Source organism: Micromonospora sp. NBC_01796 (genome assembly GCF_035917455.1).
GTDB lineage: Bacteria > Actinomycetota > Actinomycetes > Mycobacteriales > Micromonosporaceae > Micromonospora_G.
Window position 1 is genome coordinate 4,678,992 of sequence record NZ_CP109078.1, and the last position, 57,671, is coordinate 4,736,662.

Sequence of the window (57,671 nt, forward strand, 5' to 3'; positions counted from 1 at the left end):
GCGGGATCTACCTGACCGGCGAGGTCTACCGGGGCACCGACGGATGTGCCGGCGACATCGGCCACATCCAGGTCGACTCGCACGGTCCGATGTGTTCATGTGGCAACGTCGGCTGCCTGGAAGCGCTGTTCAGCGGCGCCGCCATGGCAAAGGACGCCACGGTCGCGGCTCGCAGTGGCGCATCACCGGTGCTGGCCGAGCGGCTCGCGGCGAGCGGTGCGGTCACCGCCCTGGACGTCGCCGAGGGCGCCGTCGAGGGGGACGTGACCTGTATCCGGCTCATTCGTGACGGCGGGCGCCGGGTGGGCGGAGTTCTCGCCGGCCTGGTCAGCTTCGCCAATCCATCGATGATCGTCATCGGAGGGGGGCTGGCCCAGTTGGGTCACATCCTGCTCGCGGAAATTCGCAGCGTGGTCTACCGGCGGTCGTTGCCGCTGGCCACCGGCAACCTGCCGGTGGTGCTTTCCGAACTCGGCCCACGGGCCGGGGTCACCGGCGCCGCGGTACTCGCCAGCGACGTCGCCTTCGGGGAGGCATTGTGAGCGAGCAAGTCAGCACCGAACAGACAGATTCCGCACAACCCAATATCGTCCTGCGGCTCACCGACGTGGTGAAGACCTTCCCCGGCGTACGCGCGCTCGACGGCGTACAGCTCGAGGTACGGGCCGGCGAGGTGCACTGCCTGCTGGGCCAGAACGGCGCCGGCAAGTCCACCCTGATCAAGATCCTGTCCGGCGCGCACCAGCCCGACTCCGGGCAGGTCGAGTGGCTCGGCGAAGAGGTCAACTTCGCCAACCCGCAGGCCGCGATGAAGGCCGGGATCGCCACCATCTACCAGGAACTCGACCTGGTCGACGACCTGTCGGTGGCGGAGAACGCCTTCCTCGGCCACGAGCCGCGTACCCTCGGCTTCGTCCGTCGGGCCAGGATGGAACGTCAGGCCAACGAGATCCTCGGTCGGCTCGGCCACGGCGAGATCCCGTCGAGCCGGATGGTCAGGTCCCTGCCGGCCGCCGGCAAGCAGATCGTCAGCATGGCCCGCGCACTCTCGCACGACGCCCGGCTGATCATCATGGACGAGCCGAGCGCGGTGCTGGCCCACGACGAGGTCGGCAACCTGTTCCGGATCATCCGCGAGCTGACCGCACAGGGCATCGCGGTCATCTACATCTCGCACCGGATGGACGAGCTGCGCGAGATCGGCGACCGGGTCACCGTACTCAAGGACGGCCGGACCACGGCGGCGAACCTGCCCGCCCGGACCACCCCGACCAAGGACCTGGTCAGCCGGATGACCGGCCGCAACATCGAGTACGTCTTCCCCGAGCGTCCGGCCGCGGCGACCGCCGTCACCGAGGCCACCGAACTGCTCCGGGTCGACGGGCTCTGCCGCGAGGGCGAGTTCCAGAACGTCTCGCTCGACGTCCGCGCCGGTGAGATCGTCGGCATCGCCGGGCTGGTCGGATCCGGCCGGTCGGAGCTGCTGGAGTGCATCTACGGTGCCCGCCGGGCACAGTTCGGCACCGTCACGATGAACGGGCGCAAGCTGCGTTCGGGCAGCGTGGGCGCGGCCGTCAAGGCCGGCATGGGCATGGCACCGGAGGAGCGCAAGAGCCAGGCGCTGCTGCTCGGCGAGCCGATCTACCGCAACGTCACCCTGGCCACGTTCACCCGGTACGCGAGCTTCGGCTTCACCAACGCAGGCAAGGAACGCGCCGAGGCGGAGCAGATCGCCGACTCACTGGAACTGCGCCCGCGCGACGTACGCCGGGCCGTACGCACGCTCTCCGGCGGTAACCAGCAGAAGGTGGTGGTCGGGCGCTGGCTGCTCGGCGACACCCGACTGCTGCTGCTGGACGAGCCGACCCGGGGTGTCGATGTCGGCGCCCGCGCCGAGCTCTACCAGGTGATCCGTGCTCTCGCCGAGCGTGGGGTGGGCGTCCTGCTGGTCTCCAGCGAGGTGCCCGAGGTGCTCGGCCTGGCCGACCGTGTGCTGGTCATGCGGGAGGGGCGGGTCGTGCGCGAGGCGCCGGCCGGCGAACTTGACGAAGACACTGTGCTCGACCTCGTCATGTCGGGGTCGCTGATGGAAGGTGCGCCAGCATGAGTGACGCGACCGCGACCGCGGTGGCCGAGACCCCGCAGCACGGCGGCGCCACGCCCCCGGCCAAGGGCGGCAAGTGGCGTGGTGACCTGGGCGAGTCGATCACCCGCAACCTGGGCCTGCTGGGCGTACTGGCGCTGCTGATCATCATCGGCGCGGTCACCCAGCCCGACCTGTACGGCGACTCCTCCTGGGTGTGGAGCAACGTCCTGTCGATCCTCCAGCTCGCCTCCGTGGTCGGTGTGGTCACCGTCGGGATGACCTTCGTGATCATCGGCGGCGGCATCGACCTCTCGGCCGGCGCGATCGTGGCGCTGGCCGGGGTGTGGGCCACCACGGTCGCCACCCAGAGCTACGGCGCCGCTGGCATGATCTTCACCGCGATCATCGTCGGTACGGCCGTCGGGCTGGTGAACGGCCTGTTGATCTCGTATGGCCGGTTGGTGCCGTTCATCGCCACTCTGGCCATGCTGGTCGCCGCCCGAGGGCTGGCCGCCCAGATCTCCGGCAAGCAGACCCAGGTCTCGGCGAACACCTTCATCAACGGGATCGCCGCGAACAAGTTCCTCGGCATCCCGATCCTGGTCTACATCTTCGCCGGGGTGGTCGCCGTCGGCTGGGTGCTGCTCAACCGCACCACCTTCGGTCGCCGTACGGTCGCCGTCGGGGGTAACCCGGAGGCGGCCCGGCTCGCCGGAATCAACGTCAAGTGGCACAGCCTGCTGCTCTACGGGCTCTCCGGGCTCTGCTGCGGGATCGCCGCGATCATGCTGACCGCACAGGCCAACTCGGCCCAGGCGGCCATGGGCAACCTCTACGAACTCGACGCGATCGCCGCCGCGATCATCGGCGGCACGCTGCTGAGCGGGGGCCGGGGCACAATCATCGGCTCCGTACTCGGTGTGATCATCTTCGCCACGATCACCAACCTGTTCGCGATCAACGGCCTGCCGGTCGAGGTCCAGAACATGGTCAAGGGCGGCATCATCGTCGCCGCCGTACTGGTCCAGCAATTCCGGTTCAAGTCGGTAACCCAGCTCTTCGCGCGGAACAAGGTCACCACGACCTGAGGCACCGCAACCTCCAGGTGACGCCGCACCCAGGCGCTCGCCGGACCCAACATATCCGCACACCCCCACCATTCAAAGAAAACAGGAGGTCGTTATGACCCAGCAAGCGCGCGACCTGTCGCGCCGCCGGCTGATGTTCGGCGGGGCCGCGCTCGGCGCCGGTGCCCTGCTCACCGCCTGCACCAGTAACGAGGCTTCGGCACCCGAGGGCCAGACCAAGGTCGCCGACGCGTCGGCCGCGGCACCGGGCAAGCCGGTCACCATCGGCTTCTCCGCTCCGGCCGCCGACCACGGCTGGCTCGCCGCCATCACCACCAACGCCAAGGCGCAGGCCGGGCTCTACTCGGACGTCACCTTCAAGACGGTCGAGGCCGGTGCCGACGCACCCGCCCAGCTCGCGGCGCTCCGTACGCTGATCGCGCAGAAGCCGGACGTCATCGTCCTGCTCCCGCACGACGGCAAGGAGCTCAACGCCTTCGGCCTGGAGGCCATGAAGGCCGGCATCCCGGTGGTCAACCTCGACCGGGCGTTCCCGGACGCGCTGGCCTACCGGCTGCAGATCAAGGGCGACAACTACGGCATGGGCGTCTCCGCCGGTAAGTACATCGGCGAGCAGATGAAGGCCAAGAACATCGCCAACCCGATCATCGGTGAGATCCCGGGTATCGACTCGCTGGAGCTGACCCAGGAGCGCTCGGCCGGCTTCAAGGCCGAGCTGGCCACCTTCGGCTTCACCGTGGCCCGGCGGATCCCGGCGGAGTTCACCGCCGACACCGGCCGGGTGGCGGCGTCGCAGCTCCTCCAGGCGCTGCCGAAGGTCGACGCGGTCTGGAACCACGACGACGACCAGGGCATCGGTGTGCTGGCCGCCATCACCCAGGCCAACCGCAGCGAGTTCATCATGGTCGGTGGCGCCGGCTCCAAGGCCGCCATCGACGCGATCGCCGCGGACAACAGCGTGCTGAAGGCGACCGTCACCTACAGCCCCTCGATGGCATCCTCGGCGATCACGTTGGCTCGCCTGATCGGACAGGGCAAGGGCATGTCCGACCTGGTCGAGCTGCAGGTCCCGAAGGAGATCACTCTCACTTCGGAGACCATCACCAAGGAGAACGCGAGCACTTACAGCAAGCTCGGGTTCTGATCTAAGGGGAGGCCCACCTTGTCCACTGTAGATAGCGAGCTGCGGGTCGGCATGGTCGGCTACGCGTTCATGGGCGCCGCGCACTCACAGGCGTGGCGCACCGTGAACCGCGTATTCGACCTGCCGACACGAGCCCGGATGGCCCTGATCTGCGGCCGGGACGAGTCGAAGGTGGCCACGGCCGCCGATCGGCTCGGCTGGGACGGGTACACCACCGACTGGCGTGACCTGATCAACCGGGACGACATCGACGTGATCGACGTCTGCACCCCGGGTGACAGCCACGCCGAGATCACGATCGCGGCGTTGGCGGCGGGCAAGCACGTACTGTGCGAGAAGCCGCTGGCCAACTCCGTGGACGAGGCTCGCGCCATGGTCGCCGCCGCGGCCAAGGCACAGGCGTTGGGCGTACGGTCCATGTGCGGGTTCAACTACCGCCGGGTCCCCGCGGTCACCCTCATGCGTCAACTGGTCGAATCCGGCCGGCTCGGCGTCATCCGGCACGTACGTGCGGTCTACCTGCAGGACTGGATTGTCGACCCGCAGTTCCCGCTGGTCTGGCGGTTGCAGCGGGACAGGGCGGGTTCCGGGGCGCTGGGTGACATCGGCGCGCACATCATCGACCTGACCCAGTACGTGACCGGACAGCGGATCACCGGGGTCAGTGCGATCACCGAGACGTTCGTCAAGGAGCGGCCGTTGCCGGCGGAGTCCAGCGGGTTGGCCGCCTCCACCGGTAACGGATCCGTCGCCACCGGTGAGGTGACCGTCGACGACGCCGCCGTCTTCGTGGCGCGGCTCGACGGCGGGGCACTGGCCACGTACGAGGCGAGCCGCTTCGCGACCGGGCGCAAGAACGCGCTGCGGGTCGAGATCAACGGATCGCTCGGCTCGGTGGTGTTCGACCTCGAACGCCTCAACGAGCTGGAGTTCTACGAGGCCAGCGGCCCGACCGCCGAGCAGGGCTTCAACCGGATCCTGGTGACCGAGGGCGACCACCCGTACATGTCCGCGTGGTGGCCGCCGGGACACATCATCGGTTACGAGCACTCGTTCACGCACGAGATGCGCGACTTCCTGGAGGCGATCGCCACCGGGACCGATCCGACCCCGTCGTTCGCCGACGCCCTCCAGGTCCAGCTCGTGCTGGACGCGGTGGTGCGCTCGGCGGAGCTGGGCTCGTCGTGGACCGAGGTCGAGCCGACGCTCGTCACGGTCGCCGCCTGACCCGGCACCACCCGCATACCCAGTCACATCCACCCGTGGCGGTGCGCCAACACCCCCACCCGACGAGCTTTCCGGGCTGATCAGCGAGGGTCCGGTCGCGGTTGCGCCCCGCGGCCGGAGCAGGGTCACCCGGAGGGCGTACGCACCGCCGGAGTCCGCCAGGACCACGGCGGCGTACGGAAGTAACGCGGTCGTCCGGTACGGCCGGACCGGGATTCCCCGGTCGTACCGGACGCCCAGTAGCCCGACCGGCCCCGACCCCCGGGGCCGCCCTACCACTACCACCACCACCTGCCCCGACCCCCGGGGCCGCACGATCCGGACGACATTCCCGATGGCTACGCCGTAGCCGCGGGTTCGGCCCGGGGCCCCCGTCCCGGACCGCATCCGATGACAACTACATCAGGGAAGGACTCCGGCTGGCGCGGCGCTTGCGAAATCGCCGCCGTACCAGCCGGCACGACGCGGGGGAGGCAAGGTCGCGACGCCGACCGACCTTGCCTGCCAGCCCCGTCCGCCCGTACCTGCCGGGTTCCGCGAACAACGCCGTTGCCGCCGACTCCGGCGCTGTTCGAGGGACGCCATCCGAGCAGGTCGGGCGGGCGGGGTGCTCTTCCACCACGCCGTTGACTTTCCAGCACGCCAGTATTGATACCGGCGCATCCGTCAAACCCCCACGGATGTCGCCGTGCAGTTCCCCGCGCGAGGAAGGAGCACAACATGCGTACGGGAATCTGGCTGGTGGGCGCACGCGGCTCGGTCGCCGTCACCAGCGTGGTCGGGGCCCTGGCCCTGCGAGCCGGGCTCGTCGAGCCGACCGGCTGCGTCACCGAACTCCCCGCACTGCGCAGCCCGGCCCTGCCGGCCTACGCCGACCTCGTCTTCGGCGGTCACGATCTCGTCCCCACCCCGGTGGTGAAAAAAGCGGAGGCCCTCGCCGCCGCCGGCGTACTGCCGGCCCGGCTGGTGACCGCGCTTCCGGACGAGCTGGCCGCGGTCGAGAACGAGATCCGTCCCGTCCCCACCGCCGAGCGACAGGCCGACGTGATCGCCGCCCTGGTCGCCGACCTGACCAACTTCAAGCACCGCAACCGGCTGGACCGGGTGGTGGTGGTGAACGTCTCCGCCACCGAACCCGCCCCGGAACCGGATCCCGCGCACGCCGACCTGGCCGCGCTGGAGAACGCACTGGCCACCGGTGCCACCGTGCTGCCGAACAGCTCCGCGTACGCGTACGCGGCGTTCACCGCCGGTTGCTCCTATGTGGACTTCACCCCGTCGACCGGTGCCCGGCTGCCCGCGCTGGCGGAACTGGCCGCCCGCGAGGGGCTGCCGTACGCCGGGCACGACGGCAAGACCGGCGAGACGCTGGTCAAGTCGGTGCTCGCACCGATGTTCGCGATGCGCAACCTGCGGGTCCGTACCTGGTCCGGGGTGAACCTGCTCGGTGGCGGCGACGGCGCGAACCTCGCCGAACCGGCCGCGAACGCCGCCAAGGCCGCCAGCAAGCAGCGGGTCCTCGGCGAAACCCTCGGGTACGTGCCGCAGGGCAACACCCGGATCGAGTACGTCGACGACATCGGCGACTTCAAGACCGCCTGGGACCTGGTCACCTTCTCCGGTTTCCTCGGCACCGCGATGCGGATGGAGTTCACCTGGCACGGGTGCGACTCGGCGCTCGCCGCGCCGCTGGTGCTGGACCTGGCCCGGCTGACCGCCACCGCGCACCGGACCGGGCGCAGCGGCCCCCTCGGTGAGCTGGCGTTCTTCTTCAAGGACCCGCTCGGTGAGGGCCCGCACTCGCTGCCGGAGCAGTGGGCCACCCTCTGCGCCTTCGTCCGCCAACTCGACGCCGACGCGGCACTGTCGGACGGTCGGGACGGCGACGCTTCGCAGTCCGCCCCGGCACAGGGCTGAGTGCGGCGACATGCCCTCCCTGGGTGACTTCGCCGAACTGGTCCGGGCACCGGCCGCGCTCTCCGTACCCGGAGACGTGGTGGCCGGTGCCGCCGCCGCGGGTGCGCTGGACCGGCGGGTGCCGGGACTGGCCGGTGCCTCCGTGCTGCTCTACTGGGCCGGAATGGCGGCCAACGACTGGGCCGACCGCCATCTCGACGCGGTCGAACGCCCCGAGCGGCCGATCCCGAGCGGCCGGATCTCACCCGGCACCGCGTTCGGGGTCTCCGCCGGCCTGACCGCCGCCGGGCTCGCCCTGGCCGGTCTCACCGGTGGGCGCAGGGCGCTGGCCGTGGCGGTGCCGCTGGCCGGCGCGATCTGGGCGTACGACGTGAAGGCCAAGAACACCGCCGCCGGCCCGGCCGTGATGGCCGCCTGCCGGGGGCTGGACGTCCTGCTCGGGGCGACCGGTGGCAAGCCGCTGCGGGCCGTACCGGCGGCGGTGACGGTGGCCGCGCACACGTACACGGTGACCGAGCTGTCCCGGCGGGAGGTCAGCGGCGCCGACCGTACCCTGCCCCGGGTGACCCTGGCCGGGACCGCCGTGGTGGCCGCCGCCGCCCTGACCGGCCCCCGCCGCACGGGGTGGCGGGCGTGGATCCCGGCGGCGCTGACCGCCTGGTACGTCGGCCAGTACGGCACCGCCCAGGCACGGGTCGCCGCCGACCCGGCCGCCGAACGGGTCCGTGCCGCCGTCGGGGCCGGCATCACCGGCCTGCCGGCGTTGCAGGGCGCGCTGGTCGCCCGGACCGGCGCCGGCCTGCTCGGGATGGCGGTCGCCGCCGCGGCACCGGTCGGCCGCCGACTGGCCCGGAAGCTGTCACCGACATGAGCACCGCCGCTCGGCACGGGCCGGCGGGCCCGGCGCGACGGGGGACCCGACGATGACCGGCCTGCGGTTCGGCTACGGCACCAACGGGTTCGCCAACCACCGGCTCGACGACGCCCTGCGAGTCATCGCCGACCTGGGTTACCAGGGCGTGGCGCTGACCCTGGACCACGACCACCTGGACCCGTTCGCGCCCGGCCTGGCGGCCCGGGTGGGCGCGCTCGGGAACCGGTTGGCCGAACTGGACCTGGGGTTGGTGATCGAGACCGGGGCACGGTACCTGCTGGACCCGTGGCGCAAGCACGCGCCGACCCTGCTCGACGACGACCCGGCGCTGCGGATCGAGTTCCTGCGCCGGGCCATCTCGGTCGGAGCGGACCTCGGCGCCGAGGCGGTCTCGTTCTGGGCCGGGGTACGCCCGACCGCGCTCGACGAGACCAGCGCCTGGGACCGGCTCGTCGCCGGCTGCGCCGAGGTGGTCGACGCGGCGTTCACGGCCGGCGTCACGCTCGGCTTCGAACCGGAACCGGGCATGCTGGTGCCGGACATCGCCGCCTGGTGGCGGCTGCGGCACGCACTCGGCGCACCGCCCGGATTCGGCATCACCCTCGACATCGGACACTGCCGGTGCCTGGAGCCGCAACCGGTGCCGGACTGCGTCGCCGAGGTCGCCGCCCACCTGGTCAACGTACAGATCGACGACATGCGGCGGGGAGTGCACGAACACCTCGAGTTCGGCACCGGCGAGATCGACTTCCCACCGGTCCTGCGGGCCCTGGCCGACGCCGGCTACACCGGGCTGGTCGCGGTCGAGTTGCCCCGCGACTCGCACGCCGCACCGGCCGTGGCCGCCCGCTCGGTCGACTTCCTGCACACCGCCGCCTGGCAGGCCGAGGTGGCCGTGGAGCAGGTCGGCAACACCGTCGGGCGGGCCGGCACGACCATGCCCGTCCGGCAGCGGGTCGACGAACACAGCGAGCGGGCCGGCGCGGCCACCACCGTGGCGCGACCGGTCGGTGTGGAAGGGGAGGCGTAATGGAACCGGACCAACTACGGGCGGCGCTCTCGGCCGTACCGGAACCGGACTGGCTGGACCAGGCGGTGCGGCGGGTCGCGACCGAACCGGAGGCGGTCGGGCGGCTCTTCGCCGCCGCCGGCCGGCGGTGCGGCCGGGCCCCGCTGCCGGACGCGCCCGGCTGGACCGCCGACGACGCGGCCCGGGTGCTGCTGCTGACCATGCTGCCGGCCGACCGGGTGGTCGGCCAGGTGGAAACCCTCTACCGGTACGGCGACGCGGCCGAGAAACGGGCCGTCCTGCGGGCTCTGCCGTGGCTGCCGATCGGGGCCGCCGCCGTCCCGCTGCTGCACGACGCGATCCGGACCAACGACACCCGGCTGGTCGCCGCCGCCCTCGGCCCGTACGCCGGGCACCTCGACGCCGCCACCTGGCGCCAGGCGGTGCTCAAGTGCGTGTTCATGGAGGTGCCGCTGGCCGTGGTGGACCGGCTCGACGAGCGCGCCGACGGGGAGCTGGAGATCATGCTCGCCGGGCTGGACGAGGAACGTCGCGCCGCCGGCCGCACCATCCCGGCCGACGCCACCGCCCTGCTCGACCGGCTCCGACTGACGACGAAAGAGGCGTGACATGCGCATCTTCGACCCGCACATCCACATGACCTCGCGTACCACGGACGACTACGAGCGGATGGCCGCCGCCGGGGTCCGCGCCCTGGTCGAGCCGGCGTTCTGGCTGGGCCAGCCGCGTACGAGCGTGGGGTCGTTCGCCGACTACTTCGACTCGCTGGTCGGCTGGGAGCCGTTCCGGGCCAGCCAGTTCGGCATCAAACACTTCGCCACCATCGCACTCAACCCGAAGGAGGCGAACGACCCGCGCTGCCGGGAGGTCCTCGAACTGCTCCCGCGTTACCTGGACAAGGACAACGTGGTCGCGGTCGGCGAGATCGGGTACGACTCGACCACCCCGGAGGAGGACGAGGTCTTCGCCGCCCAACTCGCCCTGGCGGTCGCGTACGACCTGCCGGCGCTCGTACACACCCCGCACCGGGACAAGGCGCGGGGTACGGCCCGGAGCATCGCCGTGGTGACCGAGTCCGGGATCGACCCCGGTCGGGTGGTGATCGACCACCTGAACGAGGTCACCGTCGAGCAGGTACGCGACTCCGGTTGCTGGGCCGGGTTCTCCATCTACCCGGACACCAAGATGTCCCCGCCCCGGATGGTGGAGATCCTGCGCAAGTACGGCACCGAACGGATGCTGGTCAACTCGGCCGCCGACTGGGGCCGGTCCGATCCGCTGCTGACCCGGACCACCGGCGAGGCGATGCTCGAAGCCGGGTTCAGCGACGACGACGTGGACCGGGTGCTCTGGCGCAACCCGATCGAGTTCTACGGCCAGTCCGGCCGGCTCGACCTCGCCGAACTGGAGGGTACGGCCGCCGGACCGGAACCGACCTTCGAGGGCAACTCGATCCTGCGGGGTGGTAGCTGATGCGGCTGCGACATCCGGACGGGCAGACCGTCCACCTGAGCTACTGCACCAACGTCCACCCGGCCGAGGACCTGGCCGGGGTGATCAGCCAGCTCGACACGTTCGCCGAACCGATCCGCCGCCGGCTCGACGCCGACGTACTCGGGTTGGGGCTGTGGTTGGCGGCCCCGGTCGCCGCCGGGCTGGCCGCCGATCCGACACTGCGGCGCCGGCTCCGTACGGAACTCGACGCGCGGGGGCTGGAGGTGGTGACCCTCAACGGGTTCCCGTACCGGTCGTTCCAGGCCCCGGTGGTGAAGCTGGGCGTCTACCACCCGGACTGGACCTCGCCGGAGCGGCTGGAGTACACCCTGGACCTGGCCCGAGTGCTGGTCGACCTGCTGCCCGACGACGCCGCCCGGGGTTCCATCTCCACCCTCCCGCTGGCCTGGCGTACGCCGTGGACCCCGGCGCAGTCCGGTGCCGCCGCCCGTACGCTCGAACAGCTCGCCGCCGGCCTGGCCTCGATCGCCTGGCAGACCGGGCGGGCGGTCCGGGTCGGCTTCGAACCCGAACCCGGTTGCGTGGTGGAGAGCACCGCGCAGGCCGCCGCCCAGCTCGCCCGGGTGGACACCGACCGGCTCGGCATCTGCCTGGACCTGGCCCACCTCGCCTGCGCCTGGGAGGAGCCGGCCGACGCGTTGGAGCAGCTCCGCCGGGCCGGGCTGCCGGTGGTGAAGGTGCAGGTGTCGGCCGCGTTGCAGGCGGACGACCCGGTCGCCGCCGCCGAGCAACTGAACGGGTACGTCGAGCCGCGCTTCCTGCACCAGACCCGGGGGAGCGGCTGTGCCGGTGCGGCCGATCCGGCCGACCCCGCGTACGCCACCGACGACCTGGACCAGGCCCTGGCAGACGGGCTGCCGGGGGCGTGGCGGGTGCACTACCACGTGCCGCTGCACGCCGACCCGGAGCCGCCGCTGCGGTCGACCACCCCGGTGCTGCGCGGCGCGCTGCGGGAACTGCTCGGTGGCGACAGCGCCGGGTGTGACCACTTCGACGTGGAGACGTACACCTGGGGGGTGTTGCCGGCGGCCCGGCGGCCGAACTCGGACGCCGAACTCGTCGGCGGCATCGCGGCCGAGCTGGCGTTCGCCCGGGACGAGTTGGTCGACCTCGGCCTGACCCCCGTGCCCGCCCCGGTGACGGCATGACTCAAGGAGAGAAAATGGCACCGCTGGTCGTGATCGACGTGGTGGGGTTGACCCCGCGACTGCTCGCCCACATGCCCCGGTTGCGGGCGGTGGCCGAAACCGGGTTCGAGGCGGAACTGGGTACGGTGCTGCCGGCGGTCACCTGCTCGGCGCAGGCCACGTTCCTCACCGGTGTGCCGCCGACCGAGCACGGCATCGTCGGCAACGGGTGGTATTTCCGGGACCTGGGTGAGGTGTTCCTGTGGCGCCAGCACCACGCCCTGATGGGCGGGGAGAAGGTGTGGCAGGCGGCCCGGCAGGAGCGCCCCGACTACACGGTGGCGAACATCTGCTGGTGGTACGCGATGGGCGCGGACGTCAACTGGACCGTCACGCCCCGGCCGATCTACTACGCCGACGGCCGCAAGGAGCCGGACTGCTACACCGACCCGCCGGAGCTGCACGACGAGCTGACCTCCAAGCTCGGCGGCTTCCCGTTGTTCACGTACTGGGGGCCGGGGGCGGGGCTGCCGTCGTCGCGGTGGATCTGCCAGGCGGCGCAGCAGGTGATGGCCACCCACAACCCGGACCTGACCCTGGTCTACGTCCCGCACCTCGACTACGACCTGCAACGGTTCGGGCCGGGGTCGGCGGAGGCGGCGGCTGCCGCGGCGAAGCTGGACGGGGTGCTCGGCCCGCTGCTGGACGCGGCGAAGGCCCGTAACGCCACCATCGTGGCGCTCTCCGAGTACGGCATCACCGACGTGTCCCGGCCGGTCGACATCAACCGGCTGCTGCGCGACGAGGGGCTGCTGCACGTCTACACCCAGGACGGGATGGAATACCTGGACCCGTGGACGTCGAAGGCGTTCGCGGTCGCCGACCACCAGATCGCCCACGTGTACGTGAAGGACCCGGCCGACGTCGGCGCGGTGGCGAAGCTCTGCGCCGCCCTGCCGGGGGTGGCCGAGGTGCTCGACGCCGAGGGCAAGGCCCGGTACGGCCTGGACCACGAGCGGGCCGGTGAGCTGGTCCTGGTGGCCGAGCCGGACGCCTGGTTCACGTACTACTACTGGCAGGACGACGCGAAGGCACCGGACTTCGCCCGGCTGGTCGAGATCCACCGCAAGCCCGGGTACGACCCGGCCGAGCTGTTCTTCGACCCGGAGGCGCCCGGTGCGGCGAAGCGGCGGGCGGGGGTGGCGCTGGCCCGCAAGAAGCTGGGCATGCGGTACATGATGAGCGTGGTCGGGCTGGACGCGGGAGCGCGTGCGGTGAAGGGTTCGCACGGCCGGCTGCCCGAGGATCCGGCGGACGCCCCGGTGCTGCTCTGCTCGGTGCCCACCGGGGCCGGCGAGAAGATCGCGGCGACCGAGGTCAAGTCGCTGTTGCTGGAGCTGGCCGGATTCGGCGAGCGGGAGCGGTCATGACCGCGACCGCGCCGCTGACCGACGCGGCGGAGTTGCGGAAGCGGTTCGACGCGCAGTTGTCGGCGTTCCTGGGGCGGCAGGACCCGGACTGGCCGGACGGGGCGCCGCGCGGTGTCTTCACCACCCTGCACCGGTTCGTGCTGGCCGGCGGCAAGCGGTTGCGGCCGATGTTCTGCTACTGGGGTTGGCGCGGTGCCGGCGGGGTGGACGACACCCCGATCGTGGTCGCGTCGGCGGCCCTGGAGCTGTTCCACGCCTTCGCCCTGATCCACGACGACATCATGGACGGCAGCGACCGGCGCCGGGGCGAGCCCTCGGTGCACCGCCTCTTCGCCGACCTGCACACCCGTTCGTCGTGGCGGGGCGACCCGGCCTCGTACGGGCGCAGCACCGCCCTGCTCTGCGGTGACCTCTGCGCCGCCTGGGCGGACCAGATGTTCCACGAGTGCGGCCTGAGCGCCGACCAGGTGCACCAGGGGTACGGCGTGTTCGCGAACATGCGTACCGAGGTGATCGCCGGGCAGTACCTGGACCTGGTCTCCGGGGTCGGGGACGGTTCGGTGGCGAGCGCCCTGACGGTGATAAGGATGAAGGGCGCCCGCTACACGGTGACCCGGCCGTTGCAGATCGGGGCGGCGCTGGCCGGTGCCGGTCCGGAGCTGCTGTCGGCGTTCGCCGCCTTCGGTGACCCGCTCGGGGACGCGTTCCAGCTCCGTGACGACGTGCTCGGGGTCTTCGGCGATCCGGCGGTCACCGGCAAGTCGGTGCTCGACGATTTGCGGGAGGGCAAGCCTACGGTGATGATGGCTTTGGCGAGGGGCAGTGCCGACCGGGAGCAGGCGCTGCGGTTGAAGGATCTGTTCGGCAACCCGGACCTGGACCCGGAGGGTGCCGCCGAGCTGCGCGGGATCATCCTCGACACCGGGACCCTGGACCGGATCGAGCAGATGATCCGGGTCCGTACGGACGCCGCGCTGGCGGCGTTGGTCGACGCTCCGGTGTCGGCGCAGGCAAAGGCGCAGCTCGCGGCGCTGGCCGCGGAGGCGACCGATCGGCGCCACTGACAGTAACTTTTTTCTAACTGAGCAAAAGTTTAGTTCCGGAACCCAGAAGCTATGGACACATCTATCTATAGAAATTAGTGTCACTCTGAACACGAAGTTGTTACGTCGATGTAACCGGCGGCGCGGTTAACCCATCGACCGGCGACCCCAGGTGCCCTGCACCGGCGGGGGCGCCACCCGGCGGGAGTGGCATCCCCTCGGGTCGGGTTCAACCGGCTACGGCTCCGGCGCGACGGCGCGCGCCCTGCCTGGCAGTCAACTGCTCAGGAGGGGAAACATCCTTATGTCCACATTGGACGCACCAAGAATCCGACCCGGGCGCTGGCAGACAGCGGGATCAGCCCTGCTACTCGTCGCCGCGACCCTCACCACGGTGGTCACCACCACCGCGGCCCCCGCCCAGGCCCACGCGATCAACGCGGCCGACTTCCAGCAGGTCACCCTGGCCCGTGGCGAGGCCGAGGTCGGCGAGCCGATGACCATCGCGGTCCTGCCCGACCGCTCGGTCCTGCACACCGCCCGCAACGGCACGCTGCGGCGTACCGACGCGAACGGGACCACCGCCGTCGTCGGCACCCTGCCCGTCTACACCCACGACGAGGAGGGGTTGCAGGGCGTCGGGGTCGACCCGGGCTTCGCCACCAACCGGTTCATCTACCTCTACTACGCCCCGCCGCTGTCCACCCCGGCCGGTGACGCCCCCGCGACCGGCACGAGCTGGACCGCCTGGCAGGGCGTGAACCGGCTCTCCCGGTTCACCGTCAACGCCAACTGGACGCTGAACATGGCCAGCCAGGTCAACGTCCTCGACGTCGCCGCCGACCGCGGCATGTGCTGCCACGTCGGTGGCGACATCGACTTCGACGCGGCCGGCAACCTCTACCTGTCCACCGGTGACGACTCCAACCCGTTCGACTCGGCCGGCTACTCGCCGATCGACGAGCGGACCAACCGCAACCCGGTGTACGACGCCCAGCGCTCCGCCGGCAACACCAACGACCTGCGCGGCAAGATCCTGCGGATCAAGGTGAACGCCAACGGGACGTACTCCATCCCCTCCGGCAACCTGTTCGCCCCCGGTACGGCGAACACCCGCCCCGAGATCTACGCGATGGGCTTCCGCAACCCGTTCCGGATGAGCGTGGACAAGACCACCGGTTACGTCTACGTCGGTGACTACGGCCCGGACGCCGGCTCCACCAACGCCAACCGGGGACCGAGCGGACAGGTCGAGTTCAACCGGGTCACCTCGCCCGGCAACTACGGCTGGCCGTACTGCACCGGTACGAACACCAGCAGCGAGACGTACAACGAGTGGACCTTCCCGGACGGGCCCGGCAACGCCAAGTACAACTGCACCGGCGGCCCGACCAACAACTCGTTCCGCAACACTGGTCAGACCACCCTCCCGGCGGCCCGCCCGGCCTGGATCCGGTACGCCGGTGACGCCGGCACCCCGCCGGAGTTCGGCGGCGGCTCCGAGTCCCCGATGGGCGGCCCGGTCTACCGCTACAACGCCTCGAACCCCTCCACCACCAAGTTCCCGCAGTCCTTCGAGGGGCAGTTCTTCGCCGGTGAGCTGGGCCGGGGCTGGATCAAGCCGATCCACGTCAACACCGACGGCTCGGTCGGCACGATCGACACCTTCCCCTGGGTCGGCAAGCAGATCATGGACATGGCGTTCGGCCCCGACGGCGCGCTCTACGTCCTCGACTACGGCACCGGCTACTTCAACGGCGACGCGAACTCGGCCCTGTACCGGTTCGACTACATCGCCGGCGGCAACCGGGCCCCGACCGCGGTCGCCTCGGCCAACCGGACCTCCGGCGCGGCGCCGCTCGCGGTGACGTTCTCCTCGGCCGGCTCGTCCGACCCCGAGGGCAGTGCGCTGACGTACTCCTGGGCGTTCGGTGACGGGACCACGTCGACGGCGGCCAACCCGACCAAGACGTACACCGCCAACGGCACCTACAACGCGACCCTGACCGTACGGGACAGCGCCGGTGCCACCGGCAGTGCCAGCGTGATCATCAGTGTCGGCAACACCGCCCCGACGGTGACCATCACCGCCCCGGCCAACGGGCAACTGGTCGCCTTCGGTGACGCGGTTCCGTTCCAGATCACGGTCACCGACCCGGAGGACGGCACGGTCGCCTGCTCCCGGGTCAAGATGACGTACGTGCTGGGCCACGACACCCACGGCCACCAGATCACCTCGGCCAACGGGTGCACCGGGACCATCACCATCCCGACCGACGGTGAGCACGACGACGCGGCGAACATCTTCCCGATCTTCGACGCCGAGTACACCGACAACGGCGGGCTGACCACCCACACCCAGCACATCCTCCAGCCCAAGCACCGGCAGGCCGAGCACTTCAAGACCTCGTCCGGCGTCAACACGTTCACCAAGACCCCGGCCGAGGGTGGCCGGACCGTCGGTGACATCAACAACGGCGACTGGATCGCGTTCGAGCCGTACCGGCTCGCCAACGCCACCTCGTTCAGCGCCCGCGTCTCCTCGGCCGGCGCCGGCGGCACCCTCCAGGTGCGGGCCGGTTCCGCTACCGGCACCGTGCTCGGCTCGGCGACCGTACCGGTCACCGGCGGCTGGGAGACCTTCGTCAACGTCACCGGCACCATCAGCAACCCGCCGTCCGGCACCACCACGCTCTACCTGACCTTCGCCGGCACCGGCACCGGGGCGCTCTACGACCTGGACGCCTTCACCTTCACCACCGGCACCGGCGGTGGTGGCGGCGGCACCGGCCCGATCAAGGGCCTGGCCGGCAAGTGCCTGGAGGTCGACGGCGGCGCCACCGCCGACGGCACCCAGATCCAGATCAACACCTGCGCCGGTACGCCGCGCCAGACCTGGACCGTCAACGGCCAGACCCTGCGGGCGCTGGGCAAGTGCCTGGACATCTCCGGTGCCGGCACCGCCAACGGGACCAAGATCCAGCTCTGGACCTGCAACGCCACCGGCGCGCAGAACTGGGTCCCCCAGGCCGACGGCACCCTGCGCAACCCGACCACCGCCAAGTGCCTGGACATCTTGAACGGCAGTTCGGCAGACGGTCAGAACGCCCACCTCTGGGACTGCATCACCACCGCCGCCAGCCAGAAGTGGACCCTCCCGTAACCCCACCGCCCTGATGGAGGAAAGGGCCCTTCCGATCGTTGTCCGACGGAAGGGCCCTTCCCGACTCGCCCTAGGGAGAGCACCGATGCGCAGACTCCTGCGACCCGTCCTCGGTACGGCCATGGCGGCGCTCGCCGTCCTGGCCTGTACCACGCCCGCCACCCCGGCCAGTGCCGCCGACGCCCCGTACGACGTGCTGGTCTTCTCGAAGACCGCCGGCTTCCGGCACGACTCGATCGCGGTCGGCACCCAGGCCATCCGCGAACTCGGCGCGGCGAACAACTTCACCGTCGCCGCCACCGAGGACGCCAACGCGTTCACCACCGCCAACCTCGCCCAGTACGAGGCGGTGATCTTCCTCAACACCACCGGTGACGCCCTCAACGCCGCCCAGCAGACCGCGTTCGAGTCCTACATCCGCAGCGGCAAGGGCTACGTCGGGGTGCACGCCGCCGCCGACACCGAGTACGACTGGTCGTTCTACGGCAACCTGGTCGGTGGGTACTTCGCCTCGCACCCGGCCATCCAGCAAGCCAACATCAGGGTCGAGAACCGGGCCACCGCGGCGACCGCCACCCTGCCGCAGACCTGGACCCGTACCGACGAGTGGTACAACTACCGCACCAACCCCCGGTCCACCGCCCGGGTGCTGGCCAACCTCGACGAGTCGTCGTACTCCGGCGGCGGCATGGGAGCCGACCACCCGATCTCCTGGTGCAAGACGTACGAGGGTGGCCGGTCGTTCTACACCGGCCTCGGCCACACCCAGTCGACGTACGCGGAGTCGGCGTTCCGGGCGCACCTGCTCGGCGGCATCCGGTACGCGGCCGGCACCTCCAAGGCCGACTGCCGGCCCGAGACCGGCTACACCGCCCTCTTCAACGGCTCCACCACCGGCTGGTCGCAGGCCGGTCCGGGCAACTTTACCAACACCGACGCCACCCTCACCTCGGTCGGCGGGATGGGGCTGTACTGGTACAGCGCCAAGCAGTTCTCGTCGTACTCGCTGAAGCTGGACTGGCGGCTCGCCGGTGACGACAACTCCGGTGTCTTCATCGGCTTCCCGGCCTCGACCGACCCGTGGTCGGCCGTGGACAACGGGTACGAGATCCAGATCGACGCCACCGACGCGGCCGACCGGACCACCGGTGCCGTCTACACCTTCAAGTCGGCCGACATCGCCGCCCGTGACGCGGCGCTGAACCCGGCGGGGGAGTGGAACAACTACGAGCTGCTGGTCGAGGGTGAGCGGCTGCGGATCTACCTCAACGGCGTATTGATCAACGACTTCACCAACACCAACCCGGTCCGCTCGCTGGCCGGCTACATCGGCCTGCAGAACCACGGTACGGGCGACGACGCGTCGTTCCGCAACGTACGGATCAAGGAGCTGGGCGGCACCGAGCCGCCGCCCACCGGCAACACCACGGTCCAGGCCGAGGCGTTCACCTCGACCGGTGGCGTGCAGGTGGTCGGCAAGGCCGGAGCCAACGGTGGCTCGACCATCGGCTACATCGACAACGGCGACTGGGCCGCGTACAACGGGCAGAGCCTGACCGGGGTCACCTCGTTCCGGTCCCGGGTCGTCTCCGGCGGCGCGGGCGGCACCATCCAGGTCCGTACCGGCTCGACCACCGGACCGATCCTCGGTTCGGTCGCGGTGCCGAACACCGGCGGCTGGGAGACGTACGCCGACGTCACCACCACCCTGTCGAACGTTCCCACCGGTACGCAGAACCTGTACCTGACCTTCACCGGGGGCGGTACCGGGCTGTTCGACGTGGACGACTTCACCTTGGTCCGCAGCAGTGGCGGCGGCACCGGCACCGGACCGATCGTCGGCCTGGCGAACAAGTGCCTGGAGATCGACGGCGGCGGCACCGCCGACGGCACCCAGGCCCAGATCAACACCTGCACCGGTACGGCGCGCCAGACCTGGACCGTGACCGGGCAGACGCTGCGGACGCTGGGCAAGTGCCTGGACATCTCCGGCAGCGGCACCGCGAACGGGACCAAGATCCAGCTCTGGACCTGCAACGGCACCGGGGCGCAGAACTGGGTCCGCAACGCCGCCGACAGCTCGCTGCGCAACCCGGCGTCGGGCAAGTGCCTGGACGTGTTGAACAGCAGCTCCGCCGACGGCCAGAACGTGCACCTCTGGGACTGCCTCGGCGTCGCCAGCCAGCGCTGGACCCTGCCGGCCTGAGTGACGCCGGACCTTCCGGCCTGAATGAGTCGGGAAGGGCTCCTCGTTGTCGAGGGGCCCTTCCTTGCGTCCGGGGGCGGGGCCTAGAGTGGCTCCTGGCGACCTTTGGAGACCACCGGTGAGCAGCGGGAGGCGCAACCCGCTCGCCCAGGATGCGTACGCACGCACCGGTCCCGCCTCCACCGGTATGCCGTACGGCCGGACCGGCCCCCCTCGCGCCCGTCCACGGACACCGCCGCCGCGGTGCCCGTCGGGAATCCCAGGTATCCAACAGGGGAGAAGGACAATGGCGCGACCCATCACGCTCTTCACCGGCCAGTGGGCCGACCTTCCGTTCGAGGAGGTCTGCCGGCTCGCCTCCGAGTGGGGCTACGACGGCCTGGAGATCGCCTGCTGGGGCGATCACTTCGAGGTCGACAAGGCGCTCGCCGACGAGTCGTACATCGAGCGCAAGAAGGAGACCCTGGCCAAGCACAACCTCCAGGTCTTCGCGATCTCCAACCACCTGCTCAGCCAGGCGGTCTGCGACCACCCGATCGACGAGCGGCACCAGGGCATCCTGCCGGCCAGGATCTGGGGCGACGGCGAACCCGAGGGCGTACGCCAGCGGGCCGCCGAGGAGCTCAAGGACACCGCACGGGCAGCCGCGAAGCTCGGGGTGAAGACGGTCGTCGGCTTCACCGGCTCGTCGATCTGGCACACCCTGGCCATGTTCCCGCCGGTCCCGCCGTCGATGATCGAGAAGGGGTACGAGGACTTCGCCAACCGGTTCAACCCGATCCTCGACGTCTTCGACGAGGTCGGCGTACGGTTCGCGCACGAGGTCCACCCCAGCGAGATCGCGTACGACTACTACACGACCAAGCGGACCCTGGAAGCGATCGGCCACCGGGAGGCGTTCGGGCTCAACTGGGACCCGTCGCACTTCGTCTGGCAGGAACTCGACCCGGTGAACTTCATCTTCGACTTCGCCGACCGGATCTACCACGTCGACTGCAAGGACGCCAAGGTACGCACCGGCGACGGTCGGCGCGGCCGGCTCGCGTCCCACCTGCCCTGGGCCGACATGCGCCGGGGCTGGGACTTCGTCTCCACCGGTCACGGCGACGTGCCCTGGGAGGACTGCTTCCGCGCGCTGAACGCGATCGGCTACGACGGCCCGATCTCGATCGAGTGGGAGGACGCCGGGATGGACCGGCTCGTCGGCGCCCCGGAGGCGCTCCAGTTCGTCCGCCGGCTCGCCTTCGACGCACCCGAGGCGGCCTTCGACGCCGCCTTCGCCAGCAAGGACTGACCGTACGGCCACGGACACGGCGGTGGGCCGGTCGCCTGACGGCGGCCGGCCCGTGCCGTACCCGGGGTGGTTCGGAAGGGACCCTGTCGTACGGGCCCTCCCGCTGTCCGGATCAGAACGAGGCGCTGCCCGTTCCGGTCCCGGACGGCTTGATCCCGGTGGTCGGGGTCGTCCCGACACCGGTTGACGTCAACTCGGTGGTGCTGCCGTTGGTCGTCGTACCCGGGCTCAGCTTCTCACCCAGCCGGGTGTGGCTGAGCCGGTCCTTACCCTCGGCGTAGAGCCGATTGGCCTGGGCCTGGGCAACTCCCGCAGCTTCCTGCACCGTCGGGTGGTCGAGAACCTTACGGCCCTTGATGACCAGCTCTTCGTACTTCTCCCGGCCGGCGCGGGCGCCTAGGACGAAACCCGCTGCCAGCCCGCCGATGAACCACAGCTTTCCGCGCATGGCGGCTCCTTTCGTGCCTGACGCGCCGTTGCGCCCTCCGAGGTCCGGATGGGCAACTGCGTCGCGCTTGCGTCGTCTGTGCTCAAGTACCTACCCATCCTCCTCGAAGGTCATGCCTGTCCGTGGCAGGCACGACATTTTGCCTGGATGTCGGGGTGCACCGTTTCGCCGAGAACCCCGTAGCGCGGACCCCCGGGAAGTCCTGTACTCTTATGCCGTCGCGAGGCGCCGGGGAGATCCAGAACCGGCAACAGACGATCCCCCGTAGCTCAATTGGCAGAGCAGCCGGCTGTTAACCGGCAGGTTTTTGGTTCGAGTCCAAACGGGGGAGCTTTCCCCACAATCCCGCCCGTCGGCCCCTGCCGGCGGGCATCGTCGTATCCGGGGAGATGCGGCGGGGGTGAAGATGAGGGGAATCCGCAACCGGACCGTCGGCACGCTGGTCGCCGTCGCGGTGGTTCTCGGCTGGCTGGCGATCACCGGGTTCGCCGCCCCGTTCAGCGGACGGCTCGACGACGTCGCCACCAACGACAACGCCGCCTTCCTGCCGGCCGACGCGGAGGCGACCCACGCCGACAGGTTGGCCACCGGCTTCATCGACCGGCAGACCACACCCGCGCTGGTCGTCTACGAACGGACAAGCGGGATCACCGACGCCGACCGGCAGCGGATCGCCGCCGACGCGGACCGGTTCGCCCAGGTACCCGGCGTGATCACCCCGCTGCCGCCACCGGTGCCCAGCGGGGACGGCCAGGCGGTCCAGCTCATCGTCCCGCTCGACTCCAGCGGTGACGGCGGCGACCGGATCCACCGGGCCGTCGACGCCATGCGGGGGATCACCGGGCCGGGCGCCGACGGACTGCTCGTCGAGGTCGCCGGACCGGCCGGACTCCTCGCCGACCTGGTCGCCGTCTTCTCCTCGATCGACGGGCCGCTCCTGCTGGTCACCCTCGTCGTGGTGCTGGTGATCCTGCTCATCGTCTACCGCAGCCCGGTGCTCTGGATCTTCCCGCTGCTGGCCGCCGGGGTGTCGTACATCGTCGCCACGCTGCTCGTCTACGTCCTCGCCGACAACGACGTGATCAAACTCAACGGGCAGGCGCAGGGCATCCTCACCGTCCTCGTCTTCGGCGCCGGCACCGACTACGCCCTGCTGCTCATCGCCCGCTACCGGGAGGAACTGCACCACCACCCCCGTACGATCGACGCCATGATCGCCGCCTGGCGCGGCGCCGGACCGGCCATCTTCGCCTCCGGGACCACGGTCATCGCCGGCCTGCTCTGCCTGCTCCTGTCCGACCTCAACTCCAACCGGGCCCTCGGCCCGGTCACCGCCGTCGGCGTCGGCGTCACCCTCGTGGTCATGCTGACCTTCCTGCCGGCGATGCTGCTGCTCGGCGGCAGGTGGGCATTCTGGCCCCGGGTACCGCACGCCGGCACCACCGACCGCTCCGGCGGCCTGTGGCGGGCCATCGGCCGGTTCATCGGCCGCCGCGCCCGATGGGTCTGGCCGATCACCGCCGCCGGGCTCGTCGCGCTCGCCGCCGGCCTGACCCAACTCGGCGGCACCACCCTCGGCCAGGCCGACCTGTTCACCGAACAGACCGACTCCGTCGACGGGCAGCGCATCATCGACCGGCACTTCCCCGGCGGGCTGGGCAGCCCCGCGACGATCTTCGTCGCCGCCGACACCGCCGACCGGGTCGCCGAGGTCGCCCGAGCCGTCCCCGGCGTGGCCCAGGTACAGCCCCTGACCGTCGCGCCCGGCGCCGGCGGCCAGGCCGACCCGTCCGCCGGTGCGTCGGCCCCACCCAGGGTCGTCGACGGCCGGATCCAACTCGAGGCGACCCTGACCGAGGAGGCCGACAGCCTGGCGGCGCGGGACACCGTACGGCGGTTGCGGGTCGCCGTACACGCCGTTCCCGGCGCAGGGGCGGTGGTCGGCGGGTTCACCGCGATCAACATCGACACCAGCGACGCCGCCGACCGGGACCAGAACGTCATCATCCCCACCGTCCTCGGGGTGATCGCCGTGATCCTGGCCCTCCTGCTCCGCTCCCTGCTCGCCCCGCTGCTGCTCATCGTCACCGTGGTGCTGTCCTTCGCGGCCACCCTGGGACTCTGCGCGGTCCTGTTCACCCACGGCTTCGACTTCCCCGGCGTGGACGCCTCGTTCCCGCTGTTCGCCTTCGTCTTCCTGGTCGCCCTCGGCGTCGACTACAACATCTTCCTGATGAGCCGCGTACGTGAGGAGTCCGCCAAGTACGGCACCCGACCCGGCGTACTGCGCGGACTCTGCGTCACCGGCGGGGTGATCACGTCGGCCGGGTTCGTACTGGCGGCGACGTTCTCGGCGCTCGCCGTACTCCCGTTGGTGATCCTGGTGGAACTCGGCCTGGCGGTCGCCCTCGGTGTCCTCATCGACACCATCGTGGTCCGATCCCTGCTGGTCCCGGCGCTGGCCTACCACATCGGACCGGCGATCTGGTGGCCCAGCAAGCTGCAGCGGGTGGACCCGGGCGAGCCGCCCGAGGACCCTGACTACCATGCCCGCCATGCCCGCTGAAACCGACGTGGTGATCGTCGGAGGAGGACTCGCCGGACTCGCCGCCGCCCGCCGACTGCACCGGGCCGGCGTGCCCTGGCTGCTCGTCGAGGCCGCCGACCGGCTCGGCGGCCGGATCGCCACCGACCGGGTCGACGGCTACCTGCTCGACCGGGGCTTCCAGGTGCTGAACACCGCCTACCCCCGGCTCGGCACCCTGCTGGACGTCGACACCCTGAAACTCGGGTACTTCAGCTCCGGGGTCCTCGTCCGCCGCAACGGACACCTGCACCGGCTCGCCAACCCGCTGCGCGACCCGATCGCCGCACCGCTGTCGGCGTCGGCCGACGTCGGCACCTTCACCGACCGGCTCCGGCTGGCCGCGCTCGCCACCACCTGCGCCGCCACGCCCGTGCACCGGCTGCTCGACGCCCCCGAGGTCACCACCGAACAGGCCCTGCACCGGGCCGGGCTCTCCGACCGGATCATCGAGGAACTCCTCCGGCCGTTCCTGTCCGGCGTACTCGCCGACCCGGCCCTGGAGACCTCCAGCCACGTCAGCGCCCTGATCGCCCGATCCTTCGTCCGGGGCAGAATCGGCGTACCGGCGGGCGGGATGGGTGACCTGCCGGCGGCGATCGCCGCACCGCTGCCCCGTACCCTGCTGCGCCTCGGCACCCCGGTCAGCGCTGTCGGACCCGGCCTGGTCCGTACCCCCGCGGGCGACATCCGCTGCCGGGCCGTCCTGGTCGCCGTCGATCCGGGTACGGCAACCGCGCTGCTACCCGCCCTCGGCCCCGTACGCACCCGCGCCCTCACCACCTACTACCACTCGGTGGACCGGGCACCACTGGACGAGCCGATCCTGCTGCTCGACGGCGACCGGCGCGAACTCGTGGCGAACACCGTCGTGATCAGTCGCGCCGCACCCACCTACGCCCCACCCGGCCGGCACCTGGTGAGCAGCTCCGTGGCCGGGCCGAACCCGCCACCCGAGCCTCTGGTCCGGGCCGAACTCGGTCGGCTCTACGGCTGCCGGACCGACGACTGGGAACACCTGACCACGATCACACTGCCGGCCGCACTGCCGGCGGCCCCGCCGAACCAGGGCCGGCTGCGGCGGCCGGTCGACCTGGGGGAGGGTGTGTTCGTGGCCGGTGACCACCGGGACAGCCCGTCGATCCAGGGCGCCCTGGCCAGCGGCTGGCGGGCCGGTGCGGCGGTCGTACGCCACCTGACACCGGCGGTCTGAGCCGTCCGTACGGTGTCGGTCGGCGCTGTTATTCTCGCGGTGCCGGCCTGTTCGGGGGTCGCGACGGGTAGTTGCTTCGTACCCGTCAGCGGTCGGCGGACGCGCAGGCACGCGGGTTACCATTCCCGCACCACAAGGGGTGGTAGCTCAGCAGGTTAGAGCAGGGGACTCATAATCCCTCGGTCGCGGGTTCGAGTCCCGCCCGCCCCACCTATGCCCCTGACCTGTCAGTTCTTGTTGTCGTGCGATCAAGATGCGAACCGCGCCCGGGGCCAACGGCCGACTGGGCTGCTGGACTGGTCGCCGCCGTTATAGCATCGTCGCTATGACCTGGGGTATTGTCGAATTGGAGCCGGAGGTCGAGAAGTGGCTGGCGGACCTTCCGACGGTGCTGTTCGCCCGGGCGGCGTTCTACGTGGATCTGTTGGCGGAGCAGGGCCCGTTACTGGGTGAGCCGTACACGAAGCAGCTTGATGGCAAGTTGCGTGAGCTGCGGTTCTACCTGGAGCGACAGGCAGTGAGGATCACTTACTGGGTCGCGTCCGACCGGCGAATCATCCTGCTTACGGTGTTTTACAAGACGCGCATGCGGGATGAGCGGGAGGTCGAGCGCGCGCGCCGGGCGTTTGCCCGGTGTGTCGAGGAGGCGCACCGCGTCGAAGAGGAGAGGGGCTAGGTCGTGGGTGAACGGGCAGACTGGGCCAGCATGCGGGACCGGCGTATGGCCGAGCCGGGAGCCGCGGAGGCGTACGACGCGACACGGTTGGCGTTCGAGCTTGGCCGTGCGGTTCGGGAGCTTCGCGAGCGACGGGGTTGGAGTCAGTCGCAGCTCGCCCAGGCATCGGGGATGACACAGTCGGCTGTCGCTCGGTTCGAGGCGGGCGGCACCGTGCCGACCCTGCCGGTGCTGGAGCGGTTGGCGGCGGCGTTGGACGTAGGCCTCAACGTCAGTTTCGGGCCCCGTAACGCTGCGGCTTGAGTCGTTGGCGACGCGCCCGGTCGGCAGTTGTCCTGGATCTCCCCCGGTGGTTCGGCTTCGGGAACGGATGTGACCGATCCGGTGTCCCAACCAGTCATCACAGATTGGAGCCCACCAGACCACGGGAGTGAACGATGGACCAGAACCTGCGACTGCTGTTCGACCGCGCCTTGGCTGACGAGCCCGAACCGCCGGGTGACCTCGCCGGCCGGGCCATGGCCACCGGTACCGGTCTGCGTCGCCGCCGACTGCGGGTGATGGCAGCGGGTATGGCGGGTGTGGCGGCCATCGCCGCCTTGGGGGTGGTGAACGTGACCGCATCGCCGGAACGGTCGGCACCACCGACGCCGGTGCCAGCGGGGTTCGGGATGCTGATGAACCCGGTGTGCGAATCGCCGGTTCGGGACACGGCAACCGATGTTTCGATCTTCCTGACCGTAGACATCACCGATCAACAGCGCACCGCGGTGCACCGGATACTGGATGCGGATCCGACGGTTCGAACCCTGACCTTCCAGAGCCGCGAGGAGGCGCTGGCCAGGTACCGGAAGACATTCGAGGACGTGCCGGAGCTCGTCGCCGCCGTCGAAGCCAGCCAGCTTCCGGAGTCGTTCCGGATCAAGCTGACCGAACGGTCGCGGTACGCCAGCCTGGCGTCCCGTGTCGAGCGCGAGCCCGGGGTCGACGAGGTCATCGGCAGCGCGTGCCCCGTCGGCACGAGCGTCTCGACGGCCGACTGATGGCAGACACGTGGAACCCTCCCGTCGAGGGGGCGCCCCGGGACACCCGGCAGGGTCTGATGACCCGGTGGGGCACGGCTCGGCGGCGCGAGCAGACCGCCCGGCAGGCGGAGTTCACGGCGTTCGTCGTGAGTACGTCGCCGAGGCTGCGGCGTACCGCCTATCTGATGTGCCGCGACTGGCACCTCGCACAGGACCTGACCCAGATCACCTTCGCGAAGATGTACGCGACCTGGGGCAGGATCCGGCACACCACGAATCTGGAGGCGTACAGCCGCCGTGTCCTGATGAACGCCGTCTTCGACCAGAAGAAGCGGCGTAGCGACTCCGAACTGGTACTCGCCGAGCTACCCGAGGCGCCGAACCAGTGGCATCACGACACCGCCGAACTGCATGTCGCCCTGCTACGGGCGCTGGCTACCCTGCCCATTCGCGACCAGGCCATCGTGGTGCTCCGGCACTGGGAGGATCAGAGCGTCGAAGCCGTGGCCAGCATCCTCGACGTGTCCGTGTCGGTGGTCAAGACACAGAATTCCCGTGCGCTGGCCAGGCTGCGGGCGTTGCTCGGTGAGGACTTCGTACGCATCTGACAGCACGTGGCGGGCTCGCCCGCCGTGGTGGCCACGGTTCAGCCCTGCTCGCCGTCGGGGCGCAACTGTCGTTGGGCGATCAGACCCGCCACGGCGGCGAGTACGCCACCGCCGAGGATCACCGGCCGGGTGCCGTCGACAAGGAAGGCGGCGCTGCCGATGCTCACGTGTCGCTGGCCGATGACCGTCACCAGAAGCGGCGTCAGGACCACCGAACACCCCAGGACGACCTTCAGCATCGACTGGTAGAGCGCGTTGACCCGGCCACGCATCGAGTCCTCCACCCGGATGCCGATGATGGTGACACCGGTCAGGAACGCGGCCCCGGCGCAGGCACCCGTCAGCACCACGGCCGGTAACGCGACCGCAAGGTGTGGGGAGAGCGCCACCAGGACGAGCGCGCCCCCGGCGGCGACGATCGCGAGGCCGAACAGCCTTTCGTGCGACAGGCGGCGGGCCAGCCCGGGTGCCCCGAGGATGCCGACCACCAGTCCGAGAAACGCGGCGAGCAGCAGCAGCCCGAAGGCGGCCTGGCCACCGAGCAGGCTCAGCGCGTACGGCTGGGCCGAACCGACCACGGCGCCGGCGGCGGCGAGCGCGCCCATCATGCCGACCAGCAGGCCCCGGACGACCGGGGTGCCGCGCAGGTAGCCGACGCTGTCGCGCAGCATGGCGCCCAGACCTGGACCGGGTGCGGGGGCGGGGTCGGTACCGGTCACGATCCGGAGCGGATCGCCGTTGTGCCGGCCGTGATCCGTCGACGGGACGGATCCCGACAACTCGGGCAGGAGAGTGGCGATCGAGGTGGCGCTGGCCAGGTAGAACAGGGCCGCGACGACGATGGCGAGCCGGGTCAGCCCGTTCATGCCGATCACGTCGGAGGGCAGGCCGAAGACGGTGCCGGCCCCGGTGATCAGGGTGAACAGACCACCGCCGACCAGAATCGTGACGCCGTACGTCATGACCAGGCCGAGCTGGGCCGCCGGGGCGAGCTGCTCCGGACGCCGCAAAAGGCGGGGCAGCGACGCATCCTTCGACGGGATCCACATGGTCGTCGCCACCTGGACGAGGAAGCCGCCGACCAGGATCCACCAGTACGTGTTCACCACGGCGATCGACAGGAGGAGCGCGCAACGGGCCAGATCGGCGACGGCCATGACCGTACGCCGATCGAACCGGTCCGCGACCAGCCCGGCGATCGGCGCGAACAGCAGACCGGGCAGCAGGTTCGCGAACAGCACACCGCTGAATGCGAAGTTCACCCCGGCGGCGCTGGTGGCCAGGGTGCTGGCCAGCGCGGCGAGCCCGGACAGAGCCAGCCAGTCCCCCGAACTGCACAGACCGGTGACGATCAACAGCCGGCGGAACGCCCGCAGCGCCAGGACCTCCCGGACGGAGGCCGGCGCGGGCGCGTCAACTTGCCCCGAGGTGTCCGTATCCCCAGCTACAGGGCCCTGCTCAGCGCTAATCGGCACCTGCGCACGTTAGACCGGCGGGGTTCGTAGAGCAAAGATCCCCGCACGTGTGCGCCCCCGCCGTCTCGTCGACAGGTGGGGGCGCACACTGCCGGTCAGCCTTCGGTGATGGTGAAGACCAGCGGTCCGCCGGGCACCGGCTCGCTGGCGGGGTCGCCGAGCACGTCGTAGCTGGTGGTGTGCTCGGCCACGTCGGTCAGGGTGAAGCCGATCCTGTACTCGCCGACACCGAGGCCGTACCAGCCCAGATAGAGGTAGTCGGTGAGGGTGCCGTCCTCGGCCTGATCTCCACTGCCCCACGACTGGTAGACGACGTTGCCGTCAGCGTCGTAGACATAGGTGGTGGCGATACGGGCCGGCGCGATCTTCAGCGCGGCGGAGACCGTGAGCTCGACCGGCGGCATGTTGCTCAGCTCACTGGCCGGCGCCGTCGTCGGGTTGAGGGTCGCGGCCAGGGCCGTGGGGGGTTCGGTGCTCGCCACGCGGGTGATGCTGACCTGCGGGTCGGGGGCGCCGAACATCGAGCCGTACAGCGCCGCATTGCCGGCCCCGTCGACGATCGTGACACCGGTCAGTGAGCATTGCGCGGTGCCGGTGCTGACCCGTACGGCGACGGCGACGCGACCGTCCGGCTTGGTGACCGGCTCGGCCAACTGCCCGCAGCCGGCCTCGAACCAGAAGCGGAGGGACGCCACACCACGATGTGCGCCGGTGACTGCCATGGAGAGCTCGACGACCGCGTCAGCGCGCCAGTTGTCGACCTCGCCGGGGGAGACGACGAAGTCGCTCGCCTGCAACGTCGAGTTGGACGTCACGGTGATCGACGGCACCGTGGGGTTCTGGTAGGTCGTACGAACGCCGGCGTTGTTGAACAACACGAGCTGCGTGAGCCGCCAGTTGCCGGGGTTGGCACCGGACGGGAGCGTCACCGGGACGGTGCACGCCACGCGGTTGGCTTCTTCGCCGCCGCCGGCGTACGCACCGCCGCAGGTGATGGCACCCGAGTTGTCGGGCTCCCGCTCCCAGGTGAACGGCGTCGTCACGCTCTGGCCGCCCGGGCCGGCGACCTTGAGCGTGCCCTTCCAGAAACCGGCGCCGTAGTCCTGGACAGTGAGGTCGTAGGGGTAGGCGACCGGCTCGTCGCCGACGTAGAGGAAAGGCTCGCGGTTGGCCAACCGGATCTCCTCGATCGTGGGGCCGGACGCGTCGACCAGGGTCTGGGCCGCGAACCGGGAGCCGGGGAGCGCCTGCAGCTTGGCGCCGGATACGGTCGCCTCCCGCTCGCCGGCCACGATGGTGACCTTGGTGACCTCCCAGGTGGTGGACGCCGCGTCGGAGTAACGCGGCACCCGGAAGTCGTAGGCGTAGGTCGACTCCTGAGGCGTGCCGGAGACGAAGGCGGCGTCCTCCCAGATCGAGTCGAAGACGTAGTTCGCGATGCGCTCGTGGCCAACCAGCTCGCCGGTCACCGTGCTGCGCGTGCGGAGGGTGACCACACCCCGGACCGTCTCGGCGTCGGGATCGGTGTTGGTGACGGTGAACGTGAGCCGGTTGGACACGGAACCCTGGGTCGCGTCGATGGTGGACTGCGCGAAGGAGAGCGCGGACAGCGTCAGTCGTGGGGTGGCGGCGTGTGCCGCCGCGCTGCCGAGGACCGTGGTGGAGGCGGCCAGGGCGAGCGTCAACGTCCCGCGGAGGAATCCGCGAGCGAGAGATCGGGACATGGATGGATTGATATCACCTGCGTGCGCTTTTGGATGGCCCAGGTGAGCAAGCTCGGACAGAGCGGAACAGGCGGGGCGAGCCGAGTGGAAACCACCGACCCGCCCCACCTCTGATCAGCCCTCGGTGATCGTGAGGACCACCGGACCGCCCGGCAGCGTCTGGCTGGTCGGGACGTCCAACATGTTCCAGTAGCTGCGGAGGCCGGAGGCGTCGTGCAGCCTGAAGCCGACCGTGTACTCGCCAGCTTCCAGACCCCAGTAGCCGAGCGACAGGTCGTACGTGAGTGAGCCGTCGGGCGCCTGGCCCCCGGATCCGGTCGTCTGGAAGACGATGACGCCGTCCGCGTCGTACACGTAGACGGGCATGCTGGTGACGGGCGCCACCTTCACCTCGGCCTGCACCGTGAGCCTGATGGACCGGTTGGAGAGCTGGCTCAACGGGATCGATGCGGGGTCGAGTGCCGCACTGAGTGCCGTCGGCGGGTCGACGCTCGGCACCTGGTCGATCGAGATCTGCGGGTCCGGTGCCGATACGTCGGAACCGTAGAGCGCGAGATTGCCGGAGCCGTCCCGGACGGCGAGCGCGGTCACGTCGCAGCCGCGTGCACGGCTGGGCACCCGTACCCGGACGGCAAGCCGGCCGTCGGCCTTGGTGTACGGCTGCCCCTCCGGCGAGCACCCGCCACGGAAGGTGACGTCGAGCTGGGATATGCCGCGGGTGGCGCCGGTGACCGCCATCGAGAGTTCGGCGGTCACGTCGGCGCGCCAGTTGTCGACCGGGTTCGGTGACACGACGAAGTCGGTGGCCTGCAGGGTCGAGTTGGACGTCACGACCATCGACGGCCCGGCCGGGTTCTTGTAGGTGGCGCGACCGCCCGTGTTGTTGATCAGGATGATCTGGGCGACCCGCCAGCTTCCCGGAGCCGTGCCCGGCGGGAAGTTCATCTCCATCGCGCACGGCACGTAGTTGCCGTCGGCGTCGCCGCTGCCCGCCAGGCCACACCGGAAACCGGTGCTGTACTCGTCGCGCCCCCAGGTGATCTGGGTGCTGATGCTCTGACCGCCGGGGCCCACCAGCTTGATCGAGCCCTTCCAGAATCCGGACTGGTAGTCGTTGATCGTCAGGTCGAGCGCGAAGTAGGACGGCTCGTCCCCCACATAGAAGTGCGGGGCACGCCCGTTGTGGAGCGCGAGAAAGCCGAACGTCGGCGCGGACGAGTCGGTGAGCGTGTTCACGGTGAAGCGGTAGCCCGGGAAGGTGCTCAGCCTGGCGGCGCCGACCGTCGCCGAAATATCGTCGCCCTGGAGGGTGACCTTGGTGACCTCCCAGGTCGCCGTGGCCGCGTCGGAGTAAGGCCGCACCGGCATCTCGTAGGCGAACGTCGCCTCCCGGGGCGTGCCCGAGACCAGTTCCATCTCGCCCCAGTGGTAGTTGTAGTCGAAGCGCGCCACACGGTCGTGACCCAGCAACTCGCCCGTCACCGAACTGCGCATGCGCAGCGTCAGCGTGCCCGCGAGGTTCTGCGCGTCGGGTTCGGTGTTGGTGACGGTGAACGTGAGCCGGTTGGACACGGAACCCTGGGTCGCGTCGATGGTGGACTGCGCGAAGGAGAGCGCGGACAGCGTCAGTCGTGGGGTGGCGGCGTGTGCCGCCGCGCTGCCGAGGACCGTGGTGGAGGCGGCCAGGGCGAGCGTCAACGTCCCGCGGAGGAATCCGCGAGCGAGAGATCGGGACATGGATGGATTGATATCACCTGCGTGCGCTTTTGGATGGCCCAGGTGAGCAAGCTCGGACAGAGCGGAACAGGCGGGGCGAGATCGCGGTAACCGCAGGCGGTCGAGATCCCGTGAAAATTCCCTCCGGCACAGCGTCGGATCCGGGACGGGTCATTCGTGGAACAGGCGAAGGCGGTCGGAGAGGCCGTCGGGACAAGGAGTCATGGGATGACGAAGTATCTGATCTCGTTCAATGACGGCGCGATGGACCACATCCCCGCCGAGGACATGCCCGACGTGGGCAAGACCTCGCACGCGGTGATCCAGGAGGCCGTGAGCGCCGGCGTGTTCGTGTTCGGCGCCGGACTCGAACGCCAGCAGGCGAGCATCGTGGCCACGGACGGAATGGTCACCGACGGCCCCTACCCGGAGACCAAGGAGGTCATCGGCGGGTTCGTGGTGCTCGACGTGGCCTCACGTGCGGAGGCGCTGGCGTGGGCTGCCAAGATCGCCGCCAGTTGCCGCTGCGCGCAGGAGGTCCGGGAGCTCATGCCCGACCCCGAAACGGACGCGATGCTCCGCGAGGCCGCCGGTCGGGGGTGACATCCCGACGATTGCGGCAATCCCGGGGATCGGGCTGAGGCGAGGCCCGGTCCCCGGGCCTTGGAGCGATCACGCGCCCAGTGGCGGTGAGGATCTACTCGTGGCCCGTACCCGGTTGGGTGGTGTTGTTCGAGGGTGTTTCGGGTTTGGTGTGGAGGACTTCGCGGGCCTGTTCCGCGGCGCGGGTGATGCTCTCGCTGATGAAGTCGAGGAAACGGGCGATGTTCTCCAGGCGGGCGGCGGCGGGGGTGTGGGGGCCGAGGATGGTCACGCCCTGGCGCGCGGTCTCGACGAGCTGGTCGTTGGATCGAGCGCCGGCGATCGTCGCCTGGTAGAAGAGCTCGTCGTCGACCACGTAGCGGTCGCGGCGGCGTTCGTCACGCTCTCGGCGGACGAGGCTCTGGCTCTCCAGGAAAGTGATCGCCTTCGAGATGGACGCCGGGCTGACCTGGATGCGCTGGGCGAGTTGGGACGCGGTGAGGCTGCCCGCGTCCGTGGTGAACAGGCAGGTCAGCACCCGGGCTGACATCTTGGTCAGGCCCGAGGCCATCAGGACGGTGGTAAGTCTCTCCTCGTAGTCGGCCACGGCGTCGGCGTCACGTCCGTGTGGCTGCGGGACCGACTCCGCCCCCGGGGAGGAGGCGGGCCTGCGTCGGTGGGCGCGGCGTTCGGTGGCGCGGTGGGCCAGGTCGGCGCGGTAGGCGTTGGGGCCGCCGTTGCGCATCACCTCGCGCGTGATCGTCGAGGTCGGACGATCGAGGCGTCGGGCGATCTCGGCGTACGGGAGGCTGTCGGTCAGCCCCAGCGCGATCTGCTGGCGTTCCTGCTGGGTGAGCCTGCCTCCCGGCATCGCGATCTCCTTGTTGGTCCTTCTCCGATGGCCTTCGAACTATAGCGTTCACTTCTTACCCATTGCAATGATCGGGGTGGCGCTCGTTGCATTGATTTCACGGTCGTTGCAACACTTTCTCCTCGTTTACCTGTAGAAACACGGCTCCAATGCAACAGGCATGTTGCCGGGTTTTGGAAAGCAACGTAGCGTTTCCGGTGTCAGAAACAACGAACGAGCACGGGAGAGCACGATGCAGAAGTTCGACACCCCCGCCCCGATCGCCACCGTCCTGAACATCCCCGCCGGACGCGTCCAGTTCATCGCCGCGGACCGCGCCGACACCACCGTCGAGGTACGGCCCGCCGACCCCGCCAAGAGCCGCGACATCAAGGCCGCCGAACAGACCACCGTCACCTACACCGACGGCGTCCTGCGGATCACCACCTCGACCCCCGACAACCGGCTCCTCGGCCCGTCCGGGTCCCTGGAGGTCACCGTCCAGTTGCCCACCGACTCCCGGATCGAGGCCAAGGCCGCCAGCGCCGAGCTGCGCGGCGTCGGACGCCTCGGCGACGTGACCTTCGAGGGCGCGTACCGCCAGATCAAGATTGACGAGGCCGGGAGCCTCCGCCTCACCGCGATCGACGGCGACGTCGAGGTCGGCCGGCTCAACGGGCCCGCGGAGATCAGCACCGACAGGGGCGACATCCGGATCGCCGAGGCCGTACGCGGGTCGGTTGTGCTCCGTACCCAGTCCGGCAACATCTCGGTCGGCGTGGCCGCCGGCGTCTCGGCGGCCCTGGATGCCGGCACCGGCCACGGCCGGGTCAGCAACGCGCTCAAGAACAACGGCGCCACCGAACTCGACATCCACGCCACCACCTCCCACGGCGACATCACCGCCCGCAGCCTCTGAACCAGCGCCACCAGGACCACCCGGCCGGGCCCACCGCGAGCGAGGTCCGGCCGGTCGCCGCCGACAACGCGGCAGTCCGCCCGAGGCGCCCGCAGGCCCACCCGCAAGGCCCGAAAAAGTCGTACGAGACAGCCAACCCGACAAGGCGGAGAAGATGACGAAGAACAGCACCTCCTCGACCGGTTCGACGTGGACCGGCGTGCTCCCGGTGGAAGACACGGCCCTGGCCGTCACCGACACCGGCGGTCCCGGTATCCCGGTCGTCTACCTCAACGGCCAGTTCGCCACCCAGGGGTACTGGCGGCGGGTCGTCGCCGAACTCGGTACGGGGTGGCGGCACATCACCTACGACGAGCGGGCACGGGGCAAATCCAGGCGTTCGGCGGACTACTCCTTCGAGGCGGCCGTCCGGGACGTCGACGCGGTTCTCGCGGCCAGGAAAGTGGACCGGGCGCTGGTGGTCGGCTGGTCCTACGGGGCCGTCGTCGGGGCGCACTGGGCCAGCCGGAACCCGGAGCGTGCCCTGGGCGCGGTCCTGGTCGACGGTGCGTTCCCGCACGACTGGCTCGACGACGCCATGGAGCAGCGGATCCGGAAGCTGTTCCGGCGGATGAGCTGGTTCCTCCCGCTGCTGCGCCCGACCGGCCTGGCGCCGAGGATGACCGCCGAACAGCAGGCGAACAGCAACATCGAGCTCGGCAGGCTGTCCCGCGAACGCGAACTCGGCCCGGTGCTGGACAGCATCACCGTCCCGGTCCGGTACGTGGTCGCCTCCGGGACCTCCTTCGGGAGCCGCGGTGGCGAGCAGGAACGGATACGTACCAGCCTCGACGCGGTGACCGTCCGCAACCCGAACATCCGGATCGGCGCGAAGGTGGACAGCAACCACGGTGCGATCCTCAAAAAGGACTTCCCGGCCATCGCCGAGGCCGTACGCGAGGTCGCCGCCCTCGACCACGGAAAGCGGTGACCACTCGCGCCGACTGGCGAGAGGCGTCACAGTGGAGTGATCGACCCGTGACGGAAGGGCATGTGGTGACCGATCAAACGGCGAGTGTGTCGGAGATCTACGCCGATCTCGCATCCGGGGAGCAGCCCGGCGGGGCAGCGGGCAGGATCGTGGCGGCGAACGAGCGGACCCGCGACCTTGCGCGGGCGAACCGCGCCTGGTTGGAACGGGTGGTTCGTCACCTGATCGCGCAGGGCGTACGGCAGTTCGTGGACGTCGGGTCCGCGGCGATCGCGGGCGAGGGCAGTGTCCACGCCATCGCCGCGTCGATCGTCGCGGACACCCGGGTGGTGTACGTGGACATCGACCCCGAGGCCGTGGCGCAGTTGACGGACGCGTTGCGCGGTGACGAGCGGGCAGTGGCTCTGGAGGGCGACCTGACGCAGACGGCGGAGCTGCTGCGCCGGGTGGAGGGGACCGGTCTGATCGACCCGAACGAGCCGGTCGGCCTGCTGCTCGCCGCGGTGCTGCACTTCGTGCTCGACGACGAGGCTGCCGATCGGGCGCTCGCGACGACGCGGGAGTGGCTGCCGTCGGGCAGTTACCTGGCGATCTCCCACGGGGCGACGGAGTCGTTCACCCCCGAGGAGGTGGAAAAGCTACGGGCGGCGTACGCGAAGACGGCCGCGATCCGGTCCACCGCACGGACCCGCGAGCAGGTCGCCGCGTACCTCGGTGACTTCGAGTTGGTGCCGCCGGGCGTGGTGTTCGTCAGCCAGTGGAGGCCCGAGCTGGTTCCGGCGGGGCCGTCGTTCGAGCGCCCGGAACGGTCCGGGTTGCATGCCGCGGTAGGGCGCAAGGCATAACAACAAAGGCTTCACGTCTTACCGTGGCAGGGTGACCCCACCCCGAGTGGCACCGCCGCCGGAGATCAGCCGCCGGTTGACGTTCCTGCTCGCGGTGGCGGCGGGAGTAGCCGTCGGCAACCTGTACTGGGCGCAGCCCCTGCTCGGCTTCATCGCGGGCGACCTGCGGGTGGCGACAACGACGGCCGGATGGCTGGTCACCGTGACCCAGATCGGGTACGCCGTCGGCATCCTGCTGCTCGTGCCGCTCGGTGACGTACTGGACCGCCGCCGGTTCGTCCCGGTGATGCTGCTGGCCTCGGCCGTCGCGCTGCTGCTGTGCGCGCTGGCGCCGTCGATCGGACTGCTCCTGCTCGCGTTCGGTCTGCTCGGTGTGTCGACTATCTCCGGGCAGGTCCTCACACCGCTCGCCGGGGACCTGGCCGGTGACGCCCAGCGTGGTCGGGTCGTCGCCGCCATCGGGTCCGGGACCCTCACCGGGATCCTGGTCTCCCGTACGGTCAGCGGGTTCGTCGCCGGTGCCGCGGGTTGGCGTACGATTTTCGCCCTCGCCGCGGTTGTCGCCGTCGTGCTCGCGGTGGTCCTGTACCGCGCGATCCCGCCGCTGGCGCCCCGAACGCGGGTGTCGTACCCGGCGCTCATCGTCTCGGTCGGCGCGGTGGTCGGACGCGAGCGGGCGGTCCGGTGGACGCTGGTCCTCGCCGCCACCGGGTTCGCCGCGTTCACGTTGCTCTGGACGGCGCTGACGTTCCTGCTCACCGGCCCACCGTTCCGGTACCCGGTGTCGGTGATCGGGCTGTTCGGGTTGGCGGGCTTCGCCGCCGTCCTCGCAGTCCGGTACGCCGGCCGGCTGCACGACCGCGGCTGGTCGCTTCCGGCCACCGGTGCGGCGTGGACGCTGGCCCTCGGCGCCTTTGTCGTCGCGGTGTTCGCCGGCCGGTCGGTTGTACTGGTCGTCATCGTCGTTGTCGTGATCGATGTGGCCCTCCAGGGGCAGGCCCTGCTCAACCGGGCGCGGCTGCTGGCCATGTCCGACGAGGCCCGCAGCCGGCTCAACACGGCGCTGAGCACCGGCAACTTCATCGGCGGTGCCATCGGCTCCGCCGCCGCGACCGCGCTGTGGTCCGTGGGTGGCTGGACGGCGGTCTCGATCGCGGGAGCGGTGCTCTGCTGCTTCGCGCTCGTCGTGTGGGCGCTGGGACGTCGGGGCCCACTCGTGGCCCGGCCCGCCGTCTCTGCAGGTTCGCGATGATCCGTGGCGTCTACACCGGATATCGGTGCTCCTCGTCTAGGGTGGTGCGGGCTCACCGGCCCGGTCCGCTTCCGTACTCGCACCACGCAGAGGAATGGCCACGATGGCGAACCCTGTCGAGCAGCGGCCCGACGGCCCTGACGGTAGGCCCTCGTACGGCGACGTTCCCGACCTGGTCAGCGCGGCGGAGGCTGCGGAATCCGCTCCCCGCCTGCCGACCAGGGTTCCCTTCTCCGGACCGCACCCCGGCACCGCGAACCCGGACTGGCCGCAGACCGACGTCCCACCCCGCAGGCAGGTCGCGCCGCGCCGGAAGACCCCGGCCGCCTGGCACCTCCGGGGCGCGTTCGTTCCCCGCGAACCGGGCGCCGCGGGCGACGTACCCGTTGCCGACGCCGCCCTCGGCGGCGCCGGCACGGCACGGACCGAGCCAGACCCTTCGGCGGTGCCGCACCCGGACGCACCGGTGACCACGGGACGGAACCGAAAATTCCGGGTACGGATGCTTTCCGGCAGCGCCGTGGCCGCACTTCTCGTCGCCGGATCCCTGTGGTGGTGGGACACCCGCGTCACGATCGATCCGGCGTCGGCGACGTCACCGGAGGGTGGGACCGCGACGATGCCGGTCACCGCACCGGTGACCGGGGCAGCCTCCGCCGGCAGTGACGGGGCCTCCGCCGGCCCGGTCGATCCCGTCGCGCCGTCACCGACCCCGTCGCCGCGACCGGCCAACGAAACGCCACCGCCGTCATCCCCGCCCGCGTCGCCGGCCCCGCCGAAAGCGTCCGTGAACACCGCCGGCCGCAATCTCGCGCTGAACGGTGCGGTCACCGCCTCCAGCGTCGAACGCTCGGGGTGGGCCGCGCCTAACGCGGTCGACGGAGACCCGACAACCCGTTGGAGCAGCGGTTTCAGCGATCCGCAGTGGCTGCGGGTGGATCTCGGTGCCCGGTGGCAGATCAGCGAAATCCGGCTGACCTGGGAGAACGCGCATGCCACGACGTACCGGGTGGAGCTGTCCACCGACGGTACGACGTGGAAGTCGGTCTACAGCACCACCAGCGGCCGGGGCGGTGACGTTGTCGTCGAGGTCGCGCAGTTCCCCGCCCGGTTCGTGCGCGTGTACGGCACCAAGCGCTCGACCGACTACGGCTACTCCCTGCTCGAACTCGACGTCCGCTGACCCACCTTTGCGGACGGCTACTCCTCGGGTCCCTGCACGGTGGTGCGGGCGCGGACCAACACCTCCTCGGCGGTGAGTGGACTGCGCGGGTGGTGGCTCAGCGAGAGCGGGGTCCTGATCTTCCTGGGGGCGGCGCCCTCGGCGGCGAGGTAGAACTCGCCGACGGTCAGTCGGGAGATGTCCGGTACGTCGCCGCCCTTGGCCTTCGCCATCTCGCGTGCCGCCTCGATCTGGATCGGGCTGTTCATCAGGCCGTACACCTGTGTGGCGGCGTTGCCGGGGATCCGGTTGTGCAGGCCCTTCGGCGCCTGGGTGGCGAAGATCAGCCCTAGGCCGTACTTGCGGGCCTGGGCGGCCAGCGCCAGGGTGCTCTGGGTGCAGGCCGTCATCGCGCCCGAGGGGGCGAACGTCTGCGCCTCGTCCATGATCATCAGCCCGAGCAGGGGCCGGTCACCGGCCGGGTTCTTCTTGATCCAGGCGAAGAGCGCCATCTGGAGCTGGTTGACGAAGCTCTGACGGGCATCGTCGGACTGCAACCCGACCATGCTGATCACGGAAATCCGAGCCCGCTTGCCCGGCGCGGGAGTGAGCAGGAGACCGGGATCCATCGGGGTGCCCGCGCCGCCGAACAGTGGGTCGTTGACCATGGCCGCGGTCAGGGTCTGGGCAAGCCCGAGGCCGATCTTCTCGGCGTCGTCGAGATCGATCGTGCCGTCCGGCAGGTCGGTCAGGGTGTCGATGAGGCCCTTCAGCCGGGTGCCGCCGCGCTGACCGTAGTGCTCGATCGCCTTGCGCAGCACGGCGAGCCCGAGATGGGCCCTGGTCGCCCGGCCGGTGACCATCGCCCGTGGCGCGAGCGCGGCGACGGCAGCCTCGACGGCCTCGTTGAACTCGTCCGGATCGTCGCGCACGCTGCGGAAGTCCGGCAGCGGCTGGAAGCTGAGCGGTCGGCCCGAGGCCCGCCGCGGCGTCCAGACGACAACATCCGTGTACGCGAGATAGTCCGCTGCCTGCTCGGCGTCCCCCGGTCGCCAGTGTGCCGGCGGCTCGGGCCATCCCTCGCCCAGTCGGGCCAGGTCGTTGTTCGGGTCCAGGACGATCGCGGATACGCCCTGCAGGGCGCACTCCTCCACTATCCGGCGGATGAGGACGGTCTTGCCCGAACCGGAGCCGGCGAAGATCGTGGCGTGTTTCCGCAACGCCTCGAGGGACAGTCGGACCGGCGAGGTGTTGTCGTCGAAGTCGTAGCCGATGGTGAATCGCGGCTCCGCTGATTCCCCGGCCGGCACCCCGCCCGGTTCCGCGGCGGAGGAGCGGTCGTCCGGGGCGGTGGTTCCGGCGGCCGGCTCACCGGGCACCGCCGCCCAGGTGTCGACATCCGCCAGCGCCTGCTGGAGGAACTTCAGGTCCCGGGTCGGCCGGCGATCGGCGAGCCAGCCCTGGATGTCCATCGTCGACCCCTGGAGCATGATCCGGAGTGCGGACAGGATGCGCAGATCCTCGTCGTCCAGGGCGAGTGTCTGACCCCCGGCCTTCTCGAACTCGCTCACGGCGGCGCGGGTCTTCGTACCAACCGACCATTTCGTGTTGCGCAGCAGGAAGAGCCGGCGTTTCGGCGTACCCGTGTCGAGGGCCGCCGCCATGCACGCCTTGCGGATACGCGCGAGCGCCGCGATGTGGTGGTGTTCGTCGCTGACCGCCCGGAAGCACCAGTGGACCTGGTCCTCGGTGCGTTCGTTCAGGGTGAGACGCAGCCGGGCGTGCAGCGGAGGATCGGTGCTCGGCGGTGGGTCGACGCTGAAAGCCTCGCCGTCGTCGCCGCGTTCGAGGATCCACGCCGTGAGCCCGGCGGCGAGCAGTGGCGGGATCGTCTCGTTCTCCGACTCGCGACCGAGCGGTGCGGTGACGTCCGCCGACGCTTTCAACTCGGCGAATCGGGCGTCGAACTGTGCGAGTTCGTCGGCGGTGGCCACGACGGCTGCCGGGCGGGGCGCGCGGGGTTCGGTGGAGGGCGGTTCGCCCAGGCTGTCGAGCTGCCGGACCTGGCCGGAGGCGATGCAGTCGCGGATGTGCCGGTCGATCTCGATCAGTAACTGGCGTGGGGTGAAATGCCCCGCGTGGGCGAAGGCCCGGGGTGACACCGGCCAGGAGGGAAAGGGCGGCTCGAAACCGATCTCCCGGAACCGCGTCGCGAAGCGTTTCTCGACGATCGCCCTGGCCAGGTTGTCGTCGTTGATCCTCTTGAGCTGCGACGACAGCCGGAACCTGTCGGCCACCGTGTCGGCGGCGGCGGTCCTGATGATGGTCCAGGAGTTCGGTATGCAGGCGACGATGGTGAGCGTCCGCCGGGTCTGCTGCCGCAACGACATCAGCCCGTCCGCCATCCGGGCCAGCATCAGGGCCTGCTCGGGTTCCATCGCCGCCGCAGCCGGAAGGGCCGGATCGCTCTGGATCGCGAACTGGGCGATCAACGTGTCGATCTGGTCGATGGCGATCACCGACGGGCCGGTGAGAGCCAGCAGCCAGGAGAGGTCCTGGACGATCTGTTGCGCGGGCCGGGGCGCCTTGCGCATGCCCCACGTGTTCCGCTCTCCCGGAACACTTTCCTCGCCGGAGATGAAGTAGTTCTCCGCGAGATCGCGGTGCGCCACCTCCTCCGAGGCGGTCAACGCGAGCGCCCGAGCCGTCTCCTGACTCACCCGGGCCACGTGGCGGTCGAACCCGCCCAGGCCCTCGATGAAGGCGTCCAGGGCCGTACGGGTCAGCTCCGTTTCGCCCATGACCGCGCGCCGAGCCGTCCTGGGCGCACCGACCTTCTCCGACAGCCGCCGGAGAAGGAGCTTCAGCTGGGTCTCCGGGCTGCCGGGCACGGGCCGGGAGAGACCGTCGAGGATCGCGGACAGTACGTTGTCCCAGAAGCTGCCGGCGTCGAGCAGACCGACCAGGAAGAAGTAGCCTCCCCGCTCCTGCACCTGCTGCCGGGTCCAGCCGAGCAGGTGCGTCTTGCCGGAGCCGCGCTGCCCCTGCACCACGAGGCCGATCGGGCTGCTGTCCGTACTCGCTCTTGCCTCTTCGACTCCGTCGAGTACGTCGCGGACAACCGGTGCGTGCAGGCCGTCGACGTGGAACGGCAACGGTCGCCAGACGTCGTCCGGCACCGGCGCCCAGTTGAACCTCAGTGCCGCGAGGGCGGCGCGCTCCGCATCGTCCATTACACGCCGACCGCTAGCAGGTGGTTCTCCTGGCCACCGAGGTGCAGGGCGGCCTCGACGTCGGCTTCGGTCAGGGTCTTCTGGTTCGACTCGGGCACGATGTTCACCCCGTCCTCCAGGCTGAGCCGGCGCAGGGCCTCGTCGAGGACGTCCCTCGGCAGATCCGCGAAGAACGGGCGCAGCCGGCGCAGGCTCACCCAACCCCCGGGTTCCAGGGCGAGCGCCCGGTAGGTGGTGATGATCCGGAGCCGGAGCGCCGGCCCCGCGTCCGGGACCGGATCCGGTGCCGGACCGCGTACGTCGGTCAGTGCGAACAGTTCGGTGAACCCGGCACACCCGCTGCGCGCCAGTACGCGGTCACGCAGACTCGTCTGCAGGGCGGTCAGGGCGGCACCGTGTGCCGGCGCGCCCCGCTGACGGAAGTCCAGATCGTTCTGGACCCGTACCCAGCCCTTGTCGTCGAGTTGCAGCGCGTACGTGCGACCGCTCTTGCGGCTCGCCACGTAGTGCAGCGCGGTGAGCTTGTCGCGCTGCGGCTTCCGTACGTCGAGCCCGTACCGCTCGACCAGCTCGGTGTTGAGGACTTCTCGGGCCTCGGCCATCAGCACTATGAGAACGGCACTCTCGGATGCGTTCAGGTCATCGTTGGCCATGGTCTCGTCCTTCCGCTGTGTCACGCCGACGGGCCCGCAGATACGTACCGATCTGGTGGACGACCGCGCCGACGTCGTGGGTCACTCGGGTGTTGGTGAAGCGCAGGACGGCGTACCCGTCCAGTTGCAGCAGGACGTCGCGCTGCCGGTCGGCCTCGAAACGCGCCGGATGGCAGTGCTCCGGGCCGTCGAGCTCGACGACACAGCGTTCCTCCGGCCAGAGCAGGTCGAGCCGCACCGGTGAGCTGAGCGCGTTCGACTGGTAGCTCTGGTTCCACCTCCGGCCGGCGGCCCAGCTCTCCGCCGCGAGGGCGACCTCCAGGGCCTTCTCGACCGTGCTTGCCGGGTGTGGTCGGCCGACGATCGTCGCGTCATCGGCCGGACGGGCTGTCGGTGGTGGCGGGCTCAGTGACACCGCCGGGATCCGGTCCAGCTCGGCCGTGCCCGCGCCGACCAGCCAGACCGCCGGACCACCGTTCTGTACGAGCCAGTCGGCGCCGGCGGCGACGACCTCCCGTCCACCGGGTGTGGCGCCGGCCAGTTCCACCAGCAGCACCACCCGTCGCCGGCCGAACGCCTCCGCCACGAGCCGGGCCAGCGCGGCCGTACGGGTCCGCAGCGGAAGCACGGTTCTCGTCGGCCGGCGCCCGGTCAGGGCGAGGACCGCGAGTTCGGTCAGGAACGGGACGGGATAGTGCGCCCGGCGCGCGTGGGCGGTCGCGACCATTCGGGTTGCCGCCAGGCCGATGGTGTCCGGTCGGTCGACCTCCGCCGCGTCCGGTAGCCACGCCGGCAGCAGCTCGACCGCGACCCGTTCGAGGTCGTCCACGACGGCGTGGACAAAGTCGGCGGGCATGACGGGCGCGGCCGTGGGACGGGTCACCACGGCGGCGAGTTCGGTGTGCTCCCGGGCAATCATGAGGGCGAGCGCGTTCACCTCGGTGTCGGGAAACGAGACGACCCGATCTGTCGCCACGTCGTCGAGTTGCCGGGTCACGTACACGTCAATTCACCCGGTGGTGTTCGGGGAGGGAAAGCGTCGGACGGTCCGCGGTGGTCAGTGTTATCAACCCTCCCACGGCCGTGCCGACGTCCCGGGACAGCGTACGAATCGGCTTCGGTGAGCGCTACGGCGTCACCGTCGACGTCGGTCCCCATTCGGCGGGGTCGCATTTCCGTCGGGAGCCGTTCCGGTTGCCCGACCGCCGCTGTTTGCGCAGCTCAGCGTCGGTTCCGGCGACCCGGCTCCCGATCGGCCCCGACATCGGCGCAATTCGCCAGTGGTTAGTCGTATTTCAGACGCGAATATTCGGCAGCTCGACCAATGGTGCGGGTTACCGCGACCGTTCGCCGGGGCGGCCCGGAGCCGATTGCGGGCGGCCGGGTGCGGCCGGGCGGTAGGTGGCCGGCGAGTTCGTGCAGGTCGCGGAGGTCTCGGCACTGATGCTCGAACGGCATCCGGAGTGGGCCGGACGGAGTGGATCGAAAAGGGCGTCGGCTGCCTCTGCGCGGAACACCCGGCCTGACCGACAGGTAAGGAAGAGCGGACGACGGGACTCGAACCCGCGACCCTCACCTTGGCAAGGTGATGCGCTACCAACTGCGCTACGTCCGCATTTCACGCCGTCGGTACGTCTCGACGGCCGCGTCCGAACATTACCAGGACAGACCCGGCCCGGGTCGGACAGGTGCGTGGGGCGGAACCCCGACGCACGTCGCGGTACGGGGCGGCAGCCGCGCTGCTGCCGCCCCGCGATCACGTACGGGATCAGTAGATCGGGTTCCAGCCGTCCGGCCCGGCCAGGTACCTCGGGGCGGTGTAGTTCGGCGCCTGCGCGTCGGTGAGCTGCGGGCGGTCCGCGGTGACCGTCGCACCCGGCCCGCTGTTGCGGTACTCGAAGAACCGGGCGTCCCGCCAGGAGAAGCCGGACATGTCGGTCCACGGGGAGTTCTTGATGTGCGCCCCCAGCACGCTGTCGCGGAACACCACCTGGCCGATCGCGTTGACGTCACCGCTCGGGTGCCACGGCCGGCCGAGGTGCACGCTCTGCGCCGCGGCCGAGTCGGTGGTCAGCGTGCACTGGACAAAGAGGAATCCGTACGTGTTGCTGATCATGGTCGACGGCGCGGTGACGTACCCGTTGTTGCTCGACGACCCCCGGCTCAGCGCCTTGATCTCGCAGCGGTCGAAGACCGCCGTGCCCCGGCCGAAGATGAAGTCGACGTCGCCCTCGACATAGCAGTTGCGGTAGTACGACCGGCCGATCGTGGAGGCGTTCGCGCTGTTGGGGTAAAGCGTGTCCTGGTTGCCGAGGAACCGGACGTTGTCGAAGACCAGCCGGTCGGCCCGGGTGAGCACCGCCACCGCCTGCTCGGCGCTGTAGTTGTACGCCGACTCGTCGAAGCTGTTGGAGAAGGTGAGGTTCCGGGCGGTGAAGTCGTTGCCGTCGATGGTGACCGAGGCGCTGCCCGAGGTGCCGTAGGTGCCGCCGCCCGGTGCGGGTGTGCCGGAGGCGTTGTCGTAGGTGATCACCACGTCGGTGGCGTTCCCGGTCGATCCCACGAACGAGATGTACGGCTTGCCGGCCGGGATGGAGACCAGTTCCCGGTAGGTGCCGGGCTTGATGGTGATGGTGTACCGGCTGGAGTTCCCGGTCGGCACCGCGTTCACGGCCGCCTGCACGCTGGTGAAGTTTCCGCTGCCGTCCTTGGCGACCACCGAGGACTGCCCGCTCGGTGGGGGACCGGTGGTGGGGGGCGGGGTCGGCGTGATGGTCGGGGTGGGGGTGGCGGTCGGGGGTGTGGTGGGTGGCGTGGTGGGTGTGGTGCCGCCGCTGGTCACCGCGACGTCGTCGTACCGGGCGGTGGCGTAGAGGGTCTGCACACCGATCCGGCCGGTCCCGGCGATCGGGCTGGTGCCGGAGGTGACCAGGGTGCCGTCGACGTAACCGCGTACCGCCGAGCCGGCGATCTCGATCCGCAGGGTGTACCAGGTGCCGGTCGCGACCGACCGGGAGGCCGAGCCCAGTACGGTCGCCGTGCCGCTGCGTACCGCCTCCAGCCGGACCTGGTTGCCGGGTAGGAGGGCGAGCCGGAGGTAGGTCGTCGCGCCGGAGGCACGGGCGAGCAGGGCCACCGCGCCGTTTGCCGGCAGGGTCAGCGGCTTGACCCGTGCCTGGACGGTGTAGTCGGTCCAGGACGTGGTTCCGGCGAACAGTCGGGCGTTGTCCGTGTCGCCCTTGGCCTGCTGGAGTGCCTGGCCGTCGTCGGCGACCAGGGACCAGGTGCCACCGGACTTCGACCAGCCGGAGGTGTTCCCGTCGGAGAAGTCGTCGGTGAACAGGGTGGCGGCGAACGCGTACGGTGCGCCGCCGAGCTGGGTCAGGGCGAGCAGGACGCTGGTGGCGGCGGCGGTGGCGACGGTGAGCAGGGTTCGGCGGTGTGATCCGGGCATGGTGGATGAACCTCCGGGGACGGGCGGAGTGAGGAGGTCGGGAGCACGAAGAAAGCGCTTTCCTGCCGGACGGTAACCCTCCCATGGAAGCCTGTCAATGTGGTGCCGGTGTCATCGGCCGGGGTCACATCTCCGTTTGGCGAGGGACGTGGGTGGGGTATGAGTTGATCAGCCGCAAGTCACGGCACACGTGGCCGAATCGGAGGATCAGCGCATATGCCTAGTAACACGCTTTCCCGTACTCCTGGCTCTGTGTTGTCTGAGAGCGGGGTGCGGCGATGAGCACCCAGGCAAGCCCGGCGACCGTCGACGACTGCCTGCGCGTCGGAACCGGCTTCTCCCAGGGGGACAGGAACTGGATCGTCGAACAGTTCGCCACCCTGGACGCGCGGCTGGCCTCGTTCGCCGTCGACCGGACCGAACTCGAGGTGTCGGTGAAGGACCGGGCCGCCCGGGGGCAGAAGGTCACCCTGGAGTGCTGGGTCGCCGGTCGGCAGAAGATCGTCACCACCTCCTCGGAGGAGGACCTGCACGCCGCGCTCAACGACGTACGGGACGACCTGCGACGGCGGCTCAACGACGCGAAGACGCGCCAGGAGCCCCGCCACAACCGCCACCTGCGGGAGACCCCCGAGCCGGACCCGGCCATCCTCGACGAGGAACCGCTCACCGGGGACGAGCCGGCCGACCAGCCGGCCCCGGCAAACCGCGACGCCTAGCAGAACCTTTCCCCCCGTCCCGCCCGCCGGCACCTCGGCGGGCGGGACGTCGTCGTACCCGGCGACAGCCCCCGGCCCCGCCACATTCGCGAACACTTCTGCCGCCATCGGCGGAGTAGAGACAAGCCCCCGCGTCGTTACCGGGGTACGCGCGAATGGAGAACATATGGGTGTGGTGACACGAGACGCGCACACCGCCGCGCAGGTCACCGATGCCGAGATCATCAGCCGGATGCACGGGGATCCGGGTGCGTTCGAGGCGATCTTCGACCGTTACTACCCGACGATCCACGGGTACGCGAGCCGGCGGCTGGGGCGTGACCTCGCCGACGACGTCGCCGCGGAGACCTTCCTGGTCGCGTTCGACAAGTGGCGGCGGTACGACACGACCCAGGACAGCGCCCGGCCCTGGCTGTACGGCATCGCGTCCAATCTCATCGCCGGGCACGAACGGGCAGAGGCCCGGCGGTACCAGGCGTTCGCCCGCGCGGAACGTCTCGCGACGGCCGGTGCCAACCTCGACGGCGAGACCGACCAACTCGCCCTGCGGCTGGACGCGGAGGCCGTCCGGGGTCGCCTCGCGGCGGCGCTGCACGAGATCGCACCCTCCGATCGGGAGGTGCTGCTCCTGGTCGCCTGGGCGGACCTGACAGGCGAGGAAATCGCCCGGGCGCTGGAGATCCCCGCCGGCACCGTCCGTTCACGGCTGCATCGGGCACGCAAGAAATTGCAGGTGGCGCTGGGAGGCGCCGACCCCAGGGCAATGGGAAGGGACTTCGAGTGACCGACGACATCACCACCCTGCGTGAGCGCTGGCACGGGGCCGAGCCGCCGTCGCCGGACGCGCAGAACCGGGCGCGGGCGGCGCTGATGGCCAGGATCGCCCGGACCGACGTCGCGGAGGTGCCCGTACCTACGCACGTCAAGGCCCGCGGTTGGCGCCTTCGGGGCTGGGCGTGGCGATCCGGCATCGCCACGGTGGCAGCAGCCGCCGTGGCGTTCGGCCTCGTCACCATCGGAGGCCCCGCCGAGGAGCCGGACGAACCGTACCGAGCGTCCGGGTCCGCGGCCGTGACCTTCGAGCTGGCAGCGGCGTACGCCGAGGCGCAGCCGTTCACGCCGCCGCGACCCGACCAGTGGACCTATGTCGAGCTGAGGATCGTCAACTCGGACGCGGGCGTCCCGAGCAAGGGTCTGAAGGCCGAGGTGACAACGCGGCAGTGGAGCCGGGCCGACGGCAAGCAGACCGGCGAGATCGTCGACGGGGCGCTCCAGATCGTCGACGAGGCCCCGGGGATGACCCGCTTCCCCCCGACCGACTATCCGACGCTGGCCGCACTGCCCACCGATCCGCACGCGTTGCTCGACTGGTTGCGGGCCAGGACGGGCCCGTTCAACGTGGACACCGAGGAGCAACGGAACACCGGACTGTTCAGCGCGATCTCCACGATCCTGCGCAGCAACCTGCTCCCGCCCGCGGTGATGGCGGCGCTGCTGCGGGCAGCCGCCCTGATCCCCGGTGTTGCCCAGGCACCGGATCCGGTCAGCGTCGACGGCCGTACGGCGACGGCGGTCGGCCGCCTGCAGGACGGGTGGCGGCAGGAGGACCTGCTCCTTGACCCGGGCAGTCATGAGTTCATCGGTTACCGATCCGTGGCAGCCAAGGACTTCGACCTCAACACCGACGAGGTGACCCCCGAGGGCCCCATTCACAACGAACCGGTCCAGGTGAAGAAGGGCGATCTCCTGGTCATGCTGACCCGCCTGGCCGGCCGGATCGTGGACGCACCGGGCCAGATCAGCTAACCGGCGTACGGCTCCGAAACAGGACTCGGGGTGGGCTCGCGGAGCCCACCCCGAGTGCGTGATGCCCTTGACGGATCACCGACATTGGCGGGACCAGTCGCGCCGACTAAACCCACTCAAAGGTGTTGTGACGGAGTATTGAATACAGGAAGGAGCTCATTCATCCCCCATTCATTCACAGTGAGTCGGAACGATGGCTGCTGTACTTGCGTCTGGCTGGCTGATGCCGGTCGTGATCCGCGTCAACGCGACCCAGATCATCCGGATGGCGACGTGACTGGGCCGCAACGGCGACCGCCGATTGTTTTCGAAGGGATTCGGAAAAATGCGCGACGCATTCCCGGTTACGACCGACCAGGTCTTCCTGGAAAACATGGTAGCCAGCGTCAACCACTACCGCGCCAAGCACGGCGTACCGCCCGTGACGCTCGACGACACACTCGTGGATTACGCCAAATCGCGGGCCAGCCTCATCTCGACCGAGGAGGGACTGAGTCGCGGGCACGCCGACCTCGACCACACGTACGGCGAGAACCTCTCCTGGCACGCGTCGACCGACGAAACTCCCGCCGGCGCCGAGGACGCCACCTCCGGCTGGTACGGGGAGATCACCGACTACAACTTCGGCGACCCGTCATCGAGCGGCCCCGGAGCCACCGGACACTTCACCCAGCTCGTCTGGCGGGAGACCACCAAGGTCGGCTTCGGCCGGGCCTCCGGCAAGGGCGGAGAGTGGTGGGAGACGTACATCGTGGCGACCTTCTACCCCGCCGGGAACATGCAGGGCGAATACGAGGCCAACGTGCCTCCCGCGTCGGCCTGAGTCCGCTCGACCGGTCGGGTACGGACGCTCGTACCCGACCGGTCGACCAGGTCATGGACGTGGTCGGAACCCCGGTACGGTCGACCGGGTGGTGCGGGCGGAGGGATTCGAACCCCCTCAGCAAAGCAGCCGGTCTACAGCCGGCCCCGACTCTCCAGCGTCGGCGCGCCCGCTCGGGGTGACAGGCGGGAATCGAACCCGGCGACCTCCGGAGCCACAGTCCGGCGCTCTCACCACTGAGCCACTGTCACAGTGCCCGTACCAGGATTCGAACCTGGGACCCTCGCTTTGTAAGAGCGATGCTCTCCCGCTGAGCTACACGGACTTGGTGGCGGGCGTCCGACTCGAACGGCGTCTCCGGATTATGAGCCCGGTATGGTTCCAACTCCACTACGCCCGCAGTACGCCGCCAGGGGCTCGAACCCTGAACCCGTGCATTAAAAGTGCACTGCTCTCCCGTTGAGCTAGCGGCGCTCGATGTTGTGCTCCGCGCAGGAGTCGAACCTGCGACACCCGGTGTAGGAAACCGATGCTCTGTCCACTGAGCTAGCGGAGCGAGTTTGGCGGAGGCCCGGCGATACCCTTCGCCGGGCCCCCAATGGCTTCACCGTTCACACGCCAGCGGCGTTTAAGGCCACCCCTGATACTGATGTCTCCGCGCTCTGCCATTGAGCCACCGCCGCACGGTTTGGAGCGGCAGACCGGACTCGAACCGGCATCTCGGAGGCGATTGGTGGTGGTCGGTAGATCTGGCGATTGGTGAGGTGCTGAGTCTGGAGCGATAACCTCAGCCTGGTCGGCGGCGGTCTGCCTCTACCCGTTGGGCTATCCCGGCCGGTGGTGCCGGGAGGAGGGATCGAACCTCCACTGGAACCGACGCCTGGTGAGTCTGATGGGTCAGTCTCAACCTCGGCGCTTTCGCGCCACCCCCGCTCCAGGGGGTGTCCGTGGGTTACCCGAGCAGGTACTGGAACACAGCCTCGCCGGCCTTGCGGTCGACGGCCTCGACGCTGTTCGCTTCCTCTCGGGCAATCTTGACCGCGTCGATGAGCTGGTCGACCCGGCGCCGCAGCCCCTTGACCGTCTCGGCCGGCAGCGCACCGGACAGCTTGACGGTGGTCCAGGTACCGACGGCGATGTCCTCGTTGAACACGTCGACCTGCGCCGGGTGCTTTTCCGTGGCCTCGGCCCGTACGTGGTTGCGGGAGGTCTTGCGCATCTTCAGCGTCCGAGCGGGCTCGGAGCGGTAGCAGCCCCGGTCGTTGTCCAGCTCCCACGCCTCCGCCGGGTCCAGGGTGGGCAGCTTGTCGACGAACGTACGCCAGTCGATGAGCTGCTTCTCCAGGAACAGCAGGTACGTGACGGGTGCGGCCTCGATGATCGTCCGGCCGTCGACGACCACGTCCGCCTTGGCGATCGCGTTGCTGGCGTCCTGGGTGAGCTGAAGGTCAAACAGTCGGGTCAGGGCCCGGGAGGCGTCCGTGAGTACGTCGGCCACGTTGATCTGCACCCGCGTCGACTCGGGCGGCAACTGCTCCCGCTCGTCGTCGGAGAAGGGCTGGTACTGCCGGGAGATCCCGGCGAGCGGCTGACCCTTCTGTGAGGCGTGGTGGGCGTCGGTCAGCGCCCTGGCCGCCTGCGGTTTGTAACCCTTCACCAGCGCATTGACCTGGTGGAGCTTCGTCTGGTTGGGGGTGGGCATCGGATTCCTCTCGAAGCGACGGCCGGGACAGTGTGCCACCGACACGAAACCAATGGATGGTCGGGACAGCCGGATTCGAACCGACGACCTTCTGACCCCCGGTCAGACGCCCTACCAAGCTGGGCCATATCCCGTACGCGCCCCTGCGGCGATTCGAACGCCGGACCTCCTGGTTCGTAGCCAGGCACTCTTTCCGCTGAGCTACAGGGGCAATGTGGACCCGACAGGTCTCGAACCTGCCACCTCCTGCTTGCAAGGCAGGCGCTCTACCAACTGAGCTACGAGCCCATCAAATGCGTACCCGGCGAGGGATTCGAACCCCCAACCTCCTGCTCCTAAGGCAGGTGCCTCTTCCAATTGGGCTAGCCGGGCATGTGGTGCGTGCCGACGGTTGGTCTCGAACCAACCACCTCCCGATCATGAGTCGAGTGCTCTACCCGATGAGCTACGTCGGCGTGTAGGTGCTCCGAGTGCGATTCGAACGCACACTGCGCGCGGTTTGAAGGCGCTGCCTCCTGCCGTTGGGCTACCGGAGCCGGATGGGGAACCAGCACTGTTCCCCGCCCGGCCAACAACGGAAATGCTGTCGACCGGGCATGTGTAACCATCCGCTGTGGAGTTCTCAACTATCGTTCCCGCCGGCCGGAGTCGGGGGAGAGCAGGGGCAGCAGGAATCGAACCCGCGACATTCGGATTTGGAGGCCGACGCTCTGGCCAACTGAGCTATACCCCTGGGAACATGGTCGTACAACGAGAACGCCGCCCGTTCCCGATGGTGGGAGGGGCGGCGTAGACGCTTCGTGATAGCGCTACGTTCGCCGCCTGCCCAGGTATCGCCGACATCCGCTCGCGGGCCAGTAATGGGCTCGTTCCCCGCCGAGCAGCACGACGCCGCCGCGCGACATCAGTCGCGTGGTGCCGGTGTCGGTGTTGTGCTGCAACACGGCCGCTCCTCGGTCAGGTGTTTGCTTCTAAGTAGGTGTTCGGCTTGCTTCTCTAAGGTAAACGCGACCGATGACCATGGCAATCGCATTTCCGTAGCAAATTCGCGTCGACATCGGACGAGGCGGTCGATCGGCTAATCGAGGCGGTTGGTCGGCTGGGCCGTTCCCGGTCGGGCGGGGGCGGCCGGCTCGCTGGTCCAGCTCGCCAGCAGGCGCAGGGCCTGCTCGGACGCTGACCCGGCCTCGGCGGTGTAGACGCCGAGTATCTGCTCGTCGTCGCCGCTCGGGGTGAGGGCCTCGTACGCCAGGGTCAGCTCACCGACCAGGGGGTGGCGGTAGCGCTTGCTGCCATGGCCGTGGCGCAGCACGTCATGGGCGGCCCACCAGCGCCGGAAGTCCCGGTCGCGTACGGAGAGTTCGCCGACCAGTTCGGCGAGCCGAGGGTCGTGCGGGTGGCGTCCGGCGTACAGGTGCAGGGCGGCGACGGTGCCTCGGGCAGCCTCGTCCCAGTCGACGTACAGGTCGCGGGCGCTCTCGTCGAGGAAGAGGTAGCGAGCCATGTTCCGCTCGCGCGGGGGCAGCGCCTCGAAGTCGGTGTAGAGGACCCGGGCCAGGTGGTTGCTGGCCAGGACGTCCATCCGGTGGCCGGTGATCATCGCGGGGGTGTCGGCGAGGGTTTCCAGCACCCGGTGCAGCCCCGGCCGTACCCGCTGGGGTGGCATCGGGCGGCGCTGGGCGCGGCTCGGTCGGGCCAGCGTGAACAGGTGGCTCCGCTCGGTCTCGTCGAGTCGCAGGGCACGGGCGAGGGCGTCGAGGACCGACTCGGAGACGTTCAGGTTGCGGCCGCGCTCCAGGCGTACGTAGTAGTCCACGCTCATGCCGGCGAGTTGGGCGACCTCCTCGCGGCGCAGGCCCGGCACCCGTCGGCTGCCCGGATGAGGGGTGAGCCCGGCCTCCGCCGGGGTGATCCGGGCCCGCCGGGAACGCAGGAAGTCGCGGAGTTCCGGGTTGCCTCCACCGGCGGACGAGTGGTCACTCATGGTGTCCAGGGTAGGTCGGGTGGTGTGCCCCGGCACCGCCCTTGAGGGGGTCTGCTGGACCCCCGGTACGCCGGATCCCTGGTGAAACCGAGCCTCCCGCTACCGCTGCCGGGACCCGTACCGGCGTGATTGGCTGGATGGGCGATCACTGAGGGTCACGGCAACAGGAAGAGGAACGACAGGATGAGGCGCAGGATTCTTGGCGGTACGGGCATGTCGGTGAGCGAGTTGGCGCTCGGGACGATGATGTTCGGCGCGCTGGGCGACACCGGGCAGGACGAGTCCGTACGGATGATCCACACCGCCCTCGACGCCGGGGTCAACTTCGTCGACACGGCCGACGTCTACTCCCGGGGTGAGTCGGAGGAGATCGTCGGCAAGGCGCTCAGGGGGCGGCGCGACGACATCGTGCTGGCGACGAAGTTCTCCATGCCGATGGGGGAGGACGAGAACCACCGGGGCGGGTCGCGGCGGTGGATCATGAAGGCGGTGGAGGAGAGCCTGCGGCGCCTCGACACCGACTACATCGATCTTTACCAGATGCACCGTACGGATCCGGACACGGACGTCGACGAAACCCTGTCGGCGCTGTCGGACCTGGTCCGGTCGGGCAAGGTACGGGCGATCGGCTCCTCGCTCTTCCCACCGGAGCAGATCGTCGAGGCGCAGTGGGTGGCGGAACGGCGCGGCCACCAGCGGTTCCGTACGGAGCAGCCGCCGTACTCGATCCTGCTGCGGGGGATCGAGGCCGGGATGCTGCCGACCGCCCAGCAGTACGGCATGGGGGTGCTGACCTTCGGGCCGCTCAGCTCGGGGTGGTTGTCCGGGCGGGCGGACCCGACCGGCGGCCGGCGCAAGACCCTGGGGCCGGGGGAGTTCGACCTGGCCGCCAGGGGCAACCAGGCGAAGCTGGACGCGGTCGAGCAGTTGACGACGCTCGCGCGCGAGGCCGGGCTGCCGCTGACCCATCTCGCCACGGCGTTCGTCCGGGCCCATCCGGCGATCACCTCGGTCATCATCGGTCCCCGCCGGCCCGAGCAGTTGCAGGACCTGCTGGCCGGCGCCGAGGTGGAGCTGAGTCAGGACGTCCTGGACCGGATCGACGAGATCGTCCCGCCGGGCACCAACCTGAACCCGGACGACATCTACTACACGAACCCGGCCCTGACCGACAAGCGCCTGCGCCGCCGCTGACCGGCCCGGACCGGCACATCGGGTGGGACCGCTGGTCGCGGTCCCACCCGAGAACCGGCGTACGTCGGTCAGGCGAGCACGGTGCAGGAGGCCGGCCGTACGCGGATCAGGCAGGCACTCAGCGCAGGCCGAAGGCGCGGGTGAGGGTCTGCGTGACGGTGTTGCCGGCGCTGTCCCCGACGGCGGTCCGGAGCGTGACGAACTGCGCCGCCTCCGGTGCCTTCAGCCTGGTCGTCCAGCCACCCTGACCCTGGGTCAGCTTGGCCTGCTGCCAGGTCGCCCCGTCGTCGTACGAGATGTCGAGGGTGAGTTGCCGGATGTCGGCCGTCACACCGGGCAGGTGTGACGGTGCCACGGTCAGCTCCGCACGCCGGGCCGCCCGGCCGGTGGTGTCGGTGTCCACGGTGTAGTCGAGCTGGATCAGCGGCAGGGTCGCCTCCAACTCCGGCCCGGTCGCCGCCGAGGTGAAGTTCCACTCGGTCAACGTGTGGGTCGAGTACGGGTTCGCCCACCCGCCCCGGTCGTTGTCGACCACCAGCCGGTACGGCAACCGCTCCGGTGCGAGCCCGGTGACCGGCAGGAACTCCGCGTTGCCCCACTTGAGCTGCTGGTCGCCCTGGTAGAGGGCGGCCCAGTTCTTGACGTCGTAGTTGCCCCCGGCCTCGCCGACGTGACCGGAGCCGGAGTCGCCCCAACCGGGGACCGGGATGTAGACCCCGTCGAGGTACCGGACCGGCAGGTAGCCGATCGGACCCATCCGGGGCCGCTGGATCGGACCGAACCAGCTCACCCTGCTGATCGGGCCCACCGGGTAGCGGGCCACGTCGATCAGGTGCTGGCCGGTCTCGCCGAGGATGTGCGCGTCGTCCAGCCAGCGTGCGTCGGCGGTGACCCAGTCGGTCCGCTCACCCTGGGCGGGGGCGGTGAGCTGGTTGCCGACCGCCCAACCGCGCCAGATGTCGGGGCGGAACTCCATCGCCTTGCCCGGCCGGAAGTTGCGGAACGACACGTCCACCCGGGCCAGGTCCTTGGGCGTGGAACGCCAGGTCGGGTTGGCCGGGGTCGAGCCGGTCCAGTGGTGCACCACGTCGTACAGGTAGTCGGTGGTGGGGTTCGAGGTGACGGTCAGCGGGACGCTGCCCCGGCGGAGTTGGCCGATCAGCTCCGTACCCTCGTCGGCGGTGAGGGTCGCCACCGTCACCGGGGCGGGGCTCTCCGGGGTCCACGGGTTCTCGTCCCAGGCGTTGAGCCGGCCGACGCCGTCGTTGACGACCAGGAGCAGTTTCGCCCCTGCGGTTGCCGCGCCGGTGGCCTGCTCGGCGATGGTGACGGTGTCGCTGCGGCGTACCACCACGGCCTTGCCGCGCACGTCGCGCTTGGCGAGGTCGGCCGCCGTACCGTCGGCCGCGAAGACCGCCGCCACGTCGGTGGTGCCGGCCGGCAGCGGCGTCGCCGCCCGCTTGACCAGCAGGTCGTCATAGGTACGCGACTTCGTGCCGACGGACAGCGCCGGCTGCTCCAGGCGGAACCGGGCGCCGATCTCGAACTCGCCGTCGGTCACCTTCCTACCGGTCGGGAGCGCCCAGATGCTGTCGTACGACTCGTTCGGCAGCACCGAACTCTCCACCAGACTGTCGGCGTACGAGCGGTGGATGTCGAGTCGGACGGCGGAAGGCGTGGCCGCCTTCGGCACGTACGCCATCACCCGGGTGAGCTTGGAGCCGTCCAGGGTGACGGTCCGGTCCCGGTCGAGCTGGACGTCGTTGAAGGGGAGTACGGCCATGCCGAGCGAGTGCGGGCCGTTCGCACCCTGCACGTCACCGCTGAGCCAGCCGCTGTAGTTGCCGACCGGCAGCCGAAGCACCCCGACGCCGGACTCGTCCAGATCCAGTGCGGTGAAGAGGTTCTTCGCGGTGACGATGACCTTGCCGGCGAGCGGCTTGCCCGAACGGTCCTTCGCGATGATCTTCAGGTTCTGCCGCTGTCCCTCGCGTACGGCGCCGATCAGGGTGTGTGCGCGGACCGTACCGGTGCCGTCCGTGGCGTTGATCATGCCGCTGAGCTGCTGGTCGATCGGGAGCAGGTCCAGGTCCGCGGTGAGCGTCACCGCGCCGGTCCCGTGCGCGGGCACGGTGACCCGGCTGGTCGAGAGGGTGAACAGCCCGGCCGGAGCGGTGGCGGCGTCGACGGCCAGGTCCAGGGTGACCGCCTCGTCGCCGACGTTGGTGTACGTCACCTGCTTGACGTCGGTGTCGCCCGGCTTCGGCGGCCACGGGTGGAAGCCGGAGGAAGCGCTGGCGGTGGCGAACACGGTCGCGTGCACCGCCGCGGCGACGTCCACCCGCCCCGCACCCGCCTGGTACGGCGTGTACGCCGGAGTCGGCTTGACGCTGCTGACCAGAGCCTGCTTGATCTGCTGCCCGGTCCAGTCCGGGTGGGCGGCGACCAGGAGCGCGGCGGCACCGGCGACGTGCGGTGTGGCCATCGAGGTGCCGCTCATCGTGGTGTAGTAACCCGATCCGCCCCGTACGTAGTGGGAGCGGGCGGCGAGGATGTCCACACCGGGCGCGGTGAGTTCCGGCTTCAACCCGCCGTCGGCGCGGGGCCCCTGGCTGGAGAAGTCGGCGAGCTGGTCGGCGGAGTCGACCGCGCCGACGGTCAGCGCGGCGTCCGCCGTACCGGGAGAGCCGATGCTCTGCGGGCCGCTGTTGCCGGCGGCGACCACGAACAGGGCGCCGGTCTCGGCGCTGAGCTCGTTCACCGCCACGCTCATCGGGTCGGTGCCGTCGGTTCCGCCCCCGCCCAGGCTCATGCTGACGATCCTGGCCTTCTCCTGCCGGGCGGCCCACTCCATGCCGGCGATGATCCAGGAGTCCTGCCCCCGGCCCTCGCCGTCGAGGACCTTCCCGA

Annotated in this window: 45 protein-coding genes and 16 tRNA genes (2 of these 61 cut by a window edge); 35 read left to right on the top strand and 26 right to left on the bottom strand. The window is 70.0% G+C overall.

All coding sequences use genetic code 11. The features are described from left to right. The 16 genes from OIE47_RS21635 to OIE47_RS21710 all read left to right on the top strand — a co-directional run. Positions 1-542, top strand: the 3' portion of a protein-coding gene (locus tag OIE47_RS21635) for an ROK family protein (RefSeq protein WP_326556361.1). The gene continues 637 nt to the left of window position 1, outside the view; the window shows 542 of its 1,179 coding nt (coding positions 638-1,179); the start codon falls outside the window, past its left edge; the stop codon is at positions 540-542. Continuing rightward, a complete protein-coding gene (locus OIE47_RS21640; RefSeq protein WP_326556362.1) occupies positions 539-2,107 on the top strand; it encodes a sugar ABC transporter ATP-binding protein in 1,569 nt (522 codons plus the stop codon). Before OIE47_RS21635 ends, OIE47_RS21640 begins: the two co-directional genes overlap by 4 nt. After that, complete coding sequence (locus OIE47_RS21645; RefSeq protein ID WP_326556363.1) at positions 2,104-3,174, top strand: ABC transporter permease; 1,071 nt, start codon at positions 2,104-2,106, stop codon at positions 3,172-3,174. Before OIE47_RS21640 ends, OIE47_RS21645 begins: the two co-directional genes overlap by 4 nt. A 94-nt stretch (positions 3,175-3,268) precedes the next feature. Next, a complete protein-coding gene (locus OIE47_RS21650) occupies positions 3,269-4,318 on the top strand; it encodes a substrate-binding domain-containing protein (protein WP_326556364.1) in 1,050 nt (349 codons plus the stop codon). 18 nt (positions 4,319-4,336) lie between these two features. Beyond that, a complete protein-coding gene (locus tag OIE47_RS21655) occupies positions 4,337-5,545 on the top strand; it encodes a Gfo/Idh/MocA family protein (RefSeq protein WP_326556365.1) in 1,209 nt (402 codons plus the stop codon). A gap of 720 nt (positions 5,546-6,265) precedes the next feature. Then, positions 6,266-7,462, top strand: coding sequence for an inositol-3-phosphate synthase (locus OIE47_RS21660; protein ID WP_326556366.1), 1,197 nt, complete (start codon positions 6,266-6,268; stop codon positions 7,460-7,462). 10 nt (positions 7,463-7,472) lie between these two features. Continuing rightward, positions 7,473-8,333, top strand: a complete 861-nt coding sequence (locus tag OIE47_RS21665) for an SCO3242 family prenyltransferase (RefSeq protein WP_326556367.1) — start codon at positions 7,473-7,475, stop codon at positions 8,331-8,333. Positions 8,334-8,385: 52 nt separating this feature from the next. Then, positions 8,386-9,366 carry a sugar phosphate isomerase/epimerase family protein gene (locus OIE47_RS21670; protein ID WP_326556368.1) on the top strand — a complete coding sequence of 327 codons (981 nt, stop codon included), beginning with the start codon at positions 8,386-8,388 and terminating at the stop codon, positions 9,364-9,366. After that, the gene (locus tag OIE47_RS21675; protein WP_326556369.1) at positions 9,366-9,974 is read left to right on the top strand and encodes an EboA domain-containing protein; all 609 of its coding nucleotides are present in this window, start codon (positions 9,366-9,368) and stop codon (positions 9,972-9,974) included. The genes OIE47_RS21670 and OIE47_RS21675 overlap by 1 nt, the downstream gene beginning before the upstream one ends. Position 9,975: 1 nt before the next feature. Next, on the top strand, positions 9,976-10,839 hold the full coding sequence (locus tag OIE47_RS21680; protein WP_326556370.1) for a TatD family hydrolase: 864 nt from the start codon (positions 9,976-9,978) through the stop codon (positions 10,837-10,839). Beyond that, entirely contained in the window at positions 10,839-12,029 is a 1,191-nt protein-coding gene (eboE, locus tag OIE47_RS21685; RefSeq protein WP_326556371.1) for a metabolite traffic protein EboE, read from the top strand. Before OIE47_RS21680 ends, eboE begins: the two co-directional genes overlap by 1 nt. Positions 12,030-12,043: 14 nt before the next feature. Beyond that, the gene (locus OIE47_RS21690) at positions 12,044-13,438 is read left to right on the top strand and encodes an alkaline phosphatase family protein (RefSeq protein WP_326556372.1); all 1,395 of its coding nucleotides are present in this window, start codon (positions 12,044-12,046) and stop codon (positions 13,436-13,438) included. After that, positions 13,435-14,502, top strand: coding sequence for a polyprenyl synthetase family protein (locus tag OIE47_RS21695; RefSeq protein ID WP_326556373.1), 1,068 nt, complete (start codon positions 13,435-13,437; stop codon positions 14,500-14,502). Before OIE47_RS21690 ends, OIE47_RS21695 begins: the two co-directional genes overlap by 4 nt. A gap of 283 nt (positions 14,503-14,785) precedes the next feature. After that, complete coding sequence (locus tag OIE47_RS21700; protein ID WP_326556374.1) at positions 14,786-17,644, top strand: PQQ-dependent sugar dehydrogenase; 2,859 nt, start codon at positions 14,786-14,788, stop codon at positions 17,642-17,644. Between the two features lie 85 nt (positions 17,645-17,729). Beyond that, a complete protein-coding gene (locus tag OIE47_RS21705; RefSeq protein WP_326556375.1) occupies positions 17,730-19,850 on the top strand; it encodes a ThuA domain-containing protein in 2,121 nt (706 codons plus the stop codon). Between the two features lie 286 nt (positions 19,851-20,136). Then, positions 20,137-21,144, top strand: coding sequence for a sugar phosphate isomerase/epimerase family protein (locus OIE47_RS21710; protein ID WP_326556376.1), 1,008 nt, complete (start codon positions 20,137-20,139; stop codon positions 21,142-21,144). Positions 21,145-21,256: 112 nt separating this feature from the next. Here the strand turns inward: OIE47_RS21710 and OIE47_RS21715 are convergent, their stop codons facing one another. Beyond that, positions 21,257-21,592, bottom strand: a complete 336-nt coding sequence (locus tag OIE47_RS21715; protein WP_326556377.1) for a hypothetical protein — start codon at positions 21,590-21,592, stop codon at positions 21,257-21,259. Between the two features lie 258 nt (positions 21,593-21,850). Between OIE47_RS21715 and OIE47_RS21720 the strand changes: the two genes are divergently transcribed. The 8 genes from OIE47_RS21720 to OIE47_RS21755 all read left to right on the top strand — a co-directional run bounded on the left by OIE47_RS21720 (position 21,851) and on the right by OIE47_RS21755 (position 27,698). Continuing rightward, a tRNA-Asn gene (locus OIE47_RS21720) sits at positions 21,851-21,923 on the top strand. A 75-nt stretch (positions 21,924-21,998) separates the two neighbouring features. Next, complete coding sequence (locus OIE47_RS21725) at positions 21,999-24,158, top strand: MMPL family transporter (protein ID WP_326563193.1); 2,160 nt, start codon at positions 21,999-22,001, stop codon at positions 24,156-24,158. Continuing rightward, positions 24,148-25,389 carry an NAD(P)/FAD-dependent oxidoreductase gene (locus OIE47_RS21730; RefSeq protein WP_326556378.1) on the top strand — a complete coding sequence of 414 codons (1,242 nt, stop codon included), beginning with the start codon at positions 24,148-24,150 and terminating at the stop codon, positions 25,387-25,389. Before OIE47_RS21725 ends, OIE47_RS21730 begins: the two co-directional genes overlap by 11 nt. 136 nt (positions 25,390-25,525) lie before the next feature. Further along, positions 25,526-25,599 (top strand) — tRNA-Ile (locus OIE47_RS21735). A gap of 115 nt (positions 25,600-25,714) precedes the next feature. Then, positions 25,715-26,065 carry a type II toxin-antitoxin system RelE/ParE family toxin gene (locus OIE47_RS21740; protein WP_326556379.1) on the top strand — a complete coding sequence of 117 codons (351 nt, stop codon included), beginning with the start codon at positions 25,715-25,717 and terminating at the stop codon, positions 26,063-26,065. A gap of 30 nt (positions 26,066-26,095) precedes the next feature. Then, positions 26,096-26,368, top strand: a complete 273-nt coding sequence (locus tag OIE47_RS21745) for a helix-turn-helix domain-containing protein (RefSeq protein WP_326556380.1) — start codon at positions 26,096-26,098, stop codon at positions 26,366-26,368. Between the two features lie 134 nt (positions 26,369-26,502). Beyond that, positions 26,503-27,108 carry a permease-like cell division protein FtsX gene (locus OIE47_RS21750; RefSeq protein WP_326556381.1) on the top strand — a complete coding sequence of 202 codons (606 nt, stop codon included), beginning with the start codon at positions 26,503-26,505 and terminating at the stop codon, positions 27,106-27,108. Beyond that, complete coding sequence (locus tag OIE47_RS21755) at positions 27,108-27,698, top strand: SigE family RNA polymerase sigma factor (RefSeq protein ID WP_326556382.1); 591 nt, start codon at positions 27,108-27,110, stop codon at positions 27,696-27,698. The genes OIE47_RS21750 and OIE47_RS21755 overlap by 1 nt, the downstream gene beginning before the upstream one ends. Positions 27,699-27,736: 38 nt before the next feature. On the opposite strand, the gene OIE47_RS21760 is transcribed toward OIE47_RS21755, so the two are convergent. The 3 genes from OIE47_RS21760 to OIE47_RS21770 all read right to left on the bottom strand — a co-directional run bounded on the left by OIE47_RS21760 (position 27,737) and on the right by OIE47_RS21770 (position 32,634). Then, the gene (locus OIE47_RS21760; protein WP_326556383.1) at positions 27,737-29,173 is read right to left on the bottom strand and encodes an MFS transporter; all 1,437 of its coding nucleotides are present in this window, start codon (positions 29,171-29,173) and stop codon (positions 27,737-27,739) included. Positions 29,174-29,268: 95 nt separating this feature from the next. After that, complete coding sequence (locus OIE47_RS21765; RefSeq protein WP_326556384.1) at positions 29,269-30,897, bottom strand: hypothetical protein; 1,629 nt, start codon at positions 30,895-30,897, stop codon at positions 29,269-29,271. A 114-nt stretch (positions 30,898-31,011) separates the two neighbouring features. Next, a complete protein-coding gene (locus tag OIE47_RS21770) occupies positions 31,012-32,634 on the bottom strand; it encodes a hypothetical protein (protein ID WP_326556385.1) in 1,623 nt (540 codons plus the stop codon). Between the two features lie 207 nt (positions 32,635-32,841). Here OIE47_RS21770 and OIE47_RS21775 point away from each other — a divergent pair, with 207 nt between their 5' ends. Next, entirely contained in the window at positions 32,842-33,216 is a 375-nt protein-coding gene (locus tag OIE47_RS21775) for a YciI family protein (protein ID WP_326556386.1), read from the top strand. 94 nt (positions 33,217-33,310) lie between these two features. Here the strand turns inward: OIE47_RS21775 and OIE47_RS38050 are convergent, their stop codons facing one another. Beyond that, complete coding sequence (locus OIE47_RS38050) at positions 33,311-34,066, bottom strand: helix-turn-helix domain-containing protein (RefSeq protein ID WP_442791977.1); 756 nt, start codon at positions 34,064-34,066, stop codon at positions 33,311-33,313. Between the two features lie 232 nt (positions 34,067-34,298). Here OIE47_RS38050 and OIE47_RS21790 point away from each other — a divergent pair, with 232 nt between their 5' ends. From OIE47_RS21790 to OIE47_RS21810, 5 genes are all read left to right on the top strand, one after another. Further along, a complete protein-coding gene (locus tag OIE47_RS21790) occupies positions 34,299-34,964 on the top strand; it encodes a DUF4097 family beta strand repeat-containing protein (RefSeq protein ID WP_326556387.1) in 666 nt (221 codons plus the stop codon). Positions 34,965-35,118: 154 nt separating this feature from the next. Continuing rightward, the gene (locus tag OIE47_RS21795; protein ID WP_326556388.1) at positions 35,119-35,934 is read left to right on the top strand and encodes an alpha/beta fold hydrolase; all 816 of its coding nucleotides are present in this window, start codon (positions 35,119-35,121) and stop codon (positions 35,932-35,934) included. A 65-nt stretch (positions 35,935-35,999) separates the two neighbouring features. Continuing rightward, positions 36,000-36,779, top strand: a complete 780-nt coding sequence (locus OIE47_RS21800; protein WP_326556389.1) for an SAM-dependent methyltransferase — start codon at positions 36,000-36,002, stop codon at positions 36,777-36,779. Between the two features lie 31 nt (positions 36,780-36,810). After that, positions 36,811-38,031, top strand: a complete 1,221-nt coding sequence (locus OIE47_RS21805; protein WP_326556390.1) for an MFS transporter — start codon at positions 36,811-36,813, stop codon at positions 38,029-38,031. Between the two features lie 103 nt (positions 38,032-38,134). Continuing rightward, a complete protein-coding gene (locus OIE47_RS21810; protein ID WP_326556391.1) occupies positions 38,135-39,214 on the top strand; it encodes a discoidin domain-containing protein in 1,080 nt (359 codons plus the stop codon). Positions 39,215-39,231: 17 nt separating this feature from the next. On the opposite strand, the gene OIE47_RS21815 is transcribed toward OIE47_RS21810, so the two are convergent. From OIE47_RS21815 to OIE47_RS21835, 5 genes are all read right to left on the bottom strand, one after another. Then, positions 39,232-42,426 carry an ATP-binding protein gene (locus OIE47_RS21815; protein ID WP_326556392.1) on the bottom strand — a complete coding sequence of 1,065 codons (3,195 nt, stop codon included), beginning with the start codon at positions 42,424-42,426 and terminating at the stop codon, positions 39,232-39,234. Beyond that, positions 42,426-43,079: a hypothetical protein gene (locus tag OIE47_RS21820; protein WP_326556393.1), complete on the bottom strand. Its 654-nt coding sequence runs from the start codon at positions 43,077-43,079 to the stop codon at positions 42,426-42,428. The genes OIE47_RS21815 and OIE47_RS21820 overlap by 1 nt, the downstream gene beginning before the upstream one ends. Next, positions 43,066-44,082, bottom strand: coding sequence for an endonuclease domain-containing protein (locus OIE47_RS21825; protein WP_326556394.1), 1,017 nt, complete (start codon positions 44,080-44,082; stop codon positions 43,066-43,068). The genes OIE47_RS21820 and OIE47_RS21825 overlap by 14 nt, the downstream gene beginning before the upstream one ends. A 539-nt stretch (positions 44,083-44,621) precedes the next feature. After that, positions 44,622-44,694, bottom strand: a tRNA-Gly gene (locus tag OIE47_RS21830). 153 nt (positions 44,695-44,847) lie between these two features. After that, positions 44,848-46,533 carry a pectinesterase family protein gene (locus OIE47_RS21835; RefSeq protein ID WP_326556395.1) on the bottom strand — a complete coding sequence of 562 codons (1,686 nt, stop codon included), beginning with the start codon at positions 46,531-46,533 and terminating at the stop codon, positions 44,848-44,850. Positions 46,534-46,811: 278 nt separating this feature from the next. Here OIE47_RS21835 and OIE47_RS21840 point away from each other — a divergent pair, with 278 nt between their 5' ends. The 4 genes from OIE47_RS21840 to OIE47_RS21855 all read left to right on the top strand — a co-directional run bounded on the left by OIE47_RS21840 (position 46,812) and on the right by OIE47_RS21855 (position 49,881). Continuing rightward, positions 46,812-47,252: an HPF/RaiA family ribosome-associated protein gene (locus OIE47_RS21840; RefSeq protein WP_326556396.1), complete on the top strand. Its 441-nt coding sequence runs from the start codon at positions 46,812-46,814 to the stop codon at positions 47,250-47,252. 172 nt (positions 47,253-47,424) lie between these two features. Beyond that, positions 47,425-48,036: an RNA polymerase sigma factor gene (locus OIE47_RS21845; protein ID WP_326556397.1), complete on the top strand. Its 612-nt coding sequence runs from the start codon at positions 47,425-47,427 to the stop codon at positions 48,034-48,036. Next, entirely contained in the window at positions 48,033-49,058 is a 1,026-nt protein-coding gene (locus tag OIE47_RS21850) for a CU044_5270 family protein (protein WP_326556398.1), read from the top strand. Before OIE47_RS21845 ends, OIE47_RS21850 begins: the two co-directional genes overlap by 4 nt. A gap of 325 nt (positions 49,059-49,383) precedes the next feature. Continuing rightward, positions 49,384-49,881 carry a CAP family protein gene (locus OIE47_RS21855; RefSeq protein WP_326556399.1) on the top strand — a complete coding sequence of 166 codons (498 nt, stop codon included), beginning with the start codon at positions 49,384-49,386 and terminating at the stop codon, positions 49,879-49,881. 89 nt (positions 49,882-49,970) lie between these two features. Here the strand turns inward: OIE47_RS21855 and OIE47_RS21860 are convergent. The 15 genes from OIE47_RS21860 to OIE47_RS21930 form a co-directional block, all read right to left on the bottom strand. Next, positions 49,971-50,054: transfer RNA gene (locus tag OIE47_RS21860), tRNA-Tyr, on the bottom strand. A gap of 4 nt (positions 50,055-50,058) precedes the next feature. Beyond that, positions 50,059-50,132: transfer RNA gene (locus OIE47_RS21865), tRNA-His, on the bottom strand. A gap of 2 nt (positions 50,133-50,134) precedes the next feature. Beyond that, positions 50,135-50,206 (bottom strand) — tRNA-Val (locus OIE47_RS21870). 5 nt (positions 50,207-50,211) lie between these two features. Next, a tRNA-Ile gene (locus OIE47_RS21875) sits at positions 50,212-50,281 on the bottom strand. A gap of 2 nt (positions 50,282-50,283) precedes the next feature. Then, positions 50,284-50,355: transfer RNA gene (locus OIE47_RS21880), tRNA-Lys, on the bottom strand. Positions 50,356-50,364: 9 nt separating this feature from the next. Continuing rightward, a tRNA-Arg gene (locus OIE47_RS21885) sits at positions 50,365-50,437 on the bottom strand. Between the two features lie 396 nt (positions 50,438-50,833). After that, entirely contained in the window at positions 50,834-51,583 is a 750-nt protein-coding gene (locus OIE47_RS21890; protein ID WP_326556400.1) for a DUF7873 family protein, read from the bottom strand. A 57-nt stretch (positions 51,584-51,640) separates the two neighbouring features. Next, positions 51,641-51,717: transfer RNA gene (locus tag OIE47_RS21895), tRNA-Pro, on the bottom strand. 4 nt (positions 51,718-51,721) lie between these two features. Further along, positions 51,722-51,794 (bottom strand) — tRNA-Arg (locus tag OIE47_RS21900). Positions 51,795-51,798: 4 nt separating this feature from the next. Then, positions 51,799-51,871 (bottom strand) — tRNA-Ala (locus tag OIE47_RS21905). Between the two features lie 10 nt (positions 51,872-51,881). Then, positions 51,882-51,955, bottom strand: a tRNA-Leu gene (locus OIE47_RS21910). Between the two features lie 10 nt (positions 51,956-51,965). Continuing rightward, positions 51,966-52,038, bottom strand: a tRNA-Met gene (locus OIE47_RS21915). 7 nt (positions 52,039-52,045) lie between these two features. Further along, a tRNA-Leu gene (locus tag OIE47_RS21920) sits at positions 52,046-52,119 on the bottom strand. A 123-nt stretch (positions 52,120-52,242) separates the two neighbouring features. After that, a tRNA-Trp gene (locus OIE47_RS21925) sits at positions 52,243-52,316 on the bottom strand. Positions 52,317-52,661: 345 nt separating this feature from the next. Beyond that, positions 52,662-53,567 (bottom strand): helix-turn-helix transcriptional regulator, encoded by a 906-nt coding sequence (locus OIE47_RS21930; protein ID WP_326556401.1) that lies wholly within the window; start codon positions 53,565-53,567, stop codon positions 52,662-52,664. A 183-nt stretch (positions 53,568-53,750) separates the two neighbouring features. Here OIE47_RS21930 and OIE47_RS21935 point away from each other — a divergent pair, with 183 nt between their 5' ends. Beyond that, positions 53,751-54,761: an aldo/keto reductase gene (locus tag OIE47_RS21935; RefSeq protein WP_326556402.1), complete on the top strand. Its 1,011-nt coding sequence runs from the start codon at positions 53,751-53,753 to the stop codon at positions 54,759-54,761. Between the two features lie 118 nt (positions 54,762-54,879). Here OIE47_RS21935 and OIE47_RS21940 read toward each other — a convergent pair whose 3' ends face one another. After that, a protein-coding gene (locus OIE47_RS21940; RefSeq protein ID WP_326556403.1) for a S8 family serine peptidase crosses the window boundary here: on the bottom strand, positions 54,880-57,671 show its 3' portion. The gene runs 928 nt beyond the window's last position; the window shows 2,792 of its 3,720 coding nt (coding positions 929-3,720); its start codon lies off the right edge, out of view; its stop codon occupies positions 54,880-54,882.

Excerpts from the sequence above, each read along its gene's own strand:
- OIE47_RS21645 (WP_326556363.1), top strand. The coding sequence starts at position 2,104 with ATGAGTGACGCGACCGCGACCGCGGTGGCCGAGACCCCGCAGCACGGC.
- OIE47_RS21650 (WP_326556364.1), top strand. The coding sequence starts at position 3,269 with ATGACCCAGCAAGCGCGCGACCTGTCGCGCCGCCGGCTGATGTTCGGC.
- OIE47_RS21660 (WP_326556366.1), top strand. The coding sequence starts at position 6,266 with ATGCGTACGGGAATCTGGCTGGTGGGCGCACGCGGCTCGGTCGCCGTC.
- OIE47_RS21665 (WP_326556367.1), top strand. The coding sequence starts at position 7,473 with ATGCCCTCCCTGGGTGACTTCGCCGAACTGGTCCGGGCACCGGCCGCG.
- OIE47_RS21670 (WP_326556368.1), top strand. The coding sequence starts at position 8,386 with ATGACCGGCCTGCGGTTCGGCTACGGCACCAACGGGTTCGCCAACCAC.
- OIE47_RS21675 (WP_326556369.1), top strand. The coding sequence starts at position 9,366 with ATGGAACCGGACCAACTACGGGCGGCGCTCTCGGCCGTACCGGAACCG.
- OIE47_RS21680 (WP_326556370.1), top strand. The coding sequence starts at position 9,976 with ATGCGCATCTTCGACCCGCACATCCACATGACCTCGCGTACCACGGAC.
- eboE (WP_326556371.1), top strand. The coding sequence starts at position 10,839 with ATGCGGCTGCGACATCCGGACGGGCAGACCGTCCACCTGAGCTACTGC.
- OIE47_RS21690 (WP_326556372.1), top strand. The coding sequence starts at position 12,044 with ATGGCACCGCTGGTCGTGATCGACGTGGTGGGGTTGACCCCGCGACTG.
- OIE47_RS21695 (WP_326556373.1), top strand. The coding sequence starts at position 13,435 with ATGACCGCGACCGCGCCGCTGACCGACGCGGCGGAGTTGCGGAAGCGG.
- OIE47_RS21700 (WP_326556374.1), top strand. The coding sequence starts at position 14,786 with ATGTCCACATTGGACGCACCAAGAATCCGACCCGGGCGCTGGCAGACA.
- OIE47_RS21705 (WP_326556375.1), top strand. The coding sequence starts at position 17,730 with ATGCGCAGACTCCTGCGACCCGTCCTCGGTACGGCCATGGCGGCGCTC.
- OIE47_RS21710 (WP_326556376.1), top strand. The coding sequence starts at position 20,137 with ATGGCGCGACCCATCACGCTCTTCACCGGCCAGTGGGCCGACCTTCCG.
- OIE47_RS21715 (WP_326556377.1), bottom strand. The coding sequence starts at position 21,592 with ATGCGCGGAAAGCTGTGGTTCATCGGCGGGCTGGCAGCGGGTTTCGTC.
- OIE47_RS21725 (WP_326563193.1), top strand. The coding sequence starts at position 21,999 with ATGAGGGGAATCCGCAACCGGACCGTCGGCACGCTGGTCGCCGTCGCG.
- OIE47_RS21730 (WP_326556378.1), top strand. The coding sequence starts at position 24,148 with ATGCCCGCTGAAACCGACGTGGTGATCGTCGGAGGAGGACTCGCCGGA.
- OIE47_RS21740 (WP_326556379.1), top strand. The coding sequence starts at position 25,715 with ATGACCTGGGGTATTGTCGAATTGGAGCCGGAGGTCGAGAAGTGGCTG.
- OIE47_RS21745 (WP_326556380.1), top strand. The coding sequence starts at position 26,096 with ATGCGGGACCGGCGTATGGCCGAGCCGGGAGCCGCGGAGGCGTACGAC.
- OIE47_RS21750 (WP_326556381.1), top strand. The coding sequence starts at position 26,503 with ATGGACCAGAACCTGCGACTGCTGTTCGACCGCGCCTTGGCTGACGAG.
- OIE47_RS21755 (WP_326556382.1), top strand. The coding sequence starts at position 27,108 with ATGGCAGACACGTGGAACCCTCCCGTCGAGGGGGCGCCCCGGGACACC.
- OIE47_RS21765 (WP_326556384.1), bottom strand. The coding sequence starts at position 30,897 with ATGTCCCGATCTCTCGCTCGCGGATTCCTCCGCGGGACGTTGACGCTC.
- OIE47_RS21770 (WP_326556385.1), bottom strand. The coding sequence starts at position 32,634 with ATGTCCCGATCTCTCGCTCGCGGATTCCTCCGCGGGACGTTGACGCTC.
- OIE47_RS21775 (WP_326556386.1), top strand. The coding sequence starts at position 32,842 with ATGACGAAGTATCTGATCTCGTTCAATGACGGCGCGATGGACCACATC.
- OIE47_RS38050 (WP_442791977.1), bottom strand. The coding sequence starts at position 34,066 with ATGCCGGGAGGCAGGCTCACCCAGCAGGAACGCCAGCAGATCGCGCTG.
- OIE47_RS21790 (WP_326556387.1), top strand. The coding sequence starts at position 34,299 with ATGCAGAAGTTCGACACCCCCGCCCCGATCGCCACCGTCCTGAACATC.
- OIE47_RS21795 (WP_326556388.1), top strand. The coding sequence starts at position 35,119 with ATGACGAAGAACAGCACCTCCTCGACCGGTTCGACGTGGACCGGCGTG.
- OIE47_RS21810 (WP_326556391.1), top strand. The coding sequence starts at position 38,135 with ATGGCGAACCCTGTCGAGCAGCGGCCCGACGGCCCTGACGGTAGGCCC.
- OIE47_RS21815 (WP_326556392.1), bottom strand. The coding sequence starts at position 42,426 with ATGGACGATGCGGAGCGCGCCGCCCTCGCGGCACTGAGGTTCAACTGG.
- OIE47_RS21820 (WP_326556393.1), bottom strand. The coding sequence starts at position 43,079 with ATGGCCAACGATGACCTGAACGCATCCGAGAGTGCCGTTCTCATAGTG.
- OIE47_RS21835 (WP_326556395.1), bottom strand. The coding sequence starts at position 46,533 with ATGCCCGGATCACACCGCCGAACCCTGCTCACCGTCGCCACCGCCGCC.
- OIE47_RS21840 (WP_326556396.1), top strand. The coding sequence starts at position 46,812 with ATGAGCACCCAGGCAAGCCCGGCGACCGTCGACGACTGCCTGCGCGTC.
- OIE47_RS21855 (WP_326556399.1), top strand. The coding sequence starts at position 49,384 with ATGCGCGACGCATTCCCGGTTACGACCGACCAGGTCTTCCTGGAAAAC.
- OIE47_RS21890 (WP_326556400.1), bottom strand. The coding sequence starts at position 51,583 with ATGCCCACCCCCAACCAGACGAAGCTCCACCAGGTCAATGCGCTGGTG.
- OIE47_RS21930 (WP_326556401.1), bottom strand. The coding sequence starts at position 53,567 with ATGAGTGACCACTCGTCCGCCGGTGGAGGCAACCCGGAACTCCGCGAC.
- OIE47_RS21935 (WP_326556402.1), top strand. The coding sequence starts at position 53,751 with ATGAGGCGCAGGATTCTTGGCGGTACGGGCATGTCGGTGAGCGAGTTG.